A 56,107-nucleotide genomic window follows, 5' to 3' on the forward strand; every position below is an offset into this window, starting at 1 on the left:
ACGCGAGGACCGCACGAAAAGTCGGCAGGGTCGACTTCTTACGGGCCCTGGAATCCCGGGGCACAACACACGAAAAGTCGGCCGAGTCGACTTCTCGTGCGGACGAGATCGAGGCCACGGGGTCGGGTGGCAGCGCGGGAAGTCGGCAGGGTCGACTTCTCATGCGGCGGGCGCAGACCCGTGGGGCACTGGGCAAGCCGCGCGGGAAGTCGCCCCGGCTGGCGCCTCGCGCACGGAGCCCGGCAGAGGCGGCAGCGCGCTGGAAGTCGAATGGGCCGACTTTTCGCGCGGTGCAAATGGCGGGGAGGCGGCGCACTCTGCGCATGGCGGCGATGAAACGGTTCTGCTCGTTCCCGGAGGCGCGTGAGAAGTCGGCGGGATCGACTTCTCGCGCAGCGCGGCGAGCAAGAGGGCAGGAGGGCAAGAACGGGGCGCGCGACACGCTGAAGGAACGCTTCTGCAGGACACCGAGAGCGCGCTGAAAGTCGGCGGAACCGACTTCTCGCGCGAGCAGGCGTGATGGAAGAGAACGCTCCGGGGCGCTGCAGCGGCGGGATGAGGGCGGCACGAAAGGTCGGCAGGATCGACTTTCCGTGCGGGGAGAGAGGTTGGCAAATGTGCGCGGGCCGGGGACGGGCCGCGTTGATCCGGAGCGCGCGGGAAGTCGGCGGGGGCGACCTCCTGCGCAGTGAGGCCAGCGAGCGCACGGAGAGCCTGGCGCGAGCCCTGCCGGCCCAGCGTGCATAGAAAGTCGGCGGGATCGACTTCTCGCGGGGAGGGGGAGGTAGGTGAGGCCGCGCGGGGGCCGGGAACGGACTGCGGTGATCCGGAGAGCACAGGAAGTCGGCGGGATCGACTTCTCGCGCAGTGCGGCGAGCAGGAGGGCAAGAGAGAGCCGGGATCGGGCGCGCGGCACGGCGAAGGAGCGCCTCTGCAGGACACCGAGGCCGCGCTGAAGGTCGGCGGAGCCGACTTCTCGCGCGAGCTGGCGTGACGGGAGAGAACGCTCCGGGGCCGTGCGGCGGCGGGATGAGGGCGGCTCGGGAAGTCGGCGGGGGCGACTTCTCGTGCGGGGGAGGGAGGTTGGCGAGGGCGCGAGAGGGCCTGGGGGCGGGCTGCGGCGGTCCGGAAGGCGCGGGAAGTCGGCCGGGGGCGACTTCCCATGCGGGGGAGGAAGGTTGGCGAGGGCGCGAGAGGACCTGGGGGCGGGCTGCGGCGGTCCGGAAGGCGCGGGAAGTCGGCGGGGGCGACTTCCTGTGCGGGGGCTCGGGGGTGGGGGCGGAGGGAACGTTTCTGCTGGGGGCTAGTGTGGCGGGGCTGACTGGGGGGTCATGACCGGGGACCGCCCACCCGTTTGGTGGAGGTCCTGTTGCCCGCGCTGGTCGGGAGGGTGCGGCGGTGGTACGGGCGGCTGTTGGACGGGGACGCTCGGGCCGGGCGGGACGCGCTCGTCGTGCTGCTGGTGCTCACGGTGGTGCTCGGGCTGCTGCCGCTCGCGTTGCCGTACAGCTGGCCCCCGTCGGCGCTCGTGCTGCCGCTCGTGGTCGGCGGGCTCGTGCTGCCGCGCGGGCGGTTGCTGGTGCTCGTGTGCGCGGCCCTCGCGGGCAGTGCGCTCGGGGCCGCCCTGCAGGACCCGCACTGCGTACGGCTCGGGGTGACCCTCGTCCTCGCCGCCACCGGGGCCACGGTGCTGGTCGCGAACCGCTTCCGGCACCGGCTCGGGCTGCGCGGCACCCAGGGCGACTCCATCCTCCTCGAACTCGCCGAGCACACCAGGACCCTCGCCCGGCTCCCCGACCGCCTCCTCGACTGGCACTTCGACAGCGCCCTCGCCCCCGCCGGCGGCACCTCCTTCTCCGGGGACTTCCTCCTCTGCACCCACCGCCCCGAGGACGACCTGCTGGAGCTCCTGCTCGTGGACGTGTCCGGGAAGGGCAGCCGGGCCGCCGCACGGTCCACGCACCTGTCGGGCGCCTTCGGGATGCTGCTGGGGCGGGTGCCGCCGGAGGCGTTCCTGCCGGCGGCCAACGACCACCTCGTCCGGATGGGCTGGGACGACCACTTCGCGACGGCGGTCCACCTCGCGCTGCGTCCGGCCACCGGCGACTACCGCCTCTTCAACGCCGGCCACCCGCCGGCCGCGCGCTTCCGCCGGGCGGACGGCGGCGGCTGGGACCTCGCCGCGCACGGCGGCCCGGCCCTGGGCCTGATCCCCGGCGCCCCCTACCCGGCGTCGACCGGGCGGCTGGCGCACGGGGACTCGCTGCTGCTGTTCAGCGACGGCCTGGTGGAGGTGCCGGGCCGGGACCTGGACGAGGGTGTGCTCCGGCTGCTGGCCGCTGCGGAGCCGGAGCTGCGGACCCACCGCACGCAGCAGGAGCTCACGCGCGGCGCGGCGGAGCAGCTCGTACGGACCGTGGCGCGGGATGTCGCGGACGACCGGACCCTGGTGCTGGTGCGTCGGCTGGGGCCCGCAGGTGTACCCGCCCCCGACCTCCCCGGACGCGGAAACCGCTGAAGGGGGAGGGGAGGGGAGGGGAAGCAGGGAAGGACGCGGAGGCACGAAAGCCCCGCGGCGGCGCACGGCGTGGGAAGTGTGGGCTGCCGGCTGGTCGGGGCGTGAGCGATCGAACAGGGCTTGCCGGGGTGCCCGTGCGCCGCTGCGCGGACGCGGGGGAGGGAGAAGCACCGCCCCCGCGGGCAGGCGTCGCGCCGGGGGAAGGCGCGCGGGGGCGGGGGCTTGCCGGGGCTGCGCCGGCTCGGAGTGCGCGCGGGTCGGGTGGGGGTGGGAACCGGCGGTGGGGGTGGGGGCGTGGCAGGCAGGGTGGGGGGGTCGCCGGGGGCTCGTGGGGTGGGGAAATGGGGTATGAAGAATCAATGGCTCCCGTCGAGGATGAGAACCGCGCGGTGCGCAGTGCGATGCGCTGCGTGCGGTTATTGCTGGGCTGCACGACGGCGGCCGAGATGCTGGCCACCGTCCTCGCCGACGGGCCCAGTTGGATCACCGGGGAGGGTTCCGCGCTGTACCTGCTGGACTCCGCCGGGATGCTGCGGCTGACGGCCTCGCACGGGCTGCCCGGGTGGGCGCACGAACGGTACGGGACCATCGATCCGGGCAGCGACCTGCCGGCCGCGGCGGCGCTGCGGCTGCGGCGGCCGTACCTGTTGTCGCCCGAGCACACGAGTGCCGACTACCCGAACGAGGACGCCGGGCTCGGCACCGGGATGGTCGCGGTGATCACCCTGCCGATGATCGTGGACGAGCGGCCGATCGGGGTGCTGGCGCTGGCGCTGGCCCACCGGGGCACGGTGCCGCTGCGCGACCTGGACGTGCTGGAGACGATCGGCGACGCGTGCGCGCACCGGCTGGCGCACCTGCTCGATCACGCGGACGGCCGACTGCCGCAGAGCGCGCAGGCTCCGGCGGGGCCGGCCGGGGCACCGGGCCGCCCGATGCTGTCGCTCGCCGCGCGGGCCGCGCGGCACGGGGCGTTCGAGCGGGACCTGGTGACCGGCGAGACCGCGTGGGACGCCGAGGCGTTCCGGGTGACGGGCCAGCCGGTGGCGCCGGACGGCTCGGCGCCGGAGCTGGAGCGGATCGTCCACCCGGAGGACCTGCCGGACGTGCGGGCGGCGATGGCGGAGGCGCTGGCCGTCGGGGGGCCGTACCGGATCGAGTACCGGGTGCTGCGCCGGGGCGGCGGGGTGGTGCGGGTCGAGGAGTCCGGCGAGGTGATGCTGGACGTCCACGACCGGCCGGTGCGCGTCGCGGGGCTGCTCGCGGAGCACGGCGACGCGCTCGCCGGGGAACGCGCGGGGCAGGAGGAGCCGCAGGACGGACCGGCGCGGCAGGACAAGGCCGGGGCGGCGCGGACGGCGCTGCTGCTGACGCTGACCCGGGCGCTGTCGCGGGCGGTGACCGTGCGGGACGTCACCGCCGCCGTGACGGACGTGGCCCGGCCGTCGTTCGGGGCCGCGAGCATCGTGCTGGACCTGGTGGACGAGGGCCGGCTGCTGCCGGTCACGCACACGGTCTACGGGGGCGCGCGCCGCTCGGAGCCGACCCGGCTGGCGGACCTGTCCGAGGACGTGATGCAGTCCTCGCTCACCCGCTCCGCCCCGCTGTTCAGCGAACCCGGGCGAGGCGAACCCGGGCGAGGCGCGCCCGGAGGCACGACCGGAGGCCCGCCCGGAGGCCCGCCCGGGGGCCCGGCCGGGAGCCCGGCGGCCTGGGCGGTGCTGCCGCTGGTCGCGTCCGGACGGCAGGTGGGCTCGTGCCTGATCACCTTCGCCACCGAGCGGAACTTCGGCCGCGAGGACCGCACCCTGTACTCGGCGTTCGCCGGCATCCTGGCGCAGTCGCTGGAGCGGGCCCGGCTGTACGACACCCACCACCACCGCGCCGGCGAGCTGCAGCGCGCGATGCTGCCGCGCACGCTGCCCCGCCTGCCGGGCATCGCGAGCGCCGCCCGCTACCTGCCGAGCACCGAGGGGATGCAGATCGGCGGCGACTGGTACGACCTGCTGAAGCTGCCGGACGGCCGGATCGGTCTGGTGATCGGCGACGTGCAGGGGCACAACGCCGAGGCGACCGCGGTGATGGGCCAACTGCGCAGCGGCCTGCGGGCGTACGCGACGGACGGGCACGATCCGGCGGCCACCCTGGCGCGGACCAGCCGGCTGCTGGCCGAGCTGGACACCGAGCTGTTCGCGACCTGCCTCTACCTGACCCTGGACCCGGCGGACGGCCGGCTGACCGCGGCCCGGGCCGGCCATCCGGCGCCGGTGCGGATCGCCGGCGCGAGGGCGGTCGAGCTGGATCTGCCGGGCGGCCCGCCGCTGGGGGTGGACCCGGGGCAGCCCTACGACCTGACGACCGGCCGGCTCGCGGAGGGCGAGACGCTGCTGGTGTACACGGACGGGCTGGTGGAGGACCGCGAGGAGGACTACGACGAGTCGGTGCAGCGGATGCTGGACGGGCTGGAGCTGTGGGCCCGGCAGACCGGTCCGGGCCGGATCGGTCCGGCGTCCGCGCTGGAGCGGCTGGCGGACCTGCTGACCCTGAACGTGACGGAGCGCCGCTCCCGGCCGGACGACGTGGCCCTGCTGCTCCTGCACCGGATGTGATCCCGTCCGCAACACCGTGCACACGTTCCCCACACATCCCAGGGCGCGACTCGGCCATCCCGCACGTGTCCGAAGTGTCCGAGTAGGGAGGAACCGCGGGGGAAGTGTGGTCGCCCGGCGGCCCGGTCGGGGGCGAACGAGGTTGGATTGGCGCCGAATTGACTGGATATTGACGAGATCCGGTCACTTGGCGAGATCCGTTCACACCTTCGTAGGATCATCGCCCTAGAATTCGCCGCGTGACGATGACTCAGTGGTGCGCAACGGCAGCCGGCGTGCTCGCGGCGCTCGCCCTCGTGACCGCCGCCCGCTACCACGCGGTCTCCGTCACCCACCGGCGCCGGGCCGAGCGGCTGCGCCGCGACGTCGCCCGGCTCCAGGAGCAGCTGGCCGCCGAACTCTCCCGCCGGGGCGAGGAACTGGCCGTCGTCCAGCAGGAGCAGGAGCACACCGCCTCCACCCAGCGGGCCTTCCTCAGCGTGGCCCGCCGGATCCTCGTCATGGCCCACGACCAGCAGGCCCTGCTCGACGAGATGGAGCGCACCCACGACGACCCGGCGCTGCTGGAGGGCCTGCTCAAGGCCGACCACGCGGCGGCCCAACAGGCCCGGCTGGCCCAGACCCTGGCCGTGCTCTGCGGGGCGCGGGCCGGACGGCACTGGCCCGAACCCGTCTCGCTGGAGGACGTCGTCCGCGGCGCCCAGTCGCGCATCCTGCCGTTCCAGCGGGTCGTGGTGCGCAGCCGGATCGAGACCGCCGTGGTCGGCGCCGCCGCCGAGGCGCTGATCCACGCCGTCGCGGAGCTGCTGGACAACGCGACCCGCTACTCCCCGCCCAGCACCCAGGTGTTCGTCACGCTGATGCCGGTGCACAACGGCGCCGTCATCGAGATCGACGACGGTGGCGTCGGCATGCCGGAACAGGCCGTCGCCAAGGCGGGCGCCGCGCTGGCCGGCGGCAGCACGCTGGAGGTGTCCCGGCTGGGCGAGGTGCCGCAGCTGGGCCTGGCGGCGGTGGGCCGGCTCGCCGAGCAGTACGGCTTCCGGGTCACGCTCAGCTCGGCGCCCTCCCCGTACGGGGGCGTGCGCGTGGTCGTGCTGCTGCCGAACGCGCTGCTCACCGAACCGCTTCCGCCGACCGTCCCCGGCCTCGGGCCGGACGACCGGGTGTTCGGCGCCGGCCCCTACCACTCCCCCGTGGTGGGCGGGCACCCCCTGCTGGACACCCCACCGCTCGCACCCCCCTTGGCCGCCGGGCCTCCCCCCTCCGCCGGTCTCCCCGCCGGCGGTCCCCCCTTCGCCGGTCTCCCCGCCGGCGACCCGGCCCCGCCGCCGCTGCCCCGCCGGAGCCACCGGCGCGACCGTGCCGGCACGACCGCGCAGCACGCCGCTCCCCCGCCTCCGCCGCCCGCGCCGCCGTACCGCTCGGCCCGGGACGCGCAGGCGTTCATGGCGATGTTCCAGGCCGGCACCGCCAGCGGCCGCTCGGCCGCCCGGGCCCAGGCCCACGACGACCCGTTCCGTCCCGCGTCCCCCCGACTTCCCCAGCGCTCCGGAGAGTTCCATGACCACCACCCCTGATCTCGGCTGGCTCCTCGCCGACATCGTCGCCGTGCCCGAGGTCCAGCACGCCGTCGTCGTCTCCAACGACGGCCTGGAGATCGGCCGCACCCCGGGCATCGTGCGCGAGGACGCCGAGCGGCTCGCCGCCGCCTGCTCCGGCCTGCAGTCGCTGGCGCGCGGGGTCGCGGTGGGCTTCGGCGGGCCCGCCAGCGCCACCCGGCAGATCATCATCGAGTACGGGGGCGGGTACCTGTTCATCGTCGCCGCCGGGGCCGGCGCGCACCTGGCCGTGGTAACCGGCGAGGCGGTCGACGCCGGGCTGGTCGCCTACCAGATGCAGGTCCTGGTCGAGCGGATCGGCACCCACCTCACCAGCCCGCCGCGGGTCGACCACGCGGCGGGGGGCCCGCGGTGAACGGGCCGGTCCGCCCGTACGTCATCACCGGCGGCCGCAGCCGCTCCACCCGGCCCGAGCTGGCGGTCGAGAGTCTGGTCAGCGCCTTACCGGACCTGCCCGAACTCCCCGACCACGCTCCGCTGAACCGGGAGCACCGGCGCATCCTCGGCCTCTGCCGCAGCCTGCTGTCCATCGCCGAGGTGGCGGCCCACCTGGTGCTGCCGCTCGGCGTCGTCAAGGTGCTGGTCGGCGACCTGTGGGACCTCGGCGCCGTGCAGGTGCTCCCGCCCGTCCCGCAGGCCGAACGCCTGCCCACAACACTCCTGGAAGAGGTGCTCGTTGGCCTCCGCCAACTCCGCTGAAGCCGTGCCCGCCGAAGCCGTGCCCGCCGAGGTGCCCGCCGACCCGCAGTACCTGCCGTCCTCCGTCCAAGGGGCGGTGAAGATCCTGGTCACCGGCCCGTTCGGGGTCGGCAAGACGACGCTGGTCGGCTCGCTCAGCGAGATCACCCCGCTGCGCACCGAGGAGACGATGACGGCCGCGAGCAGCGGCGTCGACGACCTCGCGGGGCGCGGCGACAAGACGACGACCACGGTCGCGCTGGACTTCGGCCGGATCACGCTCAACCCGCGGCTCGCGCTGTACCTGTTCGGCACGCCCGGGCAGCAGCGGTTCTGGCCGCTGTGGGAGGACCTGTCGCGCGGCGCGCTCGGCGCCATCGCGATGGTCGACCTGCGCCGGCCGGACGAGAGCTTCGAGGTGCTCGGCCGGCTGGAGGAGCAGCGGATCCCGTTCGCGGTGGCCGTCAACGTCTTCCCGGACACGCCGACCTACCCGGAGGAGGAGCTGCGCTCGGCGCTCGACGTGCTGCCCGAGGTGCCGATCCTCTACTGCGACGCGCGCGACCGGCGGCAGTCCTACGACCTGCTGATCGACTTCGTGGACCACCTGCACCGGACGTCCGTGCTGGAGCTCCAAGGATGAACGCGCCCGAACCGCCGACCACGTCCGGGTGCCCCGTCGGCCACGGCGGCGGCCTGCCCGCCGGAGTGCCCGCCGGCGGCCCGCTGACGCCGCTGTACGGCGCCGCCGTCGCCGAGGACCCGCACGGCCTGTACGCCCGGCTGCGCGCCCGCTACGGACCGGTCGCGCCGATCGAGCTGGAGCCGGGGGTCGAGGCCTGGCTCGTCCTCGGCTACCCCGAGCTGCTCGAACTCACCCGCAACGAGACGCTGTTCTCCAAGGACTCGCGCCGCTGGCGGGTGCCCGCCGAGGGCCGGCTGGCGGCCGACTCCCGGCTGCTGCCGATGACCGCGTGGCGCCCCACCCTGCTCAACCTGGACGGCGCCGAGCACCAGCGGCTGCGCGCCGCCGTCGCGGACACGCTCGCCCAGATCGACCACCACCAGCTGCGCGGCACCACCGAGGCCGCCGCCAACGGACTCATCGACAGCTGGGGCCCGGACGGCACCGCCGACCTGGTCGCGCAGTACGCCCGCGCGCTGCCCCTGCTGGTCTTCACCCAGCTGGTCGGCCTGCCCGCCGCGGCCGGCCCCCGGCTGATCGAGCTGATCAGCCACTTCGTCGACAGCGGCGCCGAATCGGTGCGCGCCAACGCCGAGTTCCAGGCCATCCTGGTCGACCTGGTGCGCCGCCGCCGGGCCGCCCCGAGCGCCGACCTCACCTCCTGGCTGCTCGCCCACCCGGCCGGCCTGACCGACGAGGAGGCGGTGCACCACCTGGTGGTGCTGCTGGTCGCGGGCAACGAGACCAGCATCAACTGGACCGGCAACACGCTGCGGCTGCTGCTCACCGACCGCCGCTTCCGGGCCACCCTCACCGGCGGCCGGCTCACCGTCTCCGACGCGCTGGAGGAGGTGCTCTGGCGCGACCCGCCGACGCAGAACTTCCCCGGCCGCTGGGCCACCACCGACACCGTGCTCGGCGGCCAGTACATCAGCGCCGGCGACATGCTCGTGCTCGGCCTGGCCGCCGCCAACGCCGACCCGGCCGCCCAGGGCGTCGCCGCCGCCGCGCACGGCTCGCTCGGCGGCAACCGCGCCCACCTGGCCTGGGGCGCCGGCCAGCACGTCTGCCCGGCGCAGCACCCGGCCAGGATCATCGTCGAGACCGCCGTCGAGACCCTGCTGCACCGGCTGCCGGACCTCCAGCTCGCCGTCCCGCCGGTCGAACTGGCCTGGCGTCCCTCCCCGTGGTCGCGGGCACTGCTCAGCCTGCCGGTGCTCTACAGCGCCTTCACCCCGCCCCGACCGCCCGCCCCCGAGAGGCCCGCATGGACACCGCCGACGCTCCCCGAGGAACCGGCCCCCGGCCCGTCCGACTCGACCCCTTCGGACGGGACCAGCACAGCGAGAACGCCCGGCTCAGGGACGCCGGCCCGGCGGTCCTGGTGGAGCTCCCTGGCGGGGTGGTGGTCTGGGCGATAACCCACCACGACACGCTCCAGGCGCTGCTCGCCGATCCGCGCGTCGGCAAGAACGCCCGGCTGTGGACGGACTTCCGGGAGGGCCGGCTGCCCGAGGGCTGGCCGCTGCTCAACTTCGTCACCGTGCCCGGGATGGTCACCGCCGACGGCGACGACCACCGGCGGCTGCGCGGGCTCGTCAGCCAGGCCTTCACGCCGCGCCGGATCGCCGACCTGGCGCCCGCGATCGAGGCGCGGGCCGTCGCCCTGCTCGACGCCGTCGCCGAGCTGGAGGGCCCGTTCGACCTGCGCGCGCACTTCGCGTACCCGCTGCCCATGCAGGTGATCGGCGAACTGCTCGGCCTCGCCGTCGAGCAGCAGGACGACCTGCACGAGCTGTCCGACACGCTCGTCTCCAGCTCGGCCACCCCGGCCGCCGCCGTCGCCGCGCAACGGGACCTCAACGCGCTGCTCGCGTCCGTCGTCGCGGCCAAGCGGGCCGAGCCCGGCGACGACCTGACCACCGACCTGATCGCCGCGCGCGAGGCCGGCGACGGGCTGAGCGAGGCCGAACTCGTCGGCACGCTGCTGCTGATGCTGGTCGCCGGGCACGAGACCACGCTCAACCTGATCACCAACGCCGTCCGCGCCCTGCTGGCCCACCCCGAGCAGCTGCGGCTGGTGCTGGACGGCGAGCAGCCGTGGTCGGCGGTGGTCGAGGAGACGCTGCGGTACGACTCCCCGGTCGGGCAGTTCCCGCTGCGGTACGCGATCGAGGACATCGAGGTCGGGGACGTGGTGATCCGGCGCGGGGAGGCGATGCTCGCCTCGTACGCGGCGGCCGGGCGCGACTCCGGGCACCACGAGGACGCCGACGCCTTCGACCTCACCCGCCGGCCCAACCGGCACCTGTCGCTCGGGCACGGGCCGCACTTCTGCCTCGGCTCCGGGCTGGCCCGGCTGGAGGCGGAGACGGCGCTGCGCCACCTGTTCGAGCGCTTCCCCGGCCTCGCCCTCGCGGAGGACGCGGAGGGCGCGGAGCCGGAGCCGATCGCCTCGTTCGTCAGCAACAGCGTGCGGACCCTGAGGGTGACGGTCTGAGCCGTCCGGTTACCCGAGGGCGGCCCGGGTCGTTCGGCAGGGCATGAAGAAACTCGCCACCCTGGCCGCCCTCACCATGGCGGGCCTCGCGCTCGCCGCGCCCGCCGCCTCCGCCACCAGCCAGACCGCCGCTTCCCCGGACGCCACCGGCGGTCTCACCGACGGCCTCACCGTCTCCCCCGCCGACCTCGCCATCCACACCGCCGGCCAGCTGCCGGTGGTCGGGCACACCGCCCAGGAGGTGGAGAAGATCGGGACCAACCAGATGACCCACCCCGGGCTCAGCGGGCAGATCGGCTGACCGACCCCCGTGCGGTCAGCCCGTCCGCCGTCGCCGGCAACGGCGTTCAGCCCTGGAAGAGCCCGTTGAGCTCCGGGTAGGTCAGCCCGCCGTCGAGGGCGGTGTACGTGCCGCTCGCGTACACCTCCTCGGCGGCCCGGCGGACCGCCGCGAACGCCACCTTGGCGAGGCCGGGACCGAGGCTCACCCGCGCGACGCCGAGCTTCGCCAGCTCCGGGACGGACGGCGAGCCGGGCGCGGCCAGGACGTTGAGGGGGGCGGGGACCGCCCGGACCAGCGCGGCGATCGTCTGCGGGTCCGCCACGCCGGGGGCGAAGACGCCGTCCGCACCTGCCTCGACGTAGGCCCGCAGCCGGCGCACCGCCTCGTCCAGCCGGCCCTCCGGCTCACCGAGCTGGTGCAGGAAGACGTCGGTCCGCGCGTTCACGAAGAGCGGCACGCCGGCCGCGTCCGCCGCCGCCCGGGCCGCCGCGATCCGCTCGGCCGCCTCGTCGAGCGGACGGCCCTCGTCCTCCAGGTTCACGCCGACGGCGCCGGTGCCGAGCAGCGCGGTCACCGTCTCGCCGACCCCGGCGGCGGTCCGCGCGTAGCCGCTCTCCAGGTCGGCGGTGACCGGCTGCTCCACCGCGCGGACGACCAGCGCGGTCTGCGCCAGCACCAGGTCGCGGTCGGCGCCGCCGCCGTCCGGGCTGCCGAGCGTCCAGGAGACGCTCGCGCTGGCCGTCGCGACGGCCCGGGCGCCGGCGTCGGCGACCAGGCGGGCGCTCACCGCGTCCCAGGCGTTGGCGAGCACCAGCGGCTCGCCGGCGCGGTGCAACTCGTGCAGGAGCCGGGCCTTGTCCTGCTGGCTCGTCACGGCGGTTCCCCTCACTTCGCGGCCGGGCTGAGGCGCGAGGTCACGCCGATCCGGTTCCAGGCGTTGATGGTCGCGATCAGGGCGATCAGCTGGGCGAGTTCGGCCTCCTCGAAGTGGGCGGCGGCCTCGTCGTAGACGGCGTCCGGCACGTGCCCCCGGGTCAGCAGGGTGACGGACTCGGTGAGCGCCAGGGCGGCGCGCTCCTTCGCGGTGAACCACGGGGTCTCGCGCCAGGCCGGGAGCGAGATCAGGCGGTGGTCCTGCTCGCCGCCCTGCACGGCGTCGGTGGCGTGCATGTCGATGCAGAAGGCGCAGCCGTTGATCATCGAGGCGTGGACCTTGACCAGCTCGGCGAGCCGGGGGTCGAGGCCGGTCCGGGAGGCGCGGTCCACGGCGATCATCGCGGAGTAGTACTCGGGGGCGAGCCGGTGCATCGCGAGGCGCTGAGCGGGCGCGGGGACCGGCGCGTCCGCGCCCTCTGCGGTCCCGTGCGCCGCGGTCTCGTTCGTCGTCGTCATGATCACCAGCCTAGGGACGGAGTGGCCCTACCGCCTGGTGCATTCACGTGCGGCGTTCCTGGGCCACTTTCCGGGCCCCCACCGCTGTTCCGGTAAGAGAACTGGCGTGCGAGGATCGCTGAACAGAGCGAAAACCGGGGGACAGGATCGTGTGTACGGCGTTCGTCAGCATCGAGCCGGGGTCGGCGGTGCCCGTCCTGCTCCTCTCCGTCCGGGACGAGTACCTCGGGCGCCGCTGGCTCCCGCCGGCCCACCACTGGCCGGAGCACCCGGGGCTGGTCGGCGGGCTCGACCTCGCCGCCGGCGGCACCTGGCTCGCCGCCGACCCCGGGCGGCGCACTGCCGCCTGCCTGCTCAACGGCTTCGGGCCGCTCGCCCCCGCCGAGACGCGGCTCTCCCGCGGCCGGCTGCCGCTCACCGCCGTGCGCGAGGGCGGCGTCGGCCACCTCGACCTCACCCCGTACGACCCGTTCCACCTCGTGCTGGCCGGTCCCGACGGCGCCCGGGTGGCCAGTTGGGGCGACGGGCGGCTGGTCGAGCACCACCTGCCCACCGGCCTGAGCGTCGTGCTCAACGACGGCCTGGAGGGCCGCGCCCACAGCCGGACCACCTCCGAGCGGATCCGCGCCGTGATGGCCGCCCGCGCCGCGCACTCCCGGGCCCGCTTCGAGGCCGAGCCCCGGCCCGAGCCGGGCGGCGCCGGGACCGTCGAGGACGCGTGGGGCGCCTGGCTGCCGGTCGTCTCCGGGGACGGGCTCGCGCCGGACGACGACGCGGCGCTCGTCCAGCGGCGCGACTTCGGCGACGGGCGGATCTGGGGCTCGTCCTCGATCTCGCTGCTCGCCCTCGGACCGGACCGGCTGCGCTACGACTTCGGGCCGGCGCCGGTGGCTGCCGGGGAGGCGGCGTGGCGGCGGGTGGCGCTCGGCTGACCCGGGCCGGTTCCGGGGCCGTCGGCGGATTCGGGGCCCGTCGGCGAACGAACGCTTGAACCTGCCGCAGCGGGAGGTTGCATCGTGGTGCCTCGTCGACCACGAGGGAGGACCACGATGAACCGCCCCCGCCCCGCGGACGTGCTGCCCGCCGCCCTGCTGGTGGCCGGCACCGCGCTCGTCGCCGCGGGCGCCGCGCTGGCGCTCAGCCACGCGGCCGAGCGCGCCGTGTCGTCCGGGGTGCTGCTCGCCGTGTGGGTGCACGTGCTGCTCACCCACGCGCCGGCCGCGCACCCGGCCGCCGCCTGAGCGGGCGCCCGAACGCCGGTCGCCCGGCCCGGGTTTCGGCGAGACGTCCACTCGGTGAATTTCCGGCCTCAGACCTGCCGGGCGTCTACATCCCCGTAGTAGCTTCGCCGGGGCTCCCCCTGATCAGACCTCCGAGCGAAGGTGCGCGATGTCCACCCTGACCTACCCGGAAGCGATAGGCGTCGGCCTGCTGCAGGGTGTGACGGAACTCTTCCCGGTCTCCAGCCTGGGCCACAGCATCCTGCTGCCGGCGATCATCGGCGGGAAGATCCAGCACGACCTGGACATGACCGCCGAGGGCTCCCCGTACCTCTCCGTGCTGGTCGGCCTCCACCTGGCCACCGCGCTCGCGCTGGTGGTCTTCTTCTACAAGGACTGGCTCCGGATCATCAGCGGCCTGATCAGCTCGATCCGTCACCGCCGCGTGGAGACCCGCAACGAGAAGCTGGCCTGGCTGCTCATCGTCTCCACCATCCCGGTCGGCATCGCCGGCCTCGCCTTCGAGAAGGCCCTGCGCAACGCCCTCGGCAAGCCGATCCCGGCCGCCGTCTTCCTCGCCCTCAACGGGCTCGTGCTGCTCGGCGCCGAACGCCTCAAGCGCGGCGGCACCGGCCGCCGGCGGGCCGGCCACGCCGCCCCGGTGGCCGACGAACCCGGGCTGGACCCGGCGATCGCCTCCGACCACCGGCTCGCCCGGCTCGGCTACAAGCAGGGCGTCTGGATCGGCGCCGCCCAGATCCTCGCGCTCTTCCCCGGCATCAGCCGCTCCGGCGTCACCATGAGCGCCGGCATCCTGCGCGGGCTGCACCACGAGGACGCCGCCCGGTTCTCCTTCCTGCTCGCCACGCCGGTGATCATCGCCGCCTCGGCGCTCAAGGTGCCCGAGCTGTTCAAGCCGGAGAACTCCGCCGTCCTCGGCCCGGTCGTGGCGGGCAGCATCGCCGCCTTCGTCGCCGGGTACGTGTCGGTGCGCTTCCTCACCAAGTACTTCGAGACCCGCAGCCTGACGCCGTTCGCGATCTACTGCTTCGTGGCCGGCGTCGGCAGCGCGGTCTACCTCTCGCTCTAGCGGCTCACAACTCCTGGAGGACGGCCGCGAGTTCGTGCGGCTGGGAGAACATCGGCCAGTGGCCGGTGTCCAGTTCGACCAGCCGCCACCGCTCGCCCGCCAGCAGCTCGGCGGCCCGGCCGAACGGCTCGGGCCAGTCCAGCAGGCACTTGACGTACGTCACCGGCAGCTCGGGCAACGCGTCGCCCAGCACGGCCGGTTCGGTCAGCGAGGCGCCCGGGTGCGGCGTCGAACCGGCGACGATCCGGGCGACCTGCTCGTCGGTGAGGCCCTGGCCGGCGAAGTCCCCGGCCGCGAGCGGCGGCCACCAGCCGCCGTTCCGCGCGATCGCCACCGCCACCTCCTGGCCGTTCCCGGCCACCGAGACGAACGACTCGCCGTCCCGCGGCACGTCGGCGTCCACGAACACCACCCGGGCCAGCCGCTCGCCGATCCGCTCGGCGGCCTGGCCCACCGGGATGCCCGAGTAGCTGTGCCCGACCAGGACGACGTCGCGCAGGTCGAGCCGCTCCACCTCGGCCACGATGTCCCGCACGTGGACCTCCTGCCCCGCCGGAGCCACCCCGTGCCTCTCCGCGAGCCCGGACAGCGTCAGCGGGTACGCGCCGTGCCCCGCCGCGCGCAGCTCCGCCGCCACCTCGTCCCACGCCCACGCGCCGAGCCACGCGCCTGCCACGAGTACATAGTTCGCCATGGGCGGCACGGTAGCGCGGGGATGTGACACCACGCAGGCGGAGCCCGCCGACGGACGACAGGCCCACCCGGGTCCGACCGGTCTCCGGCCGGGCGCTACCGTGACCGGCCGTGATCAACGAAAACCCGCCTCCGACCGTCTACGCGCTGTCGAGACGCAAGGCGCTCCTCCTCCTGCTCGCCTCGCTCGGCTTCACCGTCGGCGGCGCGCTGCTGCTCTGGCACCACGCCACCGTCAAGGGCCTCGTCGGCGGTGCCCTGGCCGTGCCGTTCTTCGGGTTCTGCTCCTTCGCGCTCGCCCGCCGGCTCGTCCGCAACCGGCCCGAACTGGTGCTGGACGCCGACGGCCTGGAGCACGTCCAGCTCGGCCGCATCGCCTGGAGCGAGATCGCCGCCGTGGGGATCCGCAGCATGACCGTCCGCGGCAGCACCCAGCGGATGATCGCGGTCGTGCTGCACGACCCGGCGGCCTACCTGGCCCGCGCGCCCCGGCTCGTCCGGGCGAGCGCCGGCCTCAACCGCTCCCTCGGGTACGGACCCGCGAACATCGCCGCCAACACCATCCCCGTCCCGCTCGAAGAGGTCCTCGCGGCGATGCACCGCCACCACCCGCGGCTCGGCGCCGACGCGGGATAATCCCGTCGATGAGCACTTCGTGGAGCGCGTTCGGCGGCGACCTGCACCTCGACCTCACCGGGCGGCGCGCCGCCGGGACCGGGCTGCGGGCCGCCCTGGAGGACGCGCTGCGCGAGGCCGTCCAGGACGGGCGGCTCGCCCCCGGCACCCGGCTGCCGTCCTCACGCGCGCTCGGGGAGGACCTCGGGATCGCCCGCAACACCGTCGTGGAGGCGTACGGGCAGCTCACCGGCGAGGGCTGGCTCACCTCCCGGCAGGGCTCCGGCACCACCGTCGCGGAGCGCGCGGCACCCCGGCCGCCGGCGCCCAGGGCCACCCCGCCGGTGCGGGAACGCCCGGCCGCGCGCCACGACCTGATGTCCGGCCGGCCCGACCTGTCGCTCTTCCCGCGCACCGCCTGGCTCGCCGCCGCCCGCCGGGCGCTGGCCACCGCCCCGCACGAGGTCCTCGGGTACGGCTCGCCGCTCGGGCGCCCCGAGCTGCGGGAGGCGCTGACCCACTACCTGGCGCGCGTGCGCGGGGTCCGCACCGACCCGGACCGCCTGCTGGTGTGCAGCGGCGTGACGCAGGGCCTGGGGCTGCTCTGCGCGGCCCTGCGGGACCGCGGGGCCGGCGCCCTCGCCGTCGAGGAGTACGGCCTGCCGCCGCAGCTCGCCGTCGCCCGGGCGGCCGGCCTCGCGACCGTACCGCTCCCGCTCGACGACGCGGGCGCCCGGGTGGAGCTGCTCGACGACCGGGTCGGGGGCGTCCTGCTCACCCCCGCCCACCAGTTCCCCACCGGCGCGCCGCTGGCCGCCGACCGGCGGGCGGCGGCGGTGCGGTGGGCGCGCGAGCACGACGGCTACGTCGTCGAGGACGACTACGACGGCGAGTTCCGCTACGACCGGCAGCCGCTCGGCGCGATGCAGGCGCTCGACCCCGAGCGCGTGGTGTACGCCGGGACGGCCGCCAAGAGCCTCGCCCCGGGCCTGCGGCTCGCGTGGCTCGCCCTGCCGGACGCGCTCGTCGAACCGGTGGCCCGGCTGAAGCAGCTCGCCGACATCATGTCGCCGGTGCTCGACCAGCTGACGCTCGCCGAACTGATCGCCTCCGGGACGTACGACCGGCACGTGCGGCGCTGCCGGCTGCACTACCGGCGGCGCCGCGACCGGCTCGTGGCCGCCCTCGCCGAACACGCCCCGCACGTCCGCGTCACCGGCATCGCGGCGGGACTGCACGCGGTGCTGCGACTGCCGGCGGACGGACCGTCGGAGGCCGAGCTCCTGGCGCGGGCGGCGGCCGCCGGGGTGTCGCTCAACGGGCTCTCGTGGCACCGGGCGGACGGGGGCGTCGCGAGCGGGCCGCCGTCGCTGGTGATCGGGTACGGGACTCCTGCGGAGCACGCGTTTCCGGCTGCGCTGTCGGCGCTGTGCACGTTGCTGCGCAGTGCGTGAGTGCGGGGTGCTGCGCGGCGCGTAAGCGCGGGTCTGCTCCTTCCGCCTCGCGCAGTTCCTCGCGCCCCTCTCGGGGCGCGGGGATGGAAAGGGGATGGAAAAGCGAGGGAGACAGGGGCGCGGGGATGGAAAGGGAAGGGTGACAAGGGCGCCCGCTCCGCTCCCGACTACTTGTTGCGGCCGCCGAGTTCGAACAGCAGCATGATGAAGCCGGCGAAGGCGTGGATGCCCGCGGTGTAGATGACCAGGCGGACGGCGACGCGGCGGTTGGCCCACTTGCCGGCGTCGATGGTCTTGGGGGCCTCGGGGGTCGAGGTGTGGGTGGTCGGGTCAGCGGCCATGGTTGCCTCCTCAGTGCGGTGCGGCAGGGCCGCCGCCGAGGCAGAGTTCGCCACCGGGGCTCTGCAGCAGGGTGTGGACGAAGAGCAGCTCGACCCCGTGCGCCGACTCGGCGGCGATGCAGTGCGGGGTGAGCGAGTCGAAGTGGGCGGAGTCGCCGACGGCCAGGTGGTGGACGCGGTCGCCGAGCGTCAGCCTCAGGGCGCCCTGGAGGACGTACAGCCACTCCTCGCCCGGGTGGACCCGGACGACGGCGTCCTGCACGCCCGGCGGCACGTGGACCCGCAGGGCCTGCATGGCCCGGCCGGGGGCGCCGGCCCGCCGGTAGCCCCAGCCGCCGGCCCGGCCGGGCTCGATGACGCCGCCGCGGACCACCGGGTCGGGTTCGGTCATCGCCTCGCCCAGCAGCCCGGAGACGGACGTGCCGTAGGCGCGGGCGAGGCCGAGCAGGACGGGCAGCGACGGCTGGCGCCGGCCGGTCTCCAGCCGGGACAGATAGGCTGGGGACAGTCCGACCCGGGCGGCCGCCACCTCCAGCGTGAGGCGGCTGCTGTGCCGGTGCTCGCGGAGCCTGGCGGCGAGGCCGGCGACCTCCTGGTCGTCGAGCTGCTCGCCTGCGGCGGGGGCGCCGGTGGGGCTGGTGGTCATGTGACCAGTGGACACCTCGCGTGCCGCACGGGCAAGAAATTTGCCCCTCAGGCAAATCCGCGCGGAGGGCTCAGGGCCGCGGGATGTTGCGCAGGTTGCTCCGGGCCAGGTCGATCATGCGTCCCACCCCGCCGGAGAGCACCGTGCGGCCCGCCGCCAGGGCGAAGCCCTTCAGCTGGGCGGCCGTGATGTGCGGCGGGATGGACAGCGCGTTCGGGTCGGTGACCACGTCGACCAGCGCGGGCCCGGGCCGGTCCAGTGCCTCGGCCAGCACCTCCCGCACCCGGGCCGGCTCGGTCACCCGTTTCGCCGGGATGCCCATCGCCCGCGCGATCCCGGCGTAGTCCACGTCGCCGTTGTCGATCTGCCACTCGGGGTAGCCGGAGACGAGCATCTCCAGCTTGATCATGCCGAGCGCGCCGTTGTTGAAGACCACGGTCTTCACCGGCAGCCGGTGCTTGGCCACCGTGAGCAGCTCGCCGAGCAGCATGCCGATCCCGCCGTCGCCCGCCATCGCGATCACCTGCCGCCCGGGGCAGGCGAGTTGGGCGCCGATCGCGTGCGGCAGGGCGTTGGCCATCGAGCCGTGCAGGAAGGAGCCGATCACCCGGCGGCGGCCGTTCGGCTGGAGGTAGCGGGCGGCCCAGACGTTGTTCATGCCGGTGTCCACGGTGAACACCGCGTCGTGGGCGGCCACGTCGTCGAGCACCGAGGCGACGTACTCGGGGTGGATCGGCAGGTGCGACTCGATGTCCCGGGTGTAGGCGCCGACGACGTCCTCCAGCGCCTTGCAGTGCTTGCGCAGCATCTCGTCCAGGAACGACCGGTCCGGCTTCGGCTCCAGCAGCGGCAGGACGGCCCGCAGGGTCGCGGCGACGTCCCCGTGGACGGCCAGCTCCAGGACCGTCCGGCGGCCCAGCCGGGTGGCGTCGTGGTCGACCTGGACGGTGCGGGCCTGCGGGAGGAACGAGTCGTACGGGAAGTCGGTGCCGAGCAGCACCACCAGGTCCGCGCCGTGCAGGGCCTCGTGGCAGGCGCCGTAGCCGAGCAGGCCGCTCATCCCGACGTCGTACGGGTTGTCGTGCTGGATCCACTCCTTGCCGCGCAGCGAGTGGCCCACCGGCGCGTTCAGGGCCTCCGCCACGGCCAGCACCTCGGCGTGCGCGTCCCGGACGCCGGCGCCGCAGAACAGGGCCACCCGGCGGGCCGGGTTGAGCAGTTCGGCGAGCGCCCGCACCTGCGCCCAGGGCGGGGCGGCGACGGCCTGCTCGGTCAGGAAGTGGCCGCTGCCGGTCGGGCCGGCGGCGGGCAGCGCGGCGACGTCCCCGGGGAAGGCGAGGACGGAGACGCCGCGGGCGCCGAGCGCGTGCTGGATCGCGATCCGCAGCAGGCGGGGCAGCTGGGCGGGGGTCGAGAGCATCTCGCACCAGCTGCTGCAGTCGGTGAACACCCGCTCGGGGTGGGTCTCCTGGAAGAACCCGGTGCCGATCTGCCCGGACGGGATGTGGGAGGCCAGCGCGAGGACGGGCAGGCCGCTGCGCTGGGCGTCGTACAGGCCCTGCACGAGGTGGGTGTTGCCGGGGCCGCAGGAGCCGGCGCAGACCGCGAGCCGGCCGCTGAGCTCGGCCTCGGCGGCCGCGGCGAACGCACCGGCCTCCTCGTTGCGGACGTGCACCCAGCCGATGCCCTCCGCGCGGCGGATGGCGTCGACGACCGGGTTGAGGCTGTCGCCGACGACGCCGTAGACCCGCTCCACGCCGGCCTGCCGGAGCACCTCCACCATCTGTTCGGCCACGCTCGCCACGGGGTCTCCTCGATCGGCTGCCGGATGACGCGGGACACCTGCACCCTCCGGGGAGGGGGGTGCAGGTGCACGGCGGGGAGGCCGAACGGGTGAACGGGCGGAGGCCCGGAAGTCGGGCCGCCGCTACTCCGCCGCCAGGTGGTCGGGGTTCTGGCCGCCGACCTTGCCCGCCGCGAGACCGGCCTGGGGCTGGCGGCGGGCGGGTTCGCGGCCGGGGGGCTGGGCGCAGCGCTCCTGGGCGGGCGGGGCGGTGGTCGGGAGGGTGACCGGCTCCCCGGCCTTCAGCTGGACCGTGTCGCCGTCGTGCCGCAGGTGGATCACCTCGCCCCGGCGCAGCGTGTAGGTCGTCCCGTCGTGGGTGATCTCGACGCCGAGCAGCATGCCGCGGACCATCAGCGAGAAGCCGAGCTTGGTGAGCCCGGCGGGCAGCCGGGGCCGGAAGGAGAGCGTCTCGCCGTGGTCGCGCAGGCCGCCGAGGCCGGCCACGAGGGCGATGCAGGCCCCCGCGAGGGAGGCCATGTGGAGGCCGTCGCGGGTGTTGCCGCCGAGGTCGTGGAGGTCCATGAGGGCGGCTTCGGCGGTGTAGTCGTACGCGAGGTCGAGCTGGCCGACCTCGGCGGCGATGACCGCCTGGGTGCAGGCGGAGAGGGAGGAGTCGCGGACGGTGAGGCGCTCGTAGTAGGCGAAGTTGCGGGCCTTCTGCTCGTCGGTGAAGGCGTCGCCGCGGACCTGCATGGCGAGCACGAGGTCGGCCTGTTTGACGACCTGCTTCCGGTAGAGGTCGAAGTACGGGTAGTGCAGCAGCAGCGGGTACTTCTCGGGCGGGGTGCGCTCGAAGTCCCAGACCTGGTGGTGGGTGAAGCCGTCGGCCTGGGGGTGGACGCCGAGGCTCTCGTCGTAGGGGACGTACATCGCGGCGGCGGCGTCGCGCCAGGCGGCGGTCTCCTCGGTGTCGACGCCGAGGTCGGCGGCCTCGCGGGGGTGGCGGCCGGCGGCCTCGGCGGCGGCGCGCAGGTTCGTCTGCGCCATGAGGTTGGTGTAGACGTTGTTGTCGGCGACGGCGCTGTACTCGTCGGGGCCGGTGACGCCCTCGATGCGGAACTTGCCGGCGGCGTCGTGGTGGCCGAGCGAGCGCCACATCCGGGCGGTCTCGACGAGGAGTGCGAGCCCGTACTCGCGCTCGAACTCGACGTCGGCGGTGGCCCGGACGTAGCGGGCGACGGCGGCGGCGATGTCGGCGCCGATGTGGAAGGCGGCGGTGCCGGCCGGCCAGTAGCCGGAGCACTCCTCGCCGCGGATCGTCCGCCAGGGGAACACCGCTCCGGCCAGGCCGAGTTGGGCCGCTCGCTCGCGGGCGAGCGGGAGGGTGGTGTGCCGCCAGCGCAGGGCCTGGTTGACGGCGGCGGGCAGGCAGTAGGTGAGGACCGGCAGGACGAAGGTCTCGGTGTCCCAGAAGCTGTGGCCGTCGTAGCCGGGGCCGGTCAGCCCCTTGGCGGGGATGGCGCGCTCCTCGCTGCGGGCGCCGGCCTGGAGGACGTGGAAGACGGCGAACCGGACGGCCTGCTGGAGTTCGACGTCGCCCTCGATCTCGATGTCGCTGGTCTTCCAGAACTCCCGCAGGTAGTCGGCCTGTTCGGCGACGAGGCCGTCCCAGCCGGTGTACCGGGCGGCGGTCAGCGCGGCCTCGACCTGGTCGCGGACGGCGGGCAGCGAGCGGGTCGCGGACCAGCCGTAGGACATGAACTTGACCAGCCGCAGGCGCTGTCCGGGGGCGAGGACGGTGGTGACGCTGATCCGGCACTGGTCGGCGCCGGCCTCGGCCACGGTGTCGAGCCGCTCCGGGCCCTCGATGACGTGGTCCATGCCGGCCGCGACCCGGATGCCGCTGTAGCGGGTGCGGTGCACCAGGACGGCCTTCGTCCCGTCGGCGTGGTGGGCCTCGGGCTGGAGGGGCGCCTCCAGGACGGCGGCGGCGCGCGGGTCGCCCTCGGGGCCGCCGGGGAGCTGCTCGTTGGCGACGAGCTCGGACTGGAGCACGATCCGCACCGGGCCGTCGACCGCCTCGACGGAGTACTCGACGGCGGCGATGGCGCGCTGGGTGAGCGAGACGAGCCTGGTCGAGCGGACCCGGATCGTGCGGCCGGCCGGGGAGGTCCACTCGGCCTCGCGGTGCAGCAGGCCGTCGCGGAAGTCCAGCCAGCGCCGGTGGCCGAGGAGTTCGCCGTAGCGCAGGTCGAAGGGCTCGTCGTCGACGAGCAGCCGGATGATCTTGCCGTTGGTCACGTTGATGACGCTCTGGCTGGACTCCGGGTAGCCGTAGCCGCCCTCGCCGTAGGGCAGCGGGCGGAGTTCGAAGACGCCGTTGAGGTAGGTGCCGGGCAGGCCGTGCGGCTCGCCCTCGTCGAGGTTGGCGCGCAGGCCGATGTGGCCGTTGGAGAGCGCGAACACGGACTCGGCACGGGCCAGCGCGGCCGGGTCGAGGCCGTGTTCGGAAACCTGCCACGGGTCGACGACGAAGGTGTCGGACGCGGTCATGCCCGCTCCCCCAGCAGTTCGGAGAGGTCGTCGACGACCACGGTGGCGCCGTCCCGGCGCAGTTCGGCGGCCTGGCCGGTGCGGTTGACGCCGACCACCGCGCCGAAGCCGCCGGCCCGGCCGGAGGCGACGCCGGCGAGGGCGTCCTCGAAGACGGCCGCGTGCGCGGGTTCGACGCCGAGGACCTTGGCCGCGTGCAGGTAGGTGTCGGGGGCCGGCTTTCCGGGCAGGCCCTCGCGCTTGGCGACGATCCCGTCCACGACCACGTCGAACAGGTCCTCGATGCCCGCGGCCCTGAGCACGTCCCGGCAGTTCGCGCTGGAGGAGACCACGGCGCTGGGCAGCCCGAGCGCGCGCAGCCGTCGCACGTAGGCCACCGAGCCGTCGTACGGCTGGACGCCCTGCTCGCGGATCATGCGCAGGACGGTGTCGTTCTTGGCGAGGCTGATCCCGTGCACGGTGGGGGCGTTCGGCGGATCGTCGTCGGTGCCCTCGGGCAGGTCGAAGCCCCGGCTCCGCAGGAAGGCGCGGGTGCCGTCGAGGCGTGGGCGGCCGTCGACGTAGGTGTCGTAGTCGGTGACGGCGTCGAAGGGGACGAACTGCCCGCCGGTGCGGGCTGCTTCGGCGCGCAGGAAGGTGTCGAAGGTGTCCTTCCAGGCCGCGGCGTGCACCACGGCGGTCTGGGTGAGCACCCCGTCGAGGTCGAAGAGGAAGGCGCGGATGTCGTCCGGTAGGCCCAGCATGGGTGCAGTCTTACCCGGGATGGCCCGTGATGCCGGGGAAGCCGCCGATTTCCCGGCGGCGCGTCGCGGGACGGGTGGCGGCATCGGGGGCCTCCCGTGGGCTCGGGGGGCGGGGCGGGGGCGGGTTCGGGGTACAGGACAACGATCGGCCCGCGGCGGCGATCCCGCCACCGGGCGGGGGCTCGGCGGGCTCGGGCGGGGCTCAGGCGGGGTCGTGGCGCCGGGCGGTGACGAAGTAGGGCTGGACCTTGCCGCTCTGCGCGTAGTCCTTGAGCCGGACGACCAGTTCCGCCCAGGTGCCGGCCACCATCGGGACGCCGTCCTCGCTGCCGGGCTGCCAGCCGCCGTGGCGGAACAGCAGCCGGGTGCGGTCGGGGGCGTCGGGCTGTTCGGCGAGGTCCCAGGTGATCCAGGTGCCGGCCCAGTGCGGCGGGAAGGCGCCGGTGTTCGCCCACACGACGCGGTCGAGGTCGGCGCGCTCGCGGCGCAGCCGGAAGGGCTCGGGGACGTCGGGGAAGTCGAAGAGCAGGATGTCGTCGTCGCGGTCGACGGCGGTGGTCCACCAGTTGGTGAGGCCGTCGTGGGTGTTGAGGGCGGCGAGGACGACGTCCCGGGGGGCGGCGATGTCGATCTGCAGGGCGATCTCGGGCATGGGATCCGCCTTTCGTGGCCCGCGGTCCCCCTCAGCCACCATGGCACGACCCCGGGACGGACGCGCCCCGGAGTCGTGCGATGCGGTGTACGGGTGCGGTCAGCCGCCGCTGCCGTAGGTGGTGTTCGCGCAGATGTCGTCGTCCGCGGAGCGGGCGTCGTTGGTGACGGTGGTGGGCAGCGGGGCCGGGGTGCCCGGGGTGCCGGCCGCGGGCGTGCCGCCGGGGGCGGCGGCGCCGTTGGCGGCGGCGAAGTCCTGGCCGACGATCACCGAGATGCCCCGCGAGCTGCTGGGCTCCAGGCTGGCGCCGGGGAACAGCGCGGCGACCTTCTCGGCGTTCGCCTTCTGGCTGGCGCTGTACTCGATCGTGGTGGTCTTGTACTTCGTGCTGGCCGCCTGGCCCGCCGTGGTGGCGGAGAACTTGGCGGCCTTGAGCTGCTCGGTCGCCTTGCCGGCCAGGCCGTTGGCGATCGTGCCGTTGTAGACGGCCACCTTCACGGACTCGTTGGAGGCGTCGCCGGCCGGGGCGGTCGAGGTCGGTGCGGCGGGCTGCGGCGAGCTCGGGGCGGCGGGGGCGCCGTCCTGCTGGCCGGTGGCGTTCTGGCCGTCGATGGTGTGGTCGGCCTTGAGGGTGTCCCAGAGCTTCTGGACGTCCGGCTGGACCAGGTCGATGTTGGCGTCCTGGGTGCGGTAGCGCCAGGGGGCCGTCACGAACTTGAGGTTGTGCATGTCGATGTTCTTCAGCGACAGGCCGAAGGACAGCAGCTTGTCGGCGGAGCTCAGCCCGGGGTCGACGGTCAGCGACTTGGTGGCGGCGTCGGCCAGCGGCAGCAGGTTGGTGGGGCTCAGCCCCTCCGACTTGATCTTGTTGGCGAGCGAGCTCATGAAGGCCTGCTGGCGCTTCATCCGGCCGATGTCGGAGCCGTCGCCGATGCCGTGCCGCAGCCGGACGTAGTCGAGCGCCTTCTGCCCGTCGACGGTCTGCTTGCCCTGCGGGAGGACGAGCTCGCCCTTCTTGTGCAGGTTGGGGTTGATGTCGCCCTCGTAGATGGCCTTGGGCAGGCACACGTCGACGCCGCCGACGGCCTTGGTCATCGAGGAGAAGCCGTTGAAGTCGACGACCATGGTGTGGTCGACCCGGATGCCGGTGAGCTTCTCGATCGTGTTCTGGGTGCAGGCGGGGTTGCCGGCGTCGCTGCCGCCGACCGAGAACGCCGCGTTGAACAGGTCGTTCCCGGCCTTGGTCCACTTGCCGTTGGGCAGCTTGCAGGACGGGATCTGGACGATCGCGTTGCGCGGGATCGAGATGCCGACGGCGTGCTTGTGGTCGGCGTAGACGTGCAGCAGGATCGTCGTGTCCGAGCGGGCGCCGCCGTCCTCGCCGCCGCCGAGGTCGGAGTTGGAGCCGCCGCGGCTGTCGGAGCCGATGAGCAGCACGTTGACCGGCTTGTTGCCGTCCGCGTCGGCCTGGGCCTCCGGCGGGCGGTCGGTGGCTATCGCGTCCGCGTCGAAGGACTTGATGTTGGCGTTCAGCTTGAAGTAGATCGCGCCGCCGGTGCCGGCGAGCAGCACCAGGACGCCCGCCGCCGACCAGGCGACGATCTTCTTCACGTTCTTCTTCGGCTTCCGGCTGTTGCGGGCCGCCGCGCGGCCGCCGCCGCCCGCGGACGGGGCGCCCTTGCCGCCCTTGCCCTGTGCGGCCCGGCGGGCCTCGGCCCGTCCGCCGGCGCGCGGCTGCGGGACGGCGCTGTCGCCGTCCGTGGTGGCCGCGTCGGGCGCGTCCTCGCCACGAGCCGGGCTCTCGCCCCGTTTGCCTGCCATCCGCGTACCTTTCACCGCCGGAAGCGCTGCCCGTGATGATCGGGCACACCGTACTCTGGGAGACGGTCGGGACCGCACCCGGGTTGCACAATACGAAGGCCATATAAGAACTACGGCCATCACCGGAGAATACAAGCCGGTCGATCGCGCACCGTGTGACCAAGGTCTCCGGGACAGGCGGCGCAGCGCGGGCGGGAGCCCGGCCCGCCGTGCGCGAACCGGGATCCCGGGAGGTGGGGCGGTGTCTCAGCTCTCGATCACGCGGCGGAACAGCACGGTGTCGAAGACGTCCTCCATGCGCACCGCGCGGCCCCCGCGCAGGGTCCAGGAGTGGATGAACGGCAGCGTCACGGTCGTGCCGCGCTTCGACGTGACCTCGCGCACACCGAAGACCACGACGCGGTCCCCGGCGGCCACGAACTCCTGTGGTCGCAGGCGCATTCCGCCGAGCACCGAGGGGACCTTCGCGAGGAACTCGCGCACGCCCGCGTGGCCGTGCTTGGTGCCGCCGAGGCCGTACTCGGCCATGCCGTCGGGGTGCACCCACTCGACGCGCGGGTCGAGGGTGTCCAGCAGCGCGGCGACGTCGCGGTCGTGGAAGGCCCGGTAGGCGCGCTCGATCAGGGCGCGGCTGCCGGTGGCGGCGGCATCGGCGGTGAGAGCGGTGTCGGTCAGAGCGATGTCGGTCAGAGCGATGCCGGTCGGAACGGTGTCGGTGAGAACGGTGTCGGTCATGTCGGTCAGCGTCCCTTCGTCATGCTCTCGCCGCCCACGCGGCGGCCGTCCAGGTACTGCGGGTACATCACGCGCAGGGTGCGTTCGATGCCGTCGCGCCAGTCGACGGTGCACGGGCCGGTCAGCTTCCGGCGCAGCGTGGGATCGAACCGGTACGTCTCGCGGGTCACCTCGCTCGGGACGAGGTCCGCCGTCACACCGGTGAGCCGCTCGATGTGGCGGATGCAGTCGGTGACGCCGACGGACTGGTCGCCGCCCCAGTTGACGACGGTGGCCGGGGTGGCGGCGGCCGCCCAGAGGCGGGGCACCTGCGCCACCAGGTCGTCGGTGTGCAGGAGGGAGCACCAGTTCTGGCCCTCCAGCGGCACCTGGATCGGCTGTCCGGCCAGCATCGCCTTGAAGTACAGCATCGGCACGCCGCCGTAACTGCCGGGCCCGTAGGCGATGTTGAGCCGGGCGATGGTGGTGGGCAGGTCGAGCACCCGGGCGAAGGCGCGCACCGCGCCCTCGGTGGCGAGCTTGCCCATCGGGTAGGCGGGCAGCCAGTCGGCGGAGCCATCCACCGGGTCGTCCTCGGTGTAGGCGTGGTCGAGGGTCCGGCGCTTGTAGAGCGCGCCGGTGGAGACGAACAGGAACGCCTCGGCGGTGCGGCAGTGCTCCATCAGGCGGCCGGTGGCGACGGCGTTGATCTCGGCGGTGGCGTTGAAGTCGCCGTCCTCGCCGCGGTGGACGGCGGAGTGCAGGACGTGGGTGAAGTCCCGCGGCAGTCCGGCGAGCGCCCGCTCGGAGCCGTCGGCCATGTCCCAGTGCCGGGTGCGGATGCCCCGGTCGGCCAGTGCCCGTTCGACGCCCGGCGTGCCGAACCGGCCGATGCACCAGACCTCGGCGTGTTCGGCGAGCGCCTCGGCGACCGGACGGGCGACCTGCCCGGTGCCGCCGGTGATCAGGATCTTCTTCCCCCGCATGGTGCTGCTGTGCTCCTTCGTCATCGGTGCGCGGCCCGCCGGCGGGCCAGTTCGTCGGCCCCGGCGAGCGCGTGGTCCAGTTCGCGGCGCAGGACCGCCTGGAAGGCGGCCACGTGGCGCGGGCCCATCAGGGTGTAGTGCTCGCCCGGCACCTCCACGTACCGGTTCTCCTCGCGGGCGTGCTCGTCCCAGCGCCGCAGCTCGTTGTCGAGCCACTCCTGGCGGGTACCGCGCAGCGGGAGCGCGTGGAACACCGTCATCGAGCGGACGGCGCCGCTCGGCCGGTACTCCCGGCCCAGGCCGGTGAGGGTGTCGGCGATCTCCGCCCAGGCCGCGAACCGGTCGGCGTCCAGGTCGAGTTCGGCCAGCCGGTGCGGCGGGGCCAGGGCGACCAGCCGGGCGGCCTGCTCCTCGCGCGGCAGGTGCCGCAGCGCGTCGGGGAGGTCGACGGACTGCTTCTTGTCGATCAGTTCCAGGAAGAGCGCCAGGTGGGCGGCCGTCTCGGCGTACCCCAGCTCCTCCATGCGGTACTTGATGTGCGGCGGCAGGTTGAAGCTGCCGACGAAGTCGACCCGCTCGCCCCGCGCCTCCAGGACCTTGGCGATCTCGAAGGCGACGGCGGCGCCGTAGGAGTACCCGGCCACCGCGTACGGGCCCTCGGGCTGCTCGGCGCGGATCGCGTCCACGTAGGCGTCGACCATCTCCTCGAAGGAGACGAAGGGCTTCTCGCCGTCGTTGAAGCCGCGGGCGCGCAGCGCGTGGAACGGGCGGTCGCCGACGAAGTACCGGGCGAGGTTGACGAAGACCAGCACCTCGCCGACGCCGGGGTGGACGCAGAACAGCGGGGTCTTGTCGCCGCCGGTCTGCATCGGCACCAGCGGGTCGTACGGCCGGGCGGCGCCCGGGGCAGCGGCGGGCTCGGCGAGGCGGGCGGCCAGGGCGCGGACGGTCGGCGCGGTGAGCACCGTGATGACCTCCAGGCCGGTGACGCCGAGCCGCTCGGCCACCCTGGCGCGCAGCCGCAGGATGTCGAGCGAGGTGCCGCCGAGGTCGAAGAAGCCCGCGGTGGCGCTGATCGCGGCCGGGTCGCAGTCGAACAGCTCGGCGTAGATCGCGGCGAGGGCGAGCTCGACCGGGCCCTCGGGCGCGGTGTACCCGCCGAGCATGCGCGTCGTCAGGTCAAAGACGGCGGACTGCTGCCCGGCGTACGCCCCCTCCTCCAGGCGGCGGCGCATCAGGGCGCGCTGGATCTTGCCGAGGCTGGTCTTGGGGAACGCCTCGGCGGGCAGGGGCAGGACCAAGGCCGGCCGGAAGCCCCAGTGCGTGACGACGGTCGCGCGGACAGCGGTGAGCACCCGGTGCAGGGCGGTCTCGTCGCCCTCCGGCAGGTCGGGGTGGAAGGCGATCACCAGCTGCTCGGTGTCGCTGCCCGCCGGGCGGGTCGGGAAGGCGGCGACGTAGGAGCGGGCGACGCCGTCGAGCTGTTCGAGGGCGGCCTCGACGTCGTGGCTGAAGTACGTGACGCCGTTGACGATGACGCTGTCCTTGCTGCGTCCGACGAGGGTGAGCCGGCCGCCGTCGATCCGGCCGAGGTCGCCGCTGCGGAACCAGCCGTCGGCGGTGAAGGCCCCGGCGGTGGCCGCCGGGTCGCGGAAGTAGCCGCCGGTGATCATCGGGCCGGTCAGCTGGAGCTCGCCGACCGCGCCCTCGGGCAGCGGGCGGTCGTCCGGGCCGGCGATGCGGACGGACAGGCCGGGGACGGGGGTGCCCAGGTTGGCGAACTCGGCGCCGCGGTCGGTGGCCGGGAAGCCGTGGCGGGAGTAGACGCTGCCGGCACAGGTCTCGGTCATGCCGAAGGCGGGCCACAGGGCGTCCCCGGCCAGGCCGTACGGCGCGAGCCTCTCCAGAAACGTTTCTCCGGTGCTGACCAGGACGGCCTCGCCGCCGCTGATGATCTGCCGGACCCGGCTCAGGTCGAGCCGCTCGTCCCCGGCGTCCAGCCGGTCGGCGGCGGCGGAGACCAGGCCGAGGAGGAAGTTCGGCGCGAAGGTCATCGTCACGCCGTGCCGGGACAGCAGCCGCGGGAACTCCAGCGGGTCGGCGAGCACCGCGGCGGGGGCGACGTGCAGCTGGCGGGCGCCGACGGACAGCGGCAGCAGGTGGCACTCCAGCAGCGCGGCGACGTGGTCGAAGGAGACCCAGTTCAGCGTGACGTCGGCGGCGTCCAGCCGGTGCGCGGCGTTCTTGGCCGCCATCGAGGCCAGCAGGTTGGCGTGGCTGAGCATGACGGCCTTGGAGTTGCTGGTGGACCCGGAGGTCAGCATCAGCACGGCGGTGTCCCCGGGGGCGGCACGGTGCAGCTCCGCGGCGGGCTCGCCGGACAGCTCCTCCAGGACGGCGAGCGGGCGGTCCCGGTCGGGCGGGAGGGCGGCGGCCAGGCCGGCGGTGGTGACCGTCAGCGGACCGTCCAGCAGGGCGTCGACGTGGCCGAGCCGGGCGGCCCACCGCTCCGGGTCGGCGGCGGCCGGCGCGGCCAGCGGGCACGGGACGAAGCCGCCGAGCACGGCGCCCCAGAACGCGGGCAGGAAGTCCTCGGCGCGCTCCAGGATCAGCACCACCCGGTCGCCGGGGCGCAGGCCGCGGGCCCGCAGGCCGGTCAGGACGCGCCGGGCGGCGTCGAGCAGGGCCGGGTAGCTCTGATCGGTCGGACCGGCGCCGGCGGCGCCGGGGCCGTGGCCGAGGCCCGTCGCCGGATGCCGCTCGGCGACGTCCAGCAGCAGGTCGGTGAGGTTGGTGGGACGTGTCACGGGCCGTCTGTCTCCTGGCTTCGGGGCGCGCCGGGGCAGCCCGCCTGGCACGCCGAACAGGGGTGAGGACCACAGGGGTGCGGATGTCCGCAGCGTGGCGCGACCGGACGGTTCAGCGCGGGAACGCCGGCGACGGCACCGCCCGCCACCGCGCCGTCGCGCCGGTGGCCGGCCGGGCCGGCAAAGTTATGGGCCGAAAAGTCCCCGTCTGACGTATGGTCACGCCGCTTACCGTAAGGTCGGACCAGTCCAGGCCGGCCGGGCGAGTTCAGGGTTGGCCGGAAGGGGACAGGGCCGCGACCGGCGGTGAGGGGCGGGCTACTTCTCGTGAGGAAAACGGAATGCCGATCGCTCCTTTCCGGTGCCCGAGTGCAGGTTGATGCCAGGGCGGCTGGAGATTCGCCAGGTCGGTGGTGGGAAAATCCCGGCCTGATATATGCCCGTCGCGATGTCGTTCGCGATGTCGTTCGCGATGCCGTTCGCGATGTCCTTCGAGCCCACCCCGCGACGCACCCGCCGAGTGCGGGCTCAAAGGCCCTTGACCTGCGGTTTTGAGCAAAGGTTGACTGGCTTCGAACAGCCGAACTACTGTCAGTCGCAGGTGGTCTGATCAGGTGTCATCTGACATGTTCTTGATTAAACAGTTGAACGTCGAATGAACGGAAAGACCACCACCGTAAGGGGGGACGCAAGTGACCAGTGCAGCCGGTTCGCCGAACGGCCCTGGCCAGGAGGAATCGACGCCGGGCGATCATGCCGCGCACGTCGAAAAGACCCTGCTCCAGGCGCGGGCACTGATCGAATCCACCGTCTCGCTCTACCGGCAGCGCCCCGACCAGGGCCCCCCCGCCCCGCACACCGATGTCACCGCCCTCGGCGAGGCCGTCGAACAGCTCGTGCACGGCGCCCGGCACTCGGTCTGCGTCGCCGTCACCGGCACCGGGCCCTTCGAGCAGATCGCCCGCGACGCCCTGACCACCATGCGCCCCGGCACCGTCGTCCGGGTCCTCTGCGCCCCCGGCGTCGCCGACTGCGCCCTGGCCAAGCTCGCCCACGCGCCCGGCGCCCGCTTCGAGATCCGCGTCTCCGAGGCCGACCTGCGCGACATCGTCATCTCCGACGGCGCCGCCGCCCTCGTCCGCGCCTCCGCCGGCAACGCCAAGGGCCAGGCCACGCTGGTCAACGACCGGGCCGCGGTCCGCGCCCTGGAGCTGCTCTTCGCCGGCGCCTGGTCGCTCGGCCGCAAGCTCGACGACCACCTCGCGCTCAGCCCCCGCCTGCTCGGCGACCTCACCCGCAGCATCCTGGAGCGGCTGCGCAGCGGCTACACCGACGAGGCGGCCGCCCGCGACCTCGGCATGTCCCTGCGCACCTACCGGCGCCACGTCGCCGAGATCATGCGCGAACTCGGTGCCAGCTCCCGCTTCCAGGCCGGCGTGCGCGCGGTCGAGCTGGGCCTGCTCCACGAGTGACAGCCTGTCTTCGGCGCCCCTGCGGGCCCTGCGGGACAGGGCCGGGCGCCGTCCCCGACCACACGGGGAGGACCGCGGCCCACCAGCCGCGGCGCAGTGAGTAACACCAACGGGGAAACTGGTGAGTACGACGTGCCCATCGAGGCAGAGGACGAACTGGAAAGAGCACTCCTGGAAGTGCGGTCGCTGATCGAGTCGACGGTGGCCATCCACCGCGACCGCAGCCACCGGGCCCAGCAGATCGCCACGGTGGAGGGCGGCTACCGGGCGGTGCTCGACACCGCCGCCGCCCTCATCCGCAGCGCCGTGCGCAGCATCGACATCGTGCACGCGCGGATGCCCGGCGCCGAGGAACAGGAGCCCGGGCTCAGCGAGTTCGCCGAGCGAAGACTGATCTACGGCGCCGCCGAGACCATCTCCGTGCGGCTGCTGACGAACCCTTCGATGATCGACGAGGACTTCGTCCGCGAGCAGCTCGCCAAGGAGCGGCCGGTGGCGATCCGGGTGGCCCGGGTGCCCCCGCTCCAGGCGCTGCTGGTGGACGGCACGACCGCGCTGGTCGTCGCCGAGTCGGCCACCGGCGTCCGGGCCTCCGTCATCCGCGAGCCCAAGGTGGTCTTCACGCTGGGCTCGCTGTACGAGAGCGTGTGGCGCAACGCCGTCCCGGCCAGCGAGCGGATCGTCTTCGGCGACCGGGACCGGGCCGCGCTCGCCCAGCAGATCCTCGGCGCGCTGCGGGCCGGCGTCACCGACGAGGTCGCCGCCCGCGAACTCACCGTCTCGGTGCGCACCTACCGCCGGCACGTCGCCGAGATCATGGCGATGCTCGGCGCGCAGTCCCGCTTCCAGGCCGGCGTGCGCGCCGCCGAACTCGGCCTGCTGCGGCCCGCCCGGCCGGGGCCCGGCGGCGGCCCGGGCGCCTGAGGCCGCAACGTTCCACCGGGCGCCGGGCGAGTGGCAGCTTCCTGAAGGCTCTGTTGCCGCTCCCCCGGCGCCCTCGGTTGTATGGGCCGCGGAAAGGGGGGCCGGGTACCGCACGCACCCGGAAATCCCCTTCCCGATGGCCTGCCGTACTCCCCCGAAACTGCCGGCCGTCGGCACGGGGACCCGCCCTCCGGAAAACCTCCGGCGGCGGGCCCCCGTACCCACCGGTGAATTCGGCGCGGAAGGCGGGTCAATGGACCAGAACCCGATCGGTCTGGTGTTCCCCGGCCAGGGGACGCAGAAAGCGGGAATGGGCGAGCCCTGGCGGGAAACCCCGTCCTGGGAAATCGTCACGGCAATCTCCGGGGTCACCGGGGAGGATCTCGCGGAACTGCTCCTGGACACTCCGGACGAACACCTGCGGCGCACCGACCTGGCGCAGCTCACCGTGTTCACGGTGGCCATGGTCGCGTACGCCGAGGCGGTGCGCCGTGGCGCGCTCGACGGGCCGGTGGCCGCCGTGGCCGGCCACAGCCTGGGCGAGTACGCCGCGCTCACCGCCGCCGGGGCGCTCACCCTGCCCGACGCCGCCGCGCTGGTGGCGGCCCGCGGCCGGGCCATGCGGGACGCCGCCGACGAGCGCCCCGGCACCATGGGCGTCCTGGTCGCCGCCCCGCTGGAGCAGGTCGCCGAACTCACCGACCGGATCCGGGCGCGGGGCGCCGAGGTGTGGGTCGCCAACGTCAACGCGCCCGGCCAGACCGTGGTCTCCGGCTCCGCCGAGGGCATCGAGCTGATCGGCGCCGAGGCGCCCTCGATCGGGGCCAAGATGATCCGGCTGTCCGTCGGCGGCGCCTTCCACAGCCCGTACATGGCGCCCGCCGCCGAACGGCTGCGGACCGCACTGAAGAACACCGCCTTCGCCCCGGCCCACCTGCCGGTCGTCGCCAACGCGGACGCCCGCGCGTACGCCGGCGACTGCGACTGGCCCGCCCTGGCCACCCGCCAGCTCACCTCGCCGGTGCTCTGGGAGCCCTCCGTGCGCACCCTCACCGGCGAGCTCGGCTGCCGCCGGCTGGTCGAGATCGGCCCCGGCAAGACCCTGGCCGGCCTGATCCGCCGGATCGCGCCGGAGACCGGGGTGGTGTCGCTGAACAGCCCGGCCGCGCTGGGCTGACCGGGGCCGGGAGGGGTCCGAGGACCGGCCCCAGCACCGAACCGGACAAGGAGAACCACCCCGATGACACAGGCCACCGAGAGCATCTGGCTGCGCCGGTACCCCACCGCGGCACCCCCGCGGCTGCGACTGCTCTGCCTGCCGCACGCCGGCGGCTCGGCCGGCTTCTTCCACGGCTGGGGGCGCGCCTTCGGCGAGGACGTCGAAGTCCTCGCCGTGCGCTACCCCGGCCGCCAGGAGCGGATCGCCGAGGACCCGTGGACCCGCCTGGAGGACCTCGCCGACGCGATCACCGCCGAACTCACCCCCTGCCTCGACACCCCGCTCGCCCTGTTCGGCCACAGCATGGGCGCCACCGTCGGCTACGAGATCGCGCTGCGCCTCGCGCAGCGGCACGGCATCGCCCCGGCGCTGCTGGCCGTCTCCTGCCGCAAGGCCCCGCACCTGCTGACGCCGCGCACCGCCGCCTTCGGCAGCGACGACGACCTGCTCGCCGAGGTCGGCCGGATGGGCGGCACGGACGCCGCGCTGCTGGCCGACGAGGACCTGCGCGAGCTCGTCCTGCCCGCCATCCGCGCCGACTTCCGGGCCGTCGCCGGGTACGCGCCCCGGCCCGGCGTGCCGCTGCCCTGCCCGGTGGCCGGCTACGTCGGCGACGGCGACCCCGACGTCGCCCCCGACGAGGTCGCGGCCTGGGCCGGGATCGCCCCGGCCGGCTTCGACCTGACCGTCCTGCCGGGCGGCCACTTCTACCTGGTCGAGCAGCGCGAGGCGCTCGTCGCGGACCTCCGCGCACGGCTTTCCGCGACCGTCCGCCGCTGAATTCCCGGACGCCGGTGGCAGGTTGTTGCAGCCGCCGTTGTGGGCCCGGAAACCGGGCTCGCAGAATTCCATCCGCACGGTTATTCGATCCGGCGCGGCACCCCGCGCCGCATCCCGCACCACATCCGGCAATGCATTCCGCGCGGCCCGGGAACCGGGCCGGACAAAGGAGAAGACCATGACCACCGCCACCCGCGACGAGCGCCTCGAAACCATCAAGGAAATCGTCTGCGACATTCTGGAGATCGAGGAGGACGAGGTCACCGAGACCAGCCTCTTCAAGGAGGACCACGACGCCGACTCGCTCCGCGCGATCGAGATCCTCGCCGCCCTGGAGAAGGAGTTCGGCGTCGTGATCAACCAGAGCGAGCTGCCCCGCATGGTCAACCTCACGGGCGTCTACGAGGTCGTCTCGGAGCCGGCCGGCTGGTAGTCCCGACAACGCTGCGACGGATGGGGAGGGTCGCCATGACGGCGGCAGGAAACGGCACCGGGCACACCGGGCCGCAGCGGCACCGGGTGGTGCTCACCGGGCTCGGGGTGGTGTCCAGCATCGGCCTCGGCGTCCGGGAGTTCCTCACGGGGCTCCGCGAGGGCCGCAGCGGGGCCCGGCCCATCTCGGTGTTCGACACCGAGGGCTTCGCCCACGCCAACGGGTGCGAGATCACCGACTTCGACCCGCGGGACTGGATCCGCACGCTGGACGTCGAACAGCTCGGCCGGGCCGCGCAGTTCTCGACCGCGGCGGCCCGGATGGCCCTGGAGGACTCCGGCCTCGACCTGGCACTGCTGCGCGGCCGGCGCGGACTGATCTCCATCGGCACCACCGACGGCGAGAGCTACGACCTCGACCAGCTGGTCGAGCGCGAACTCGCCGACGGCACCGGCACCTTCGACCCGACGGCCGCCCGGCGAGTGCCGGCCGGGCGGCTGTCGGCGGCCATCGCCCAGGAACTGGGCCTGACCGACGTCGAGGCGCTGACCATCCCGACCGCGTGCTCCGCGGGCAACTACGCCATCGGCTACGGCTTCGACGCCGTCAGCTCCGGCGAGGCGGAGTTCGCCTTCTGCGGCGGCGCGGACGCGATGTGCCGCAAGACCTTCACCGGCTTCTACCGGCTCGGCACCATCGCCCCCGACCGCTGCCAGCCCTTCGACGTCGACCGCAAGGGCATCCTCACCGGCGAGGGCGCCGGCGTGCTCGTCCTGGAGCGGCTGGACTCGGCGCTGGAGCGCGGCGCCACCATCTACGCCGAGGTGCTCGGCTACGGGCTGAACTGCGACGCCCACCACCAGGTGGCCCCGGACCGGGACAGCGTCGCCGAGCTGATGCGGCTCGCCCTGGACAACGCCGGCGTCAAGCCGCAGGAGGTGGACCTCATCTCCGCGCACGGCACCGGCACCAAGGCCAACGACATCACCGAGGCCGGCGCCATCCGGCAGGTGTTCGGCGACACCCCGCCGCGCACCGTCTCGATGAAGTCGATGCTCGGCCACAGCATGGGCGCCGCCAGCGCGCTCGGCGCGATCGGCTGCGCGCTCGCGATCCGCAACCGGTTCATCCCGCCCACCATCAACCACGTCACCACCGACCCCGACTGCGACGTCGACTGCGTGCCCAACCAGGCGGTCGAGGCCGACCTGCGGATCGTCCAGAACAACGGTCTCGCGTTCGGGGGCAACAACGCGGCGGTCCTGCTCGGGCGGTACGACGCGACCAAGGAGGCGTCATGACGATCCGCCCCATCATCGGGATGGGCGCGGTCGCCGCCACCGGCACCGGTGTCGGCGAGCTCTTCGAGAACCTGTGCGCGGGCGTCTCCGGCCGCGCCGAACTGCGCGGCTTCGACCGCACCAGGTTCCGCGCCCAGCACGCGTACGAGGTCGACGACCGCCCCGCCCCGGGCGAGGACGTCCCGGGCCGGGCCGGCCGGCTGCTGCACGAGGCGATCGCCCAGGCCGCCGCCGACGCGGGCCTCGGCGAGGACCTGTCCGGCATCCCGATCCTGGTCGGCACCGGCCTGCGCGAACTGCGCTCGCTGGAGCTGTGGTGGGCCGACGGCTCGCCGTTCGCCGACTCCGGGCTGCACTTCGGCACCGGGCTGAAGGAACGCTTCAACGCCGACGTCACCCACACCTTCTCCAACGCCTGCTCGGCCTCGCTGTACGCGCTCGCGCTGGCCGGCGACCTGCTCGACCAGGAGGGCCCGGACGCGCCCGACACCGTCATCGTGGCGGGGGTCGACGTCCTCACCGAGTCCATGTACGGCCTGCTGGAGCGCGTCCACGCGACACCCCCGGACCGGGTGCGACCCTTCGACCGCAACCGCACCGGCGTGCTGATGGGCGACGGCGCCGCCGCGATCGTGCTGCGCCGCACCGAGGAGGGCGCCCCGCAGGTGCACGCCCGGCTGCGCGGCGTGGCCGTCAACTGCGACGCCTTCCACGTCACCGCGCCCTCCCCGGAGGGCATCGCCGAGGCCATGCACGCCGCCCACCGGCTGGCCGGCGTCAAGCCCGCCGACCTCGACCTGGTGATGGTGCACGGCACCGGCACCCTGCTCAACGACGAGGCCGAGGCCACCGCCCTGGCCGCCGTGCTCGGCGACGACGCCTCCGGCCCGCTGATGACCGCGGTGAAGTCGATGACCGGCCACACCTCGGGCGCCTCCGGCCTGATCAACCTGATCGTCGGCGTCCGGGCCCTGAACGAGGGCCGGGTGCCGCCGACCGTCGGCCTGGAGGACCCGGTGGACGAGGCCGCGAAGTTCAGCTTCGTCACCGGCGAGGCCGCCACCGACCGGACGCTGCGGCTCGCGCAGCTGAACGCCTTCGGCTTCGGCGGCATCAACGCCGTGGCCATCGTGGAGGGGACCCAATGAGCGAACGACGTGAGCTCATCATCAAGAGGTGCGCATGGGTGAATGCCCCTGCCGAGCGAAGCGAGGCGGGCGCATGAACGTAGTGGTCACCGGCGCCGCCGTCCTGCTGCCCGGCACCGAGACGGTCCGCGCCCTCGCCGACGGGCCCGCCCCCGGCGGGGCCCCGGTGGAGCCGGCCGCGCACGTCGGCAAGAAGGGCCTGCGCTACAAGGACCGGGCCACCCAGCTCGGTTACGCGCTCACCGCCGCCGCGCTGCGCGACGCCGGACTGCTCGGCGCGGACGAGAAGGCGGGCATCACCGTGCCGGCCGTCAGCGTCGGCGTGGTCGCCAGCTCCAACTTCGGCAACCTGGACACCGTCACCCGCGCCCTGGACACCCTGCGCGAGGGCACCGTCACGGCCACCTCGCCGATGGACCTGCCGAACGCCTCCAGCAACGTCATCGCCTCCTCGGCGGCGATCCGCTACGGGCTGCGCGGCCCCAACCTGATGGTCTGCAACGGCGAGACCTCCGGCCTGGACGCGCTGCACTGGGCCGCCACCCTGATCAACGCCGGCCGGGCCGAGCGCGTCCTCGTGCTCGGCGTCGAGCCGGACAACGAGGTGGTGCGCCGGCTGCTCGGCGGCGAGCGCGCCGTCGACGGCGGGGCGGCCCTGGTGGTCGAGTCCCGCGCGGCCGCCGCCGCCCGCTCGGCGACCGTCCGCGCCGTGCTCGGCGGCTACCGCCGCGGCGCCGCCGCACCCGACGAGCGGGGCCTGCGCTGGGAGCTGCCCGCGCACCTCGGCAAGGCCTCCGGCGCCGCCGGGCTGCTCCAGGTGGCGGCCGCGGTCGGGCTCTTCGACGCCGGCGAGCCGGGCCCGGTCCAGGCCGTCACCGGCGGCGCCGGCGACGACGCCCGCGCCGACCTGCTGGTGCTCGCCCCCGAAGCGGCATGAGCGGCGACGCCGTGGCGGGCGGGCCCGACCTGCGCCCGGTCTCCGTCGAGCGGCGCACCGACGGCACCGGCCCCCGCGTGCTGCTGCTGCACGGCCTGGCCGCCAACGACAGCGTGTGGGAGCCCGCGCTCCCCGAACTGCCGGACGGCCTGCAGATGTGGACCGCCCGGCTGCCCTGGCGCACCGAGACCATCACCGGCCTCGGCACCGAGACCGACCTGGCCGGCCGGCTCGCCCAGGCGCTGGAGTCGGTGCCCGGCGGCGCCGAGGTCGTCGTCGCGCACTCGATGGCGGCCAACGTGCTGCTCGACCTGCTGGACCGCGAACTGCGGGCCGGCGTGGACGCACCGCGCAAGTACGGCCTCCGCGCGCTCGTCCTGGTCTCGCCGTTCTACCGCTCGCGCGCCGAGCAGTTCGACTGGGAGACCATCAGCTACTACCTGAACGACTTCCACCTGATCATGGAAGAGGGGATCCGGGCCCACTCCGGCGGCCGGGTCCCGGCCGACCTGCGGCGGGCCATGGGCGAGCGGGTGCGCGAACGCGTCGGCCCGTACGGCTGGTTCCGCTTCTTCGACCTGTACCTGCGCACGCCCGCGCTGGCGGCCGGCCGGCTCGCCCTGCCCACCCTGGTGCTGGCCGGCGAGAGCGACTTCGCCGCCCCGCCCGGGGAGGGCGTGGCGCTCGCCGGGGCCCTGCCCGACGCCCGCTCCCTCGTCCTGCCCGGCTGCGGGCACTTCCCGATGCTCGACGCGCCCGGGCGGTTCGCCGCCGCCGTCGCCGAGTTCGTCCACACCGTCCCGGGCCTGTCGCCGTCCGACGGCCACGCCCGACCAACCGCCCTGGAGCTCCAGCGATGACCCTCGTCACGGACACCGCCGTCAAGGCGCTGCTGACCACCTCCACCGCCACCCAGGTCCGCCCCCGCTACGAGGGCTCCAACATCTGCACCTGGATCGGCTTCAAGCACGTCAACTACCTCGTCGAGGAGGCCGTCCTCGACCACTTCCGGCAGGCCGGGCTCCCGGCCCGCGCGCTCTACGAGGAGCACGGCCTCGGCCTCGACCTCGTCTCGATCGACACCCGCATCCTGCACGCCTTCCACATGGACGACGTGGCCGAGGCCGAGGTCGTGCCGTGGACCAAGGACGAGGACGGCACGATCGGCCTCAAGGTCGTCATCCGGGTCGAGCGCGACGGCGAGGTCCTCAAGGCCGTCACCTCCAAGGTCCGCGTCTCGCTGCGGATCGACACCTACCTGGAGGCGGCCGGCGAGGTGCCCGCGCTGCTCGCCCGCTTCGCCGTCGCCAAGCTCGGCGACGACCTGGAGCGCGCGGCCGGCACCACCGCCCCCGCCGAGGAGGAGGTCCTCGCCTCGCTGACGGCCGGGCAGAACGCGTACGCGTGGAAGTGGAACATCCCGTACCCGTACTGCCACTTCACCGAGCGCATCCAGATGTCGGGCTACCTGCGGCTGATGGAGGAGGGCAAGGACCGCTTCGTCGCGGACCGCGGCATCTCCATCAAGACCCTGCTGGACGACCGCAAGTGGATCCCGGTCGTGCCGCGCTCCGACATCCGCATCCTCGACGAGGCGCTGATGGAGGAGGACCTCTACACGGTGTACACCGTCGAGGAGGTCTTCAAGGACTTCACCTACACCTCCCGCATGGACTTCTACGTCCTGCGCGACGGCGAGCTGGTCAAGACCGCGACCGGCCGCATCGTGCACGGCTACGCGGTGATCGGCAACCGCCGCGACTGGAGCCTGGTGAGCTTCGACCAGCGCGTGCTCGACGCCGTCAACGGAGTGCAGCAGGCGTGAACGAGACCAGCGAGATCTCCGCGAGCGGGGTCGAGGTGTGGGAGGGCTCCACGCCGCGCCTGCTGCTCATCGAGAGCCAGGGCCGCGTCGCCCAGGACGCCGGCTTCCGGCGCGACGCGGTCGCCCAGGTGCTCACCGGGCAGTCGGCGCTCCTCTTCCTCGTCCAGGACGGCGTCGTGCTCGCCGTCCCGGGCAGCGACTCCGACCTCGACCGCTTCCAGGAGGAGGGCGGGGTCCTCGCCGCGGACAGCTTCTCGCTGGCCCAGCACGGCCTGGACGGCGCGGCCCTGCGCCCCGAGCTCCGGGTGGTCGGGATGGACGTCGTGGCGGGCTGGATCCTCGATCCGGCCGTCCGGGTGGTGTGGCACTGAGGTGGCCAGACGGATCCCGCACACGGACGTGCTCATCACCCTCATGGGTGCCCCCCACGCATCGGACCAGGTCACCACCGCCCTGCGGCTGACCCAGGCCCTGTTGGAGCGCGGTGCCACCGTGCAGGTGTGGACCTGCGGCTACGCCACCCTGCTCACCCAGAAGCCGCTCGGCCCGGACAAGCCGCGCAACCTCGCCGACTGGAACCGGGAGTACCCCTCCCTCGCCACGCTCGCCGGGGAGCTGCTCACCGCCCACCCGGACCGGCTCCACTGGTACGGCTGCCGGTTCTGCAGCGACGACCGCGGCGCCGTGGACCACCTCCCCCAGGTCGTGCTCCGCCCGCCGGCCGGTTACGCCGCCAACGTCGCCGCCGCGGACAAGACCCTGCTGATGGGGGTGATCTGATGGCCGGCGACCCGACGGACCCGACGGACGGCCGGGTGCTGGCCATCGTCGAACGCGGCTACCGCGGCGCGCTCGACAAGCAGTTCTTCGACGAGCTGTACCTCGCCACCGAACTGCACCGCCAGCTCGGCGGACTGGACGTCCTGCTGCGCGGCTCGGCCGCCGGCTACGCCCTGGACGCCGCGCCTCCCCCGCCGCTGCGGATCGGCAACCGCACCGTCGACACGCTCACCGACCCCCGCCAGGGCCTGCGCACGCTGCTCGGCGCGGGCGTGCGGGTGCTCGTCGAGGAGCCCGACATCGCGGCGCTGCGCTCCCCGCTGCCGCTCGTCGACGGCGTCGAGCTCGCCCCTGCGGGCGCGACCGCCGCGCGCTGGGGCGAGTACCGGATGGTCGTCTTCCTCTGAACGCCCCGCCCCACTGACCCCTTGACCGAAAGGAACCGGTGACGGTCATGACCACCCTCACCACGGGCGCCGGACGCCCGGTGATCACCGCCTGGTCGGCCGTGTCGCCCTACGGCATCGGCCGCACCGCCTTCACCGAGGGCCTGCGCGAGCGCCGCGGCACCGTCACCGCGCTCGGCGCCGAACACGGCACCACCCCCGACGGGACCGGCCACGTCGTGCCCGGCTTCGCGATCCGCGAGGTGCTCGGCAAGAAGGGCACCCGCTCGATGGACCGGGTCACCGGCCTCGCCGTCACCGCCGTCGGCGCGCTGCTCGACGACGGGCCGCGCAACCGGGCCGTCGGCACCGGCGAGGGCGCCGCGTTCGCCCTCGGCACCACCACCGGCAGCGCCCAGTCGATGATGGACTTCACCCGCGACTCGCTCACCGGCGAGCAGCCCTTCTTCGTCGACCCCGCGCGCTTCCCCAACACGGTGATGAACTGCGCGGCCGGCCAGAGCGCCATCTGGTACCAGCTGAAGGGCCCCAACGCGACCATCGCCGGCGGCCGCACCGCCGGCCTGCACGCGCTCAACTACTCGCGCCGGCTGCTCGGCACCGGCCGCGCCCGGACCGTCCTGTGCGGCGCGGCCGAGGAGTTCAGCCAGGCCCGGTCCTGGCTGGAGCACCACAGCGGCGACGCGGCCGAGGCCGGCGCGCCCGCCCTCGGCGAGGGCTGCGCGATGCTCCTCGTCGAGCCGTACGCCCCCGGGGACCCGGACCAGCCGGTGCTGGCCGAACTCCTCGGCGTCGAACTGCGCGTCGTCCTCGACGGCGACCCCGCCCCCGTGCTGGCCGCCGCCCTGCGCGCGGCGCTGGAGCGGGCCGGCGTCGAACCGGGGCAGGTCGCCGCGGTGGCCCGCTCCGGCGCGCCCGGCCGTGAGGGCCGCGGCGAGGCCGAGGCCGTCCGCGAGGTGCTCGGCACCGACGGGTACGCCGACCTGACGCTGACCGGGCTGATCGGCGACACCGGGGCGGCCGCGGCCGCCTTCCAGGCCACCGCCCTGCTCTCGTACGCGGCCGACCACCCGGCCGGGGCAGCCGGACGGATCGGCGTGATCACCTCCGTGGACCGCAGCGGCACCGTCGGCTGCGCCCTGCTCGGCCTGCGCTGAGCCCCGGCTCCTCCGCACTCCCCCTGAACTCCTCCGAACTCCTCCGAAAGGAACGGCAATCGTGCTGGACAAGGAAGAACTCCGCGCCGTGGTCGCCCAGGTGCTGGACGTCGACGCCGAGGAGGTCACCGACGACGCCCGCTTCGTCGACGACCTGGAGGTCGACTCGCTGATGGCCCTGGAGATCGTCGTCGTGCTGGAGAAGAAGTACGGCGTGAAGCTGCCCGAGTCGGACCTCAAGCAGATCACCACCCTGCGGAACGCCTACGACGTCCTGCTCGGCCGGCTCGACGCGGCGAAGGCCGCCTGATGCCCGCCGCCGGCCCGCTCGGCGGCGCGGTCGAGGTGCTGCCCGCCACCGACGGACTGCGCACCGCGGCCCGCTTCCGGGTGGAGGACACCGAGACCGTGCTGCCCGGCCACTACCCGGGCTTCCCGATCTTCCCCGGCGTCTGCCTGGTCGAGTGCACCCACCAGGGCGCGCTCGCCACCCTGCCCGCGGAGGCGAAGGGCGCCGCGCTGGCCGCCGTGGAGTCCACCCGGTTCACCGGGCCGGTCTTCCCCGGCGACGAGCTGGAGATCGCCATGGAGTGGAAGCGGACCCCGGCCGGCGACTGGCAGTGCCGGGCCAAGCTGGCCACCGGGCGCGGCCCGGCGGCGAGCGTCCGGCTGCGCTACGCCCTCGCGGAGGTGGCGGCGTGACCGGCTTCTCCGTGCCGGGTGTGATCGGCCAGCGCGACATCCGCGCCCGGCTGCCGCACCGCTTCCCGATGCTCCTGGTGGACCGGGTCGTCGACCTCGTCCCCGGCGAGCGGCTGACCGCCCTCAAGGCCGTCACCTGCAACGAGCCCTGGTACGAGAAGCTCGGCGCGGACACCCCCGCCGAGGACTTCGCCTACCCGTCCTCGCTGCTGGTCGAGTCCTGGTGCCAGTCCGCCGGGGTGCTGGCCACCTGGGACGACCCCAACCCGGACGTGCTGAGCGGGCAGGTGATGCTCTTCGGCGGCATGACCGGCGTCGAGTTCCACCGCCCCGTGCTTCCCGGCGAGGTCCTGGAGCACGTCGTCCGGCTGGACCGCCGGGTCGACGACACCGTGCTGTTCGAGGGCGAGACCCGCTCGGCCGGCGAACCCGTGATGACCGTCGGCCGGATCGTGATGGCCTTCCGCCCCGCCGAGGCGCTGCGCCCGGCCACCGTCTGAGGAGAGAGCACCACCATGTCGGACACCACCAGCCGGGTCGCCCTGGTCACCGGCGGCTCGCGCGGCATCGGCCGGGCCACCGTCACGGCGCTCGCCCGGGACGGCTTCGACGTCGCCTTCTGCTACCGCTCGGACGACGAGGCGGCGCGCAGCCTGGAGAAGACCGGCGACGAGCACGGCGTGCGGATCACCGGCACCCGGGTGGACGTCGCCGACGGCGCCGCCGTCCGGGCCTGGATCGAGGCCACCGAGGACGGGCTCGGCCCGGTCGCCGCGGCCGTCACCGCGGCCGGCATCACCCGCGACAACCCGCTCGTCCTGATGGAGGACGAGCAGTGGCGCCAGGTCATCGACACCAACCTGGACGGCGTCTACCACGTCTGCCGCGCCGTGGTGTTCGGCATGATGAAGCGCCGCGGCGGCGCGATCGTCAACATCTCCTCGGTCGCCGGGGTCTACGGCCACGGCACCCAGACCAACTACTCGGCGTCCAAGGCCGGGATCATCGGCTTCACCCGCGCCCTGGCCAAGGAGAGCGGCCGCGCCGGCATCCGGGTCAACGCCGTCGCCCCGGGCTTCATCGAGACCGACATGGTCGCCGCGATGAACGACAAGGCCCGCAAGGAGGCACTGACCTCGATCCCGCTGCGCCGCATGGGCACCGCGGAGGAGGTCGCCGACCTGGTCGCCTACCTGGTCTCGGACAAGGCCGCGTACATCACCGGCGCGGTCCTCCAGATCGACGGCGGCATCACCATCTAGCCCGGACGGCCGGGCAGTTCGAACCACCCGTTCAGAAAGGCTGGAGGCGGCGATGGCACGACGTGCACCGCGCTGGTACTTCTCCTTCCGCAGCCCCTACTCCTGGATGGCCTACCGCGACCTGGTCGACCACCACCCGCAGGAGGCCGAGCGGATCGAGTGGCTGCCGTTCTGGGAGCCGGACCCGTCCGCCCAGGACGAGCTGGAGCAGAGCAACATCCGGCTCCCGTACGTCCCGATGTCCAAGGAGAAGCACCTCTACATCCTGCAGGACGTCCGGCGCCTGGCCCGGGCCCGCGACCTGGAAATGGTCTGGCCGGTCGACCCGGCCCCGCGCTGGGAGGTCTCGCACCTCGCCTACCTGGCCGCCGAGCGGCTGGGCGTCGGGCGGGAGTTCATCGCCGAGACGTACCGCACCCGGTGGGAGCGCGGCGAGGACATCTCGCGGCCCGACACCATGCGCAAGATCGCCGAGACCATCGGCGCCGACCCGGAGGCACTGGCCCGGGCCCACGAAGACCCGGAGATCCGCGAGCTCGGGATGGCCGCGCTGGGCTCCCTGCACCGCGACGGCGTGTTCGGCGTGCCGTTCTTCATCTGCGGCTTCGACAAGTACTGGGGCGTGGACCGGCTGCCGGACTTCCTCCGGCGCCTGCAGTCGCTCAAGGTCTCCTGACCCACCACCACCGAAGGAAGGGCCCACCATGGCCAGCAACCCGTTCGAGAACGACGACGCCCGCTACCTGGTCCTCGTCAACGAGGAGAACCAGCACTCGCTCTGGCCCTCCTTCGCCGAGGTCCCGGCCGGCTGGACCTCCGTGTTCGGCGAGGACGGCCGCCAGGCCTGCCTCGACTACATCAACGAGCACTGGACCGACATGCGGCCGAAGTCCCTGGCCGACGCCATGAACGCCGCCTGAACCACCCCGTCCGGCCGGCGGGCGGCGGGCGTTGGCAGCAATCTGCAACGCCCGTTGCCCGCGCTCGGGGCCCGGTGACAGCGTGGACGTCCGGCCGCCCCCGGGCGGCCACGCCCCCGGTCGCCGTGCAGCCACCACGCAGCTTCCCAGAAAGCGATGCCGCTCATGACCCACTCCCTGGTGTGCCTGCCCTTCGCGGGGGGCGGCGCCGGCTTCTACCGCGGGTGGAAGAACCTCCCCGCACACGCCCCGCGCATCGTCCCGCTCCAACTGCCCGGCCGCGAGGAGCTGTTCCTCGACGAGCCGTTCACCGACGCGGCGACCGCCGCCGCCGCGCTCGCCCCGCGGGTCGCGGAGCTGGCCGACGGTCCGGTCGCGCTGTTCGGGCACAGCCTCGGCGCGGTGCTCGCCTTCGAGCTCGCCCGCGCACTGGAGCAGCAGCCCGCGGTCGACCTCGTCCACCTCTTCGTCAGCGGCTCGCCCGGCCCGTGGACCCCGCGCACCCGCCGCGCCACCGGCCTGGACGACGACGCCTTCCTCGCCCGGGTCCAGGAGTTCGCCGGCTACCAGCACGACGCGCTGGCCGACCCGGACATGCGCGAACTGCTGCTGCCGATCCTGCGCGCGGACGTCGGGATGCACGAGGACTACCGGCCCCCGACGGACGAGCCGCTGCGCACCCCGATCACCTCGCTGCGCGCCACCGGGGACACCCTGGTGACCCGCGAGCAGGCCGGGGAGTGGCGCGCGGCCACCACCGCCGCGTTCCGGCTGGTGGAGCCGGAGGGCGGCCACATGTACCTCACCGAGTCGCCGCTGCCGGTGGTCGACGCCGTCGCCGCCGCGCTCGCCGCTCCCTCGGGCGCCGCCTCGTGAACGAGCCCGCCACCGGCCGGCTGAGCGGCAGGACGGCCCTCGTGACCGGCGCCGCCCGCGGCCTGGGCCGCTCGTGCGCCGTCCGGTTCGCCGCCGAGGGCGCCGACCTGGTGCTGGTCGACGTCGCCGGCGACCTCGACGGCGTGCCCTACCCGCTCGGCTCGCAGGGCCAGCTGGCGCACACCGCCGAGCTCTGCCGGGCGCACGGCGCGGCCGTCCACACCGTCGCCGCCGACGTCCGCGACCCGGCCGACGTCACGCGCGCCGCCGAGCAGGCGCTGGACCGCTTCGGCACCGTCGACGTGCTGCTCAACAACGCCGGCATCGCCGCGCCCTCGGGCAAGGCCGTCCACGAGATCGCCGAGGACGAGTGGGACCTCATGGTCGGCATCGACCTCACCGGCGCCTGGCGGATGATGAAGGCGGTCGTGCCCGCCATGGTCGAGCAGCGCTCGGGCAGCGTGATCAACGTGGCCTCCACCGCCGGGCTGGTCGGCTACCGGCACTTCGCCGGGTACGTCGCCGCCAAGCACGGCCTGATCGGCCTCACCAAGGCCGCCGCGCTCGACTACGCGCCCTTCCGGGTCCGGGTCAACGCCCTGTGCCCGGGCTCGGTGCGCGACGACCCGCTGCACGAGGGCCGGATGCTCGCCGAGATCGCCCGCTCGCTGGACGTCGCCGTCGACGAGCACGAGGAGATCTTCGTCCAGGCGCAGCCGATGAACGCCCTCATCGAGCCGCAGGACATCGCCGGCGCCGCGCTCTGGCTGGCCGGCGACGACTCCCGGCAGGTCACCGGGACCACGCTCACCGTCGACGGCGGCTTCAGCGCCCGCTGACCGCCCGCCCACGTCCCGCACGCCCGTTCGCCCCACCGTCAGGAGTGTCCGTCCATGTCGAGAAGTCAGGCCGCGTCCTGCCACAGCCTGGTGGTCCGGCTGCCGGGCGCCGTCGAGGCCGGGGAGCTGGCGCGGCGGCTGCGCACCGCCGGCGGCCGGGCCCGCGCCGAGCTGGCGGGCCTGCCGCTGTGGGAGGAGCGGGTGGACCTGCCCGCCGGCCACCCGCGGGCGGCCGCCCGGGCCCGGCGCGAGGCCGAACGCCCGCTGCGGGCCGCCGGGCCGCCGCTGCGCGCGGTGCTGCTGCGCTACGCCGACGACGCGGCGGACCTGGTGCTCGTCGCGCGGCACGAACTGGCCGTCGACGGCGCCGCGTTGACCTTCGCCGAGGCCGAGCCCGGGGCCTCCGCCACGCCCGTCCCGCCTGTCGCGCTGGAGTGGGGCCTGGGCGAGCCGGCCGCGGCCGGGGCCGTCGCGGAGCTCCCGCTGCCGGACGGCCTGCCGGGTGACGCCACGCTGCTCGTCGGCGCCGCCGCCCTGGTGCTCGCCCGGTACGGCACGGGCGCTCCGGTGGACGAGGCGCAGGACGTGTCGGCCTACCTGGCCGGACGACCCGCGTACGAGGGCGGCGTGCTCGACCTCGGCGGCATCGGCGCGCTGGTCGAGGAGGCCCGCGCGGGCCAGCGACGGGTGGCGCAGCTGGCGCCGGCACTGCCCGGCCTGCTGCACCTCACGGTCGGTGCGGACGGCACGGCGGCCGGGGTACTGCGCCACCGGCCGAGCGAGCTGGCGCCGGTCGTCGCCTCGCGATTCGCCGACCACGTCGCCCACGTGGCACGGCAGTTGGCGGCGGACCCGGGCCGGGCGCTGGAGACCGTCGAGCTGCTCACCCCGGCCGAGGCGGAGCACGTCCTGGCCCTCGGTGTCACCCCGCCGGCCGGGAGCCCCGCGTCCGCCGTCCGCACGATCGACGGGCTCTTCGCCGACGTGGTCCGCGAGCGGCCGGACGCCGTCGCGCTCACCGCCGGCGAGACGAGCCTGCGCTACGCCGAGCTGGACGCCCTCGCCGAGCGCACCGCCGCCGGGCTGCGCGCCCTCGGCGTGGCCCCCGGCTCGATGGTCGGCGTCGCCCTGGAGCGCGACGCGGACCTGGTGATCAGCCTGCTCGGCGTGCTCAAGGCCGGCTGCGCGTACGTACCGATGGACCTGCGCTACCCCGAGGACCGGCTGCGCTACACCGTCGGCAACGCCGGGGCGGGCGTCGTCATCGGCACCGGCGGGGGCCTCCCGGCGGACCTGGACGGCGTGCGCGTCGTCACCCCGGCGGAACTGCGCGCGCTCGGCGACGCGGCCCCGGCCGCGCCCCGCGCCGAGGACGGCGCCGCGCCCGCCTACGTCATCTACACCTCCGGCTCCACCGGCCGCCCCAAGGGCGTCGTCATCCCGCACCGCAACGTCGCCGCGCTGGTCGAGGCCACCCGCGGGGACCTGCGGCTCGGCCCGGACGACGTGTGGACGCTGTTCCACTCCAGCGCCTTCGACTTCTCGGTCTGGGAGATCTGGGGCTGCCTGCTCACCGGCGGCCGGCTCGTCGTCGTCGACCACTGGACCACCCGGGACCCCGAGCTGTTCCACGCCCAGCTGGTCCGCGAGCGGGTCACCGTCCTGAGCCAGACGCCGTCGGCCTTCGCCCAGCTGGTCGAGACCGACCGGCCGGCGCCCGCCGACGCGCTCGCCGTGCGCCTGGTGGTGTTCGGCGGCGAGCCGCTGGACGTGCGGATGCTCGCCCCCTGGTTCGCCCGGCACTCGCCCACCGCCTGCCGGCTGGTCAACATGTTCGGCATCACCGAGACCACGGTGCACGTCACCGCGCACACCGTGACCCCGGCCGACGTCCTCGCCACCGGCCGCAAGGTCGGCCCGGCGCTGCCCGGCTGGTCGCTGTCGGTGCGCGACCCGCGCGGGCGGCTGCTGCCGGTCGGCGTGCCCGGCGAGATCTGGGTGGGCGGCGCCGGCGTCGCCGACCGCTACCTCGGGCAGCCGGAGCTGACCGCCCGGCGGTTCGTCGAGGACCCGTACGGCGGCGGCCGGATCTACCGCAGCGGCGACCGCGGCCGACTGCGCCCGGACGGCGCCCTGGACCACCTGGGCCGGCTGGACAGCCAGGTCAAGGTGCGCGGCCACCGGATCGAGCTGGACGAGATCCGCAACGTGCTGCTGGGCCACCCCGACGTGACCGGCGCGGCCACCGTGCTCAACCACGAGACCCCCGGCGACGCGGCCACCGCCCGGATCGACGCCTACGTGGCGCTGCGCGGCACGGCCGCCCCGGCCGACGTCCTCGCGCACGCCCGCGGAGTGCTGCCCGGGTACATGGTGCCCGCCTCGGTCACCGCCGTGCCGGCGATCCCGCTGACCATCAACGGCAAGGTGGACACCGCCGCGCTGCCCGCGCCCGGCGCCGCCGCGGCCCCGGCCGGGGCCGGCGCGGCCACGGCCGGTGCGGACCCGCTGACCGACCAGGTCCTCAAGCTGTGGAGCCACGCGCTCGGCGCCGAGGTCGGGCTCCAGGACAATTTCTTCGAGCTCGGCGGGAATTCCCTGCTGGTGATCCGGGTGCTCCGGGAAATGCGCGACCAGGGACTCCCCAAGGTGACCACCCAGGACTTCTACCGGAACTCGACGGCGGGCCGGTTCGTGGAACTCGTCCGGGACGCCAGGGGCTGATACCGGGAAGAACGGAAGGGCCCGAAAGCAAAGGGCCCCGGGCTGACTGCCCGGGGCCCTTCAGGCCGTTCCGTCGACGCGTTTCTTGACCGCCGCCAGGAGCGCGATCCGAATCATTCCGCTGGGAATGCGGATGACCTTCCAGTACCGCCCGAAACTGCGTTTCGCCGCGTCGTCGGTGGCCAGGATCCTGGTCTCGGTGGAGAGCACCCCGCCGGCGCAGCGCAGGGTGAAGACGACCTTGGTGCAGCCCGGCTCCGCGTAGTCCCTGAAGACCTCGGCCATCGGCTGCTCCGGGGTGACGGGACCGGCCGGCGAGCCGATCCCCCCGTACACCAACTCGTCGTCGGACAGGGCGAGTACGGTCTCGCCACCCATCGCGAAGTCGTCCAGGACGCGGCCGTCCGGGCGCAGCTTGTTCTTGGTGAACGCGAGCAGGAAGCGGGCCACCGGGGCCTCCCGCCAGGTCATCTCGCGGGCCGCCGCCAGCACCTCCTCCGGGGGCGCGGTGACGGCCACCCAGTGGTGTTCGCAGAAATGCCATTCCGGCATGTAGCGGTCGACCAGCTCCCCCTTCGGAGGGGTCGGCCCGGACTCCTTCGTGCCGTTCTCCTTCATGCCGCGACGCTAGCACGCGGCCCGGCGGCCACCAAGGCGTGGCAGCTTTCTGCAAGCGGCGTTGTCCGGGCTTCGGGGCCGCTGTTAGACATGGTTTCCGGTTGGTTTTCGTCGAGGTATTGAGGGTGAGTGGCCGTGTCCGACCTCCAGGATGTCCTGCTGCCGCTGACCGCCGCCCAGTCGGGTGTCTGGTACGCGCAGCAGCTGAATCCGCAGAACACCATCTTCAACACCGGCGAATTCCTGGAAATCGGCGGTCCGGTGGACGCGGGGCTGTTCGAGGCGGCGCTGCGCCGGGTGGTCGCGGAGGCGCAGACGCTGCGGCTGCGCTTCACCGGGACGGAGACCGGGCCGGCGGCGCGGATCGTGCCGGCCGAGGAGCTGGAGTGGTCCCTGCACGTGGTCGACGTGAGCGCGGAGGCGGACCCGTGGGCCGCCGCCCGGGCCTGGATCGCCGCGGACTTCGCCCGGCCGCTGGACACCGAGCACGACCACCTGTTCCTGTTCGCGCTGTTCAAGGTGGCCGAGGACCGCCACCTGTGGCTGCACCGCTACCACCACCTGCTGGTCGACGGCTTCACCGTCAACATGGTCGCCCGGCGCACCGCCGCCGTGTACTCGGCGCTCGCGGCCGGCGAGGAGGTCCCCGAGAGCCCCTTCGCGCCGCTCGGGCAGCTGCTCGCCGAGAAGGAGGAGTACCGCGACTCCGAGCGCCGCGCCGCCGACCGCGCGTACTGGACGGAACGGATGCGGGGCTGCCCCGAGCCGGTCAGCCTGTCCGGCGAGCAGCCGCGGCTGGCCCGCTCGCTGGCCCGGCACACCGCCCACCTCGACCCGGCCGGCACGGACCGGCTGCGCGAGCTCGCGAGCGAGGCCGGCGTCACCTGGCCGCCCGCGCTGGTCGCCGCCGTCGCCCTGTGGCTCGGCCGCCTCACCGACTCGCCCGAGGTCGTGCTCGGCCTGCCGGTCTCCACCCGGCTCGGCCAGAGCGCCCGCAGCGTGCCCGGCATGGTCTCCAACGTGCTGCCGCTGCGCATCGCCGTCGAGCCCGGCGCGACCGTCGAGGAGCTGCTCGCCGGGGTCTCGCGCGAGATGCGCGCGGCGATGAAGCACCAGCGCTACCAGTTCGAGGACCTGCGCCGTGACCTCGGCATGCTCGCCGACGACCGCCGGCTGGTCGGCCCGCACGTCAACATCATGATGTTCGACTACGACCTGCGGTTCGGCGGGCACCCGGCCCGCCCGCACAACATCTCGATCGGCCCGGCCGACGACGTGTCGTTCATCGTCTACGACCGCGGCACCGGCGCGGGCCTGCAGATCGACTTCGACGCCAACCCGGACCTCTACGGCGACGACGAACTCACCGCCTACCAGCGGACGTTCCTGGACTTCCTGCACCGCCTCGGCACCGCCGCGCCCACCGACCGCGTGGACTCCGTCGCGCTGGACACCGCCGGACTGCCCTCGCGCACCCGTGCCACCGCCGGTGACACGGACGGCCAGGCGGCCCCCGCCGTCGCCCGCGCCCCGCGCACGGACGCCGAGGATGCGCTGTGCCGGCTGTTCAGCGAGGTGCTCGACGAGCAGATCGGCTCGATCGACGACAACTTCTTCCTCCTCGGCGGCAGTTCGATCCAGGTGACCCGCCTGGTCGGCCGGATCCGCAAGGAGCTGAAGGCCGAACTCACGCTGCGCACGGTCTTCGAACACGCCACCGTCGCCACCCTCGCCGAGGCCCTCGGCCTGGGCGCCGGCACCGCCGCCGAGCCCGCCCCCGCCGCCCGCGCCGCGCTCACCGCCCGGCCGCGCCCCGAGCGGATGCCGCTGTCCGCCGCGCAGAACCGGCTCTGGTTCCTCAACCAGATGGAGAGCGGCAGCGGCCGCGCCGCCTACAACGACGGCCTCACCGTCGAGCTCACCGGCCGCCCCGACGCCGACGCGCTGCGCACCGCCCTGGCCGACGTCGCCGCCCGGCACGAGAGCCTGCGCACCGTCTTCCCCGTCCTCGACGGCACCCCGCACCAACACGTGCTCGACCCCGCCGACGCGCGGCCCGCGCTCCACGTCACCGAGGTCGCCGACGAGGACGACCTGGACGGGCTGCTCGCCGGCGCCGCCGCCCTCGGCTTCGACCTGGCGGCCGAAGTCCCGGTGCGCGCCCACCTGTTCACGCTCGCCCCCGAGCGGCACGTGCTGCTGCTGGTGGTCCACCACATCGCCGGCGACGGCTGGTCGGTCGCCCCCTTCACCCGCGACCTCAGCCTCGCCTACGCCGCCCGCCTGCGCGGCGAGGCCCCGCGCTTCGCGCCGCTGCCCGTCCAGTACGCCGACTACACGCTGTGGCAGCGGGAGCTGCTCGGCGACGAGCGGGACGGGCGGAGCCTGCTCGCCCGGCAGATCGAGCACTGGCGCGCCGCCCTCGCCGAGCTGCCCGAGGAACTCGCCCTGCCCGCCGACCGGCCGCGCCCGGCCGTGGCGAGCCACCGCGGCGGGCGGACCGCCTTCGAGCTCGACGGCGAGACCCACCGGCGGCTGCTCGCGCTCGCCCAGGACTCCGGCGCGAGCCTCTTCATGGTCGCCCAGGCCGCGCTGGCCGCCCTGCTGCACCGCGTCGGCGCGGGCGACGACATCCCCGTCGGCACCGTCATCGCCGGACGCACCGACGAGGCACTGAACGAGCTGGTCGGCTTCTTCGTCAACACCCTGGTGCTGCGCACCGACGTCTCCGGCGACCCGACCTTCCGCGAACTGGTCGACCGCGTCCGCGAGTTCGACCTCACCGCGTACGGCCACCAGGACGTGCCGTTCGAGCGCCTGGTCGAGGTGCTCAACCCGGTGCGCTCGCTGGCCCGCCACCCGCTCGCCCAGGTCACCCTGGCGCTGGCGGACAACGCGGCGCCGCTGCTGGAGCTGCCCGGCCTGGAGACGGCGATCCGCCACCTGGAGACCGACACCGCCAAGTTCGACCTGTCGCTGCGGCTCGCCGAGCGCTTCGACGCCGAGGGCCGCCCGGCCGGCCTGGCCGGCGGCTTCGAGTACGCCCGCGACCTGTTCGACGAGGCCACCGTCCAGGTGCTCGGCGAGCGCTTCCGCCGCCTGGTCGAGGCCGTCACCGCCGACCCGGCCGTCCGCGTCGGCGCCGTCGACCTGCTCGGCGACGCCGAGCGCGCCCGGATCCTCGGCGAGTGGAACGACACCGCCCTCGACGTCCCGGCCGCCACCACCCCCGCACTGTTCGCCGCCCAGGCCGCCCGCACCCCGAACGCCCCCGCCCTCCTCCACGAGGGCACCGGGCTGAGCTACCGCGAGCTCGACGAGCGCTCCGCCCGGCTGGCCGCGCTGCTCGCCGAGCGCGGCGCGGGCCGCGGCCGGACCGTCGCGGTCGCCCTCGGCCGCGGCGTGGACACCGTGGTCAGCCTGCTCGCCGCGATGCGCGCCGGCGCCGCCTACCTGCCCGTCGACCCGGCCTACCCGGCCGAGCGCATCGCCTACATCCTCGACGACGCGCGCCCGTGCCTGGTGGTCACCAGCACCGCGCTCCAGGCCGCGCTCCCCGCGGACGACGACACCCCGCGGCTGCTCCTGGACACCGTCGAGCTGCCCGCCCAGCCGCTGGCCGACGGGCCGTTGACCGTGCACGACGCCGCCTACGTCATCTACACCTCCGGCTCCACCGGCCGCCCCAAGGGCGTCGTGGTGAGCCACCGCGGCGTCGCCAGCATGGCCGCCGCCCACCGGCTCCGGTTCGGCGGCGGCGCCGGGCACCGCGTGCTCCAGTTCTCCTCGCCCAGCTTCGACGCCTCCATGTGGGAGATCCTGACCACCCTGGTCAACGGCTCGGCGCTGGTCCTCGCCCCGGCCGGACGGCTGGCCGCCGGCGAGCCGCTGGCGGACCTGCTGGCCGAGCAGCGGGTCACCCACGCGACCCTCCCGCCGGTCGTGCTCGCCGCCATGGGCGACGCCGCGCTGCCCGCCGGGATGACGCTGGTCACCGCCGGCGAGGCCTGCTCGGCCGAGCTCGTGGCCCGCTGGGCCGACGGCCGCGCCATGGTCAACGCGTACGGCCCGACCGAGTCCACCGTCTGCGCCACCATGTCCGCGCCGCTCGTCCCCGGCGCCGGCGCGCCCACCATCGGGCGGCCGATCACCAACACCCGGGTGCTCGTCCTGGACGCCGGCCTGCGGCCCGTCCCGGCCGGCGTCGCGGGCGAGCTGTACCTCACCGGCGCCGGCCTCGCCCACGGCTACCTCGGCCGCCCCGGCCTGACCGCCGAGCGCTTCACCGCCAACCCGTACGGCCCGGCCGGCTCGCGCATGTACCGCACCGGCGACCTCGTGCGCTGGACGGCGCACGGCGAGCTCGACTACCTCGGCCGGGTCGACGACCAGGTCAAGATCCGCGGCTTCCGGATCGAGCTCGGCGAGGTCGAGGCCGCGCTGCTCGGCCACCCGGCCGTCGCCCAGAGCGCGGTGATCGTCCGCGAGGACCGGCCCGGGGACAAGCGGCTCGTCGGCTACGTCGTGCCGGCCGCCGGCGCCGTCGTCGACCCGGCCGAGCTGCGCGCCCACGTCGGCGCCGCGCTGCCCGACTACATGGTCCCGGCCGCCGTCCTCGTCCTGGACGCGCTCCCGGTCACCGCCAACGGCAAGCTCGACAAGCGCGCCCTGCCCGCCCCCGACTTCGGCGCGAGCACCGGGCGGGCGCCCGAGACCGCCCGGGAGCTGCTGCTCGCCGGGCTGTTCGCGGAGGTCCTCGGCCTGGAGTCGGTCTCCGCCGACGACAGCTTCTTCGACCTCGGCGGGCACTCCCTGCTCGCCACCCGCCTGGTCGGCCGGATCCGCACCGAGGCCGGCGCCGAACTCACCGTGGGCGCCCTCTTCGAGGCGCCGACCGTCGCCGCGCTCGCCGCCGCCCTGACCGGCGCCGCCGGCGCCAGGGCCGCCCTGCGGCCGCAGGCCCGACCAGCGCGCGTCCCGCTCTCCCACGCCCAGCGCCGGCTCTGGTTCCTCGGCCACTTCGACGGCCCCAGCGGCACCTACAACCTCGGCCTCTCGCTGCGCCTGCGCGGCCGGCTCTCGGCCGACGCCCTGGCCGACGCGCTCGCCGACGTCACCGCCCGCCACGAGGCCCTGCGCACGCTCTTCCCCGACACCGACGGGCACCCCGAGCAGCTGGTCCTCGACTCCGCCGACCCCGCCGCCCGGCCGCGGCTGCACCGCGCCGAGGTCACCTCCGGGCAGCTCGACGCCGCGCTCTCGGAGGCCGCGGCCGCCGGCTTCGACGTGACCGCCGAAATCCCGCTGCGCGCCCACCTGTTCACCCTCGCCGAGGACGACCACGCGCTGTTGGTCGTCGTGCACCACATCGCGGC

Annotated in this window: 52 protein-coding genes (1 of these 52 running past the window's edge); 38 read left to right on the forward strand and 14 right to left on the reverse strand. The window is 74.4% G+C overall.

Annotation, left to right across the window (positions count from 1 at the left end):
* Positions 1–1,369: 1,369 nt before the first annotated feature.
* From ACFV4F_RS25175 to ACFV4F_RS25215, 9 genes are all read left to right on the forward strand, one after another.
* Positions 1,370–2,518 carry a PP2C family protein-serine/threonine phosphatase gene (locus ACFV4F_RS25175; protein WP_380505570.1) on the forward strand — a complete coding sequence of 383 codons (1,149 nt, stop codon included), beginning with the start codon at positions 1,370–1,372 and terminating at the stop codon, positions 2,516–2,518.
* Positions 2,519–2,877: 359 nt separating this feature from the next.
* Positions 2,878–5,127 (forward strand): SpoIIE family protein phosphatase, encoded by a 2,250-nt coding sequence (locus tag ACFV4F_RS25180; RefSeq protein WP_380505573.1) that lies wholly within the window; start codon positions 2,878–2,880, stop codon positions 5,125–5,127.
* Positions 5,128–5,372: 245 nt separating this feature from the next.
* Positions 5,373–6,707 (forward strand): sensor histidine kinase, encoded by a 1,335-nt coding sequence (locus ACFV4F_RS25185; RefSeq protein WP_380436923.1) that lies wholly within the window; start codon positions 5,373–5,375, stop codon positions 6,705–6,707.
* The gene (locus ACFV4F_RS25190) at positions 6,691–7,104 is read left to right on the forward strand and encodes a roadblock/LC7 domain-containing protein (protein WP_363648005.1); all 414 of its coding nucleotides are present in this window, start codon (positions 6,691–6,693) and stop codon (positions 7,102–7,104) included. Before ACFV4F_RS25185 ends, ACFV4F_RS25190 begins: the two co-directional genes overlap by 17 nt.
* A complete protein-coding gene (locus ACFV4F_RS25195) occupies positions 7,101–7,448 on the forward strand; it encodes a DUF742 domain-containing protein (protein WP_380436874.1) in 348 nt (115 codons plus the stop codon). The genes ACFV4F_RS25190 and ACFV4F_RS25195 overlap by 4 nt, the downstream gene beginning before the upstream one ends.
* Before the next feature lie 4 nt (positions 7,449–7,452).
* A complete protein-coding gene (locus tag ACFV4F_RS25200) occupies positions 7,453–8,070 on the forward strand; it encodes an ATP/GTP-binding protein (protein ID WP_380436872.1) in 618 nt (205 codons plus the stop codon).
* Positions 8,067–9,533 (forward strand): cytochrome P450, encoded by a 1,467-nt coding sequence (locus ACFV4F_RS25205; protein WP_380494031.1) that lies wholly within the window; start codon positions 8,067–8,069, stop codon positions 9,531–9,533. The genes ACFV4F_RS25200 and ACFV4F_RS25205 overlap by 4 nt, the downstream gene beginning before the upstream one ends.
* Positions 9,497–10,612 (forward strand): cytochrome P450, encoded by a 1,116-nt coding sequence (locus ACFV4F_RS25210; RefSeq protein WP_380436868.1) that lies wholly within the window; start codon positions 9,497–9,499, stop codon positions 10,610–10,612. The genes ACFV4F_RS25205 and ACFV4F_RS25210 overlap by 37 nt, the downstream gene beginning before the upstream one ends.
* A gap of 43 nt (positions 10,613–10,655) precedes the next feature.
* Entirely contained in the window at positions 10,656–10,913 is a 258-nt protein-coding gene (locus ACFV4F_RS25215) for a hypothetical protein (protein ID WP_380436866.1), read from the forward strand.
* A gap of 46 nt (positions 10,914–10,959) precedes the next feature.
* Here the strand turns inward: ACFV4F_RS25215 and ACFV4F_RS25220 are convergent, their stop codons facing one another.
* Positions 10,960–11,769 carry an isocitrate lyase/phosphoenolpyruvate mutase family protein gene (locus tag ACFV4F_RS25220; protein WP_380436864.1) on the reverse strand — a complete coding sequence of 270 codons (810 nt, stop codon included), beginning with the start codon at positions 11,767–11,769 and terminating at the stop codon, positions 10,960–10,962.
* A gap of 11 nt (positions 11,770–11,780) precedes the next feature.
* Complete coding sequence (locus tag ACFV4F_RS25225) at positions 11,781–12,287, reverse strand: carboxymuconolactone decarboxylase family protein (RefSeq protein WP_380436862.1); 507 nt, start codon at positions 12,285–12,287, stop codon at positions 11,781–11,783.
* A gap of 149 nt (positions 12,288–12,436) precedes the next feature.
* On the opposite strand from ACFV4F_RS25225, the gene ACFV4F_RS25230 reads away from it, so the two are divergent.
* The 3 genes from ACFV4F_RS25230 to ACFV4F_RS25240 all read left to right on the forward strand — a co-directional run bounded on the left by ACFV4F_RS25230 (position 12,437) and on the right by ACFV4F_RS25240 (position 14,597).
* Complete coding sequence (locus tag ACFV4F_RS25230; protein ID WP_380505576.1) at positions 12,437–13,219, forward strand: NRDE family protein; 783 nt, start codon at positions 12,437–12,439, stop codon at positions 13,217–13,219.
* 117 nt (positions 13,220–13,336) lie between these two features.
* On the forward strand, positions 13,337–13,528 hold the full coding sequence (locus ACFV4F_RS25235) for a hypothetical protein (RefSeq protein WP_380436858.1): 192 nt from the start codon (positions 13,337–13,339) through the stop codon (positions 13,526–13,528).
* A 148-nt stretch (positions 13,529–13,676) separates the two neighbouring features.
* A complete protein-coding gene (locus ACFV4F_RS25240; protein WP_380436856.1) occupies positions 13,677–14,597 on the forward strand; it encodes an undecaprenyl-diphosphate phosphatase in 921 nt (306 codons plus the stop codon).
* A gap of 4 nt (positions 14,598–14,601) precedes the next feature.
* Here the strand turns inward: ACFV4F_RS25240 and ACFV4F_RS25245 are convergent, their stop codons facing one another.
* Entirely contained in the window at positions 14,602–15,291 is a 690-nt protein-coding gene (locus tag ACFV4F_RS25245; RefSeq protein ID WP_380505579.1) for an alpha/beta fold hydrolase, read from the reverse strand.
* Between the two features lie 110 nt (positions 15,292–15,401).
* On the opposite strand from ACFV4F_RS25245, the gene ACFV4F_RS25250 reads away from it, so the two are divergent.
* Positions 15,402–15,926: an STM3941 family protein gene (locus tag ACFV4F_RS25250; RefSeq protein ID WP_380494018.1), complete on the forward strand. Its 525-nt coding sequence runs from the start codon at positions 15,402–15,404 to the stop codon at positions 15,924–15,926.
* An 8-nt stretch (positions 15,927–15,934) separates the two neighbouring features.
* Positions 15,935–17,359, forward strand: a complete 1,425-nt coding sequence (locus ACFV4F_RS25255; RefSeq protein WP_380505582.1) for a PLP-dependent aminotransferase family protein — start codon at positions 15,935–15,937, stop codon at positions 17,357–17,359.
* A gap of 167 nt (positions 17,360–17,526) precedes the next feature.
* Here ACFV4F_RS25255 and ACFV4F_RS25260 read toward each other — a convergent pair whose 3' ends face one another.
* From ACFV4F_RS25260 to ACFV4F_RS25305, 10 genes are all read right to left on the reverse strand, one after another.
* Complete coding sequence (locus ACFV4F_RS25260) at positions 17,527–17,700, reverse strand: DUF6126 family protein (protein ID WP_329927495.1); 174 nt, start codon at positions 17,698–17,700, stop codon at positions 17,527–17,529.
* 10 nt (positions 17,701–17,710) lie between these two features.
* The gene (locus tag ACFV4F_RS25265; RefSeq protein WP_380436848.1) at positions 17,711–18,346 is read right to left on the reverse strand and encodes a helix-turn-helix domain-containing protein; all 636 of its coding nucleotides are present in this window, start codon (positions 18,344–18,346) and stop codon (positions 17,711–17,713) included.
* A 70-nt stretch (positions 18,347–18,416) separates the two neighbouring features.
* Positions 18,417–20,129, reverse strand: a complete 1,713-nt coding sequence (locus ACFV4F_RS25270; protein WP_380505626.1) for a pyruvate dehydrogenase — start codon at positions 20,127–20,129, stop codon at positions 18,417–18,419.
* A 144-nt stretch (positions 20,130–20,273) separates the two neighbouring features.
* The gene (locus tag ACFV4F_RS25275) at positions 20,274–22,685 is read right to left on the reverse strand and encodes a glycoside hydrolase family 65 protein (protein WP_380436846.1); all 2,412 of its coding nucleotides are present in this window, start codon (positions 22,683–22,685) and stop codon (positions 20,274–20,276) included.
* Positions 22,682–23,428 carry an HAD family hydrolase gene (locus ACFV4F_RS25280; RefSeq protein WP_380436844.1) on the reverse strand — a complete coding sequence of 249 codons (747 nt, stop codon included), beginning with the start codon at positions 23,426–23,428 and terminating at the stop codon, positions 22,682–22,684. The genes ACFV4F_RS25275 and ACFV4F_RS25280 overlap by 4 nt, the downstream gene beginning before the upstream one ends.
* Positions 23,429–23,630: 202 nt before the next feature.
* A complete protein-coding gene (locus ACFV4F_RS25285; RefSeq protein WP_380505585.1) occupies positions 23,631–24,080 on the reverse strand; it encodes an SRPBCC domain-containing protein in 450 nt (149 codons plus the stop codon).
* 99 nt (positions 24,081–24,179) lie between these two features.
* Entirely contained in the window at positions 24,180–25,901 is a 1,722-nt protein-coding gene (locus ACFV4F_RS25290) for an LCP family protein (protein WP_380436840.1), read from the reverse strand.
* A 246-nt stretch (positions 25,902–26,147) separates the two neighbouring features.
* The gene (locus ACFV4F_RS25295; protein WP_380505588.1) at positions 26,148–26,636 is read right to left on the reverse strand and encodes a nuclear transport factor 2 family protein; all 489 of its coding nucleotides are present in this window, start codon (positions 26,634–26,636) and stop codon (positions 26,148–26,150) included.
* Between the two features lie 5 nt (positions 26,637–26,641).
* Positions 26,642–27,601, reverse strand: coding sequence for an NAD-dependent epimerase/dehydratase family protein (locus tag ACFV4F_RS25300; RefSeq protein WP_380436836.1), 960 nt, complete (start codon positions 27,599–27,601; stop codon positions 26,642–26,644).
* 20 nt (positions 27,602–27,621) lie between these two features.
* Positions 27,622–30,408, reverse strand: a complete 2,787-nt coding sequence (locus ACFV4F_RS25305; protein ID WP_380505590.1) for an AMP-binding protein — start codon at positions 30,406–30,408, stop codon at positions 27,622–27,624.
* A 692-nt stretch (positions 30,409–31,100) separates the two neighbouring features.
* Here ACFV4F_RS25305 and ACFV4F_RS25310 point away from each other — a divergent pair.
* The 23 genes from ACFV4F_RS25310 (at position 31,101) to ACFV4F_RS25420 (ending at position 50,114) form a co-directional block, all read left to right on the forward strand.
* Complete coding sequence (locus ACFV4F_RS25310; protein WP_380505593.1) at positions 31,101–31,880, forward strand: DNA-binding response regulator; 780 nt, start codon at positions 31,101–31,103, stop codon at positions 31,878–31,880.
* 132 nt (positions 31,881–32,012) lie between these two features.
* Complete coding sequence (locus ACFV4F_RS25315) at positions 32,013–32,804, forward strand: LuxR family transcriptional regulator (RefSeq protein ID WP_380505596.1); 792 nt, start codon at positions 32,013–32,015, stop codon at positions 32,802–32,804.
* 253 nt (positions 32,805–33,057) lie between these two features.
* Entirely contained in the window at positions 33,058–33,981 is a 924-nt protein-coding gene (locus tag ACFV4F_RS25320) for an ACP S-malonyltransferase (RefSeq protein ID WP_380436826.1), read from the forward strand.
* 63 nt (positions 33,982–34,044) lie between these two features.
* Positions 34,045–34,803, forward strand: a complete 759-nt coding sequence (locus ACFV4F_RS25325) for a thioesterase II family protein (RefSeq protein ID WP_380505599.1) — start codon at positions 34,045–34,047, stop codon at positions 34,801–34,803.
* Positions 34,804–34,981: 178 nt separating this feature from the next.
* Positions 34,982–35,236: an acyl carrier protein gene (locus tag ACFV4F_RS25330; protein WP_380436822.1), complete on the forward strand. Its 255-nt coding sequence runs from the start codon at positions 34,982–34,984 to the stop codon at positions 35,234–35,236.
* A 35-nt stretch (positions 35,237–35,271) separates the two neighbouring features.
* Positions 35,272–36,537 carry a beta-ketoacyl-[acyl-carrier-protein] synthase family protein gene (locus ACFV4F_RS25335; RefSeq protein WP_380436820.1) on the forward strand — a complete coding sequence of 422 codons (1,266 nt, stop codon included), beginning with the start codon at positions 35,272–35,274 and terminating at the stop codon, positions 36,535–36,537.
* Positions 36,534–37,685 (forward strand): beta-ketoacyl-[acyl-carrier-protein] synthase family protein, encoded by a 1,152-nt coding sequence (locus ACFV4F_RS25340; RefSeq protein ID WP_380436818.1) that lies wholly within the window; start codon positions 36,534–36,536, stop codon positions 37,683–37,685. Before ACFV4F_RS25335 ends, ACFV4F_RS25340 begins: the two co-directional genes overlap by 4 nt.
* A 73-nt stretch (positions 37,686–37,758) precedes the next feature.
* Positions 37,759–38,622: a beta-ketoacyl synthase N-terminal-like domain-containing protein gene (locus tag ACFV4F_RS25345; protein ID WP_380436816.1), complete on the forward strand. Its 864-nt coding sequence runs from the start codon at positions 37,759–37,761 to the stop codon at positions 38,620–38,622.
* A complete protein-coding gene (locus tag ACFV4F_RS25350) occupies positions 38,619–39,482 on the forward strand; it encodes an alpha/beta fold hydrolase (protein WP_380505602.1) in 864 nt (287 codons plus the stop codon). Before ACFV4F_RS25345 ends, ACFV4F_RS25350 begins: the two co-directional genes overlap by 4 nt.
* Complete coding sequence (locus tag ACFV4F_RS25355; protein WP_380505605.1) at positions 39,479–40,447, forward strand: hypothetical protein; 969 nt, start codon at positions 39,479–39,481, stop codon at positions 40,445–40,447. The genes ACFV4F_RS25350 and ACFV4F_RS25355 overlap by 4 nt, the downstream gene beginning before the upstream one ends.
* Entirely contained in the window at positions 40,444–40,818 is a 375-nt protein-coding gene (locus ACFV4F_RS25360; RefSeq protein ID WP_380436810.1) for a hypothetical protein, read from the forward strand. The genes ACFV4F_RS25355 and ACFV4F_RS25360 overlap by 4 nt, the downstream gene beginning before the upstream one ends.
* Position 40,819: 1 nt before the next feature.
* Entirely contained in the window at positions 40,820–41,227 is a 408-nt protein-coding gene (locus ACFV4F_RS25365; protein WP_380436808.1) for a hypothetical protein, read from the forward strand.
* Positions 41,227–41,634: a hypothetical protein gene (locus ACFV4F_RS25370; protein ID WP_380436806.1), complete on the forward strand. Its 408-nt coding sequence runs from the start codon at positions 41,227–41,229 to the stop codon at positions 41,632–41,634. Before ACFV4F_RS25365 ends, ACFV4F_RS25370 begins: the two co-directional genes overlap by 1 nt.
* A gap of 47 nt (positions 41,635–41,681) precedes the next feature.
* The gene (locus tag ACFV4F_RS25375) at positions 41,682–42,791 is read left to right on the forward strand and encodes a beta-ketoacyl synthase N-terminal-like domain-containing protein (RefSeq protein WP_380436804.1); all 1,110 of its coding nucleotides are present in this window, start codon (positions 41,682–41,684) and stop codon (positions 42,789–42,791) included.
* A gap of 61 nt (positions 42,792–42,852) precedes the next feature.
* Positions 42,853–43,101, forward strand: coding sequence for an acyl carrier protein (locus ACFV4F_RS25380; protein WP_359971072.1), 249 nt, complete (start codon positions 42,853–42,855; stop codon positions 43,099–43,101).
* Positions 43,101–43,493 carry a 3-hydroxyacyl-ACP dehydratase FabZ family protein gene (locus ACFV4F_RS25385; protein WP_380505608.1) on the forward strand — a complete coding sequence of 131 codons (393 nt, stop codon included), beginning with the start codon at positions 43,101–43,103 and terminating at the stop codon, positions 43,491–43,493. The genes ACFV4F_RS25380 and ACFV4F_RS25385 overlap by 1 nt, the downstream gene beginning before the upstream one ends.
* Positions 43,494–43,561: 68 nt before the next feature.
* Positions 43,562–43,993, forward strand: a complete 432-nt coding sequence (locus ACFV4F_RS25390; RefSeq protein WP_380494066.1) for a 3-hydroxyacyl-ACP dehydratase FabZ family protein — start codon at positions 43,562–43,564, stop codon at positions 43,991–43,993.
* Between the two features lie 15 nt (positions 43,994–44,008).
* On the forward strand, positions 44,009–44,755 hold the full coding sequence (fabG, locus tag ACFV4F_RS25395; RefSeq protein ID WP_380493985.1) for a 3-oxoacyl-[acyl-carrier-protein] reductase: 747 nt from the start codon (positions 44,009–44,011) through the stop codon (positions 44,753–44,755).
* Positions 44,756–44,807: 52 nt separating this feature from the next.
* Positions 44,808–45,431: a 2-hydroxychromene-2-carboxylate isomerase gene (locus ACFV4F_RS25400; RefSeq protein ID WP_380436797.1), complete on the forward strand. Its 624-nt coding sequence runs from the start codon at positions 44,808–44,810 to the stop codon at positions 45,429–45,431.
* Positions 45,432–45,459: 28 nt separating this feature from the next.
* Complete coding sequence (locus ACFV4F_RS25405) at positions 45,460–45,675, forward strand: MbtH family protein (protein ID WP_380436795.1); 216 nt, start codon at positions 45,460–45,462, stop codon at positions 45,673–45,675.
* A gap of 156 nt (positions 45,676–45,831) precedes the next feature.
* Positions 45,832–46,551 (forward strand): thioesterase II family protein, encoded by a 720-nt coding sequence (locus ACFV4F_RS25410; protein ID WP_380505611.1) that lies wholly within the window; start codon positions 45,832–45,834, stop codon positions 46,549–46,551.
* Positions 46,548–47,390 carry a mycofactocin-coupled SDR family oxidoreductase gene (locus tag ACFV4F_RS25415; protein ID WP_380436791.1) on the forward strand — a complete coding sequence of 281 codons (843 nt, stop codon included), beginning with the start codon at positions 46,548–46,550 and terminating at the stop codon, positions 47,388–47,390. Before ACFV4F_RS25410 ends, ACFV4F_RS25415 begins: the two co-directional genes overlap by 4 nt.
* Before the next feature lie 54 nt (positions 47,391–47,444).
* On the forward strand, positions 47,445–50,114 hold the full coding sequence (locus ACFV4F_RS25420) for an amino acid adenylation domain-containing protein (RefSeq protein WP_380505614.1): 2,670 nt from the start codon (positions 47,445–47,447) through the stop codon (positions 50,112–50,114).
* A gap of 60 nt (positions 50,115–50,174) precedes the next feature.
* Here ACFV4F_RS25420 and ACFV4F_RS25425 read toward each other — a convergent pair whose 3' ends face one another.
* Positions 50,175–50,732: a hypothetical protein gene (locus tag ACFV4F_RS25425; protein WP_380505617.1), complete on the reverse strand. Its 558-nt coding sequence runs from the start codon at positions 50,730–50,732 to the stop codon at positions 50,175–50,177.
* 135 nt (positions 50,733–50,867) lie between these two features.
* On the opposite strand from ACFV4F_RS25425, the gene ACFV4F_RS25430 reads away from it, so the two are divergent.
* Positions 50,868–56,107, forward strand: part of the annotated coding region (locus ACFV4F_RS25430; RefSeq protein ID WP_380505620.1) for an amino acid adenylation domain-containing protein (this coding region is incomplete at its 3' end). 1,074 nt of the annotated region lie beyond the right edge of the window; 5,240 of its 6,314 annotated nt are in view.

The sequence above is a fragment of the Kitasatospora sp. NPDC059722 genome (assembly GCF_042733235.1).
Classification (GTDB): Bacteria; Actinomycetota; Actinomycetes; order Streptomycetales; family Streptomycetaceae; genus Kitasatospora.

Excerpts from the sequence above, each read along its gene's own strand:
- ACFV4F_RS25180 (WP_380505573.1), top strand. The coding sequence starts at position 2,878 with ATGGCTCCCGTCGAGGATGAGAACCGCGCGGTGCGCAGTGCGATGCGC.
- ACFV4F_RS25185 (WP_380436923.1), top strand. The coding sequence starts at position 5,373 with ATGACTCAGTGGTGCGCAACGGCAGCCGGCGTGCTCGCGGCGCTCGCC.
- ACFV4F_RS25190 (WP_363648005.1), top strand. The coding sequence starts at position 6,691 with ATGACCACCACCCCTGATCTCGGCTGGCTCCTCGCCGACATCGTCGCC.
- ACFV4F_RS25205 (WP_380494031.1), top strand. The coding sequence starts at position 8,067 with ATGAACGCGCCCGAACCGCCGACCACGTCCGGGTGCCCCGTCGGCCAC.
- ACFV4F_RS25215 (WP_380436866.1), top strand. The coding sequence starts at position 10,656 with ATGAAGAAACTCGCCACCCTGGCCGCCCTCACCATGGCGGGCCTCGCG.
- ACFV4F_RS25225 (WP_380436862.1), bottom strand. The coding sequence starts at position 12,287 with ATGACGACGACGAACGAGACCGCGGCGCACGGGACCGCAGAGGGCGCG.
- ACFV4F_RS25235 (WP_380436858.1), top strand. The coding sequence starts at position 13,337 with ATGAACCGCCCCCGCCCCGCGGACGTGCTGCCCGCCGCCCTGCTGGTG.
- ACFV4F_RS25240 (WP_380436856.1), top strand. The coding sequence starts at position 13,677 with ATGTCCACCCTGACCTACCCGGAAGCGATAGGCGTCGGCCTGCTGCAG.
- ACFV4F_RS25245 (WP_380505579.1), bottom strand. The coding sequence starts at position 15,291 with ATGGCGAACTATGTACTCGTGGCAGGCGCGTGGCTCGGCGCGTGGGCG.
- ACFV4F_RS25255 (WP_380505582.1), top strand. The coding sequence starts at position 15,935 with ATGAGCACTTCGTGGAGCGCGTTCGGCGGCGACCTGCACCTCGACCTC.
- ACFV4F_RS25260 (WP_329927495.1), bottom strand. The coding sequence starts at position 17,700 with ATGGCCGCTGACCCGACCACCCACACCTCGACCCCCGAGGCCCCCAAG.
- ACFV4F_RS25265 (WP_380436848.1), bottom strand. The coding sequence starts at position 18,346 with ATGACCACCAGCCCCACCGGCGCCCCCGCCGCAGGCGAGCAGCTCGAC.
- ACFV4F_RS25270 (WP_380505626.1), bottom strand. The coding sequence starts at position 20,129 with ATGGTGGAGGTGCTCCGGCAGGCCGGCGTGGAGCGGGTCTACGGCGTC.
- ACFV4F_RS25275 (WP_380436846.1), bottom strand. The coding sequence starts at position 22,685 with ATGACCGCGTCCGACACCTTCGTCGTCGACCCGTGGCAGGTTTCCGAA.
- ACFV4F_RS25280 (WP_380436844.1), bottom strand. The coding sequence starts at position 23,428 with ATGCTGGGCCTACCGGACGACATCCGCGCCTTCCTCTTCGACCTCGAC.
- ACFV4F_RS25285 (WP_380505585.1), bottom strand. The coding sequence starts at position 24,080 with ATGCCCGAGATCGCCCTGCAGATCGACATCGCCGCCCCCCGGGACGTC.
- ACFV4F_RS25290 (WP_380436840.1), bottom strand. The coding sequence starts at position 25,901 with ATGGCAGGCAAACGGGGCGAGAGCCCGGCTCGTGGCGAGGACGCGCCC.
- ACFV4F_RS25295 (WP_380505588.1), bottom strand. The coding sequence starts at position 26,636 with ATGACCGACACCGTTCTCACCGACACCGTTCCGACCGGCATCGCTCTG.
- ACFV4F_RS25300 (WP_380436836.1), bottom strand. The coding sequence starts at position 27,601 with ATGCGGGGGAAGAAGATCCTGATCACCGGCGGCACCGGGCAGGTCGCC.
- ACFV4F_RS25320 (WP_380436826.1), top strand. The coding sequence starts at position 33,058 with ATGGACCAGAACCCGATCGGTCTGGTGTTCCCCGGCCAGGGGACGCAG.
- ACFV4F_RS25325 (WP_380505599.1), top strand. The coding sequence starts at position 34,045 with ATGACACAGGCCACCGAGAGCATCTGGCTGCGCCGGTACCCCACCGCG.
- ACFV4F_RS25330 (WP_380436822.1), top strand. The coding sequence starts at position 34,982 with ATGACCACCGCCACCCGCGACGAGCGCCTCGAAACCATCAAGGAAATC.
- ACFV4F_RS25335 (WP_380436820.1), top strand. The coding sequence starts at position 35,272 with ATGACGGCGGCAGGAAACGGCACCGGGCACACCGGGCCGCAGCGGCAC.
- ACFV4F_RS25340 (WP_380436818.1), top strand. The coding sequence starts at position 36,534 with ATGACGATCCGCCCCATCATCGGGATGGGCGCGGTCGCCGCCACCGGC.
- ACFV4F_RS25345 (WP_380436816.1), top strand. The coding sequence starts at position 37,759 with ATGAACGTAGTGGTCACCGGCGCCGCCGTCCTGCTGCCCGGCACCGAG.
- ACFV4F_RS25350 (WP_380505602.1), top strand. The coding sequence starts at position 38,619 with ATGAGCGGCGACGCCGTGGCGGGCGGGCCCGACCTGCGCCCGGTCTCC.
- ACFV4F_RS25355 (WP_380505605.1), top strand. The coding sequence starts at position 39,479 with ATGACCCTCGTCACGGACACCGCCGTCAAGGCGCTGCTGACCACCTCC.
- ACFV4F_RS25370 (WP_380436806.1), top strand. The coding sequence starts at position 41,227 with ATGGCCGGCGACCCGACGGACCCGACGGACGGCCGGGTGCTGGCCATC.
- ACFV4F_RS25375 (WP_380436804.1), top strand. The coding sequence starts at position 41,682 with ATGACCACCCTCACCACGGGCGCCGGACGCCCGGTGATCACCGCCTGG.
- ACFV4F_RS25385 (WP_380505608.1), top strand. The coding sequence starts at position 43,101 with ATGCCCGCCGCCGGCCCGCTCGGCGGCGCGGTCGAGGTGCTGCCCGCC.
- ACFV4F_RS25390 (WP_380494066.1), top strand. The coding sequence starts at position 43,562 with ATGCTCCTGGTGGACCGGGTCGTCGACCTCGTCCCCGGCGAGCGGCTG.
- fabG (WP_380493985.1), top strand. The coding sequence starts at position 44,009 with ATGTCGGACACCACCAGCCGGGTCGCCCTGGTCACCGGCGGCTCGCGC.
- ACFV4F_RS25400 (WP_380436797.1), top strand. The coding sequence starts at position 44,808 with ATGGCACGACGTGCACCGCGCTGGTACTTCTCCTTCCGCAGCCCCTAC.
- ACFV4F_RS25405 (WP_380436795.1), top strand. The coding sequence starts at position 45,460 with ATGGCCAGCAACCCGTTCGAGAACGACGACGCCCGCTACCTGGTCCTC.
- ACFV4F_RS25410 (WP_380505611.1), top strand. The coding sequence starts at position 45,832 with ATGCCGCTCATGACCCACTCCCTGGTGTGCCTGCCCTTCGCGGGGGGC.
- ACFV4F_RS25420 (WP_380505614.1), top strand. The coding sequence starts at position 47,445 with ATGTCGAGAAGTCAGGCCGCGTCCTGCCACAGCCTGGTGGTCCGGCTG.
- ACFV4F_RS25425 (WP_380505617.1), bottom strand. The coding sequence starts at position 50,732 with ATGAAGGAGAACGGCACGAAGGAGTCCGGGCCGACCCCTCCGAAGGGG.